The organism is Mycobacterium leprae TN, from assembly GCF_000195855.1.
GTDB classification, from domain to species: Bacteria; Actinomycetota; Actinomycetes; order Mycobacteriales; family Mycobacteriaceae; genus Mycobacterium; species Mycobacterium leprae.
In genome coordinates this window covers 1268774-1326444 of record NC_002677.1, presented here as the reverse complement: position 1 = coordinate 1326444, position 57671 = coordinate 1268774, and the positions used below count along the sequence as shown (strand labels likewise).

Genomic DNA, 57671 nt, shown 5'->3' with positions numbered 1-57671 from the left:
AGCACGCCCGCTGCCGAAGTATGCACACGGCCTTGGGATTCCGTTACCGGTACCCGTTGCACCCGGTGCACCCCGCCTTCGAACTTCATTCGCGACCACACCCCGTCGACAGCGTCACCATCACTGGCACCCTTATGAGAAATCGCTAACGTCGCGTCCTTATAGCCGCCCAGATCCGAGGTGGTTTCGTCCAGCACCGTCACCGTCCAACCGTGCCGTTCGGCGTAGCGGATGTACATCCTCGCAAGGTCAGCAGCGAACAAGGCCGACTCTTCACCACCCTCGCCGGATTTCACTTCAAGCACTATGTCGTCGGGGCCATGCGGGTCATGTGGCGCCAGCATGTCAGTGAGTTGGGTAGTTAGTTCGGCTATCCGTGATTCCAGTTCGGCGATCTCGTCAGCGAACGACTCATCGCCGGCGGCGAGTTCACGTGCGGTCTGCAAATCGTCGCGCGCCGATATCAGCTTGCGGTGCGTGGCCACGATCGGGGCCAATCGGGCGAACCGACGTCCGGCTTTGCGCGCCTCGGCGGGATTGCTGTGCAGTTCCGGGTCTGCCAATGCAAGCTCAAGTTCAGCGTGTTCGATAAGCAACACGTCGATCGATTGCACCGGCTGCGCCATATCAACTCCTACCGCAAACTGCTACCACCAAACACGAAACGACACCCGGCCTGTGCAGGTTCACGCACAGTTCGGACGGCAGTGAGCCAGCTATTTATTGTTCTGCTCCGGGTACGCAGCCACCTGGTCCACCCCAACCTTGCGTTTGCCATAGCGCTTTTCGAAGCGGGCAACCCGGCCGCCGCTGTCCAAAATCTTCTGCTTGCCCGTGTAGAACGGGTGGCACTGCGAGCAAACCTCGACCACAATGCGGCCTCCCGGCTTGGTGCTGCGTGTTTGGAAGGTGTTGCCGCATCCGCAGACCACGGTGGTCTCCGCGTAGGCGGGATGAATATTAGCTTTCATAGTATCCCTATTTGGTCGTCTACCGCCCTGGTCCCCGTGTCGATCCGGCAGCCAGGCAGGAACTCCGAAAACCGGAGGTGGTTCGGTAGTGGTCGACCGCCAATTATGCCAGGTCAACCGCCACCACCCCAAACACCCAGATGCGCCCGTGCATTCCCGACCAATTGGCCAAGATGACCCGGCTGTACCAACCCTACGACAATCGCGACTTCACCAAGTAGCCGCCAAGGAGACGCCCGTCAGGTCGTGTCGCGTACGTAGTGGCTGTGTCGCGCCATTGCTCGCCGTACTTCACCAGCGGCTTAGGCCGCTAATCATCGTCCATGGAACCTGGCGTAGTCTTGGATACCTGCACCAGGAACTCGTAATTTGTCTTGGTCTTGCGTAACTGCGACATCAACAAGTCGATGGCCTGGTGGGAATCCAGACCCGACAACACACGGCGCAGCTTGTGCACGATGCCGAACTCGTCAGGCGACAGCAACAACTCGTCTTTGCGAGTACCGGAGGGGTTGACGTCCACAGCGGGGAAAACCCGTCGCTCAGCAATCTTGCGGTCCAGCTTCAGTTCAGCGTTACCGGTACCTTTGAACTCCTCAAAGATAACCATGTCTCCGGTGGACCCGGTCTCGACCATCGCGGTGGCAATGATGGTCAGCGACCCACCTTCCTCGATGTTGCGAGCGGCGCCGAGGAATCGCTTAGGCGGGTAAAGCGCGGTGGAATCGACACCACCGGAGAGGATGCGACCCGAGGCCGGCGACGCGTTGTTATAGGCGCGCCCCAGGCGAGTGATCGAGTCGAGCAAGACGACGACGTCTTTGCCCTGCTCGACGAGCCGCTTGGCGCGTTCAATAGCCAGCTCGGCGACCGAAGTGTGATCCGACGGCGGCCGATCGAATGTCGAAGCGATGACCTCGCCCTTGACTGAACGCTGCATGTCGGTGACCTCTTCAGGTCGCTCGTCGACCAGCACGACCATCAGATGACATTCCAGATTGTTCCTGGTGATCGCGTTAGCGATGTCCTGCAGGATCGTGGTCTTACCAGCCTTGGGCGGCGACACGATCAACGCGCGTTGGCCCTTGCCGATCGGCATGATCAAGTCTATAACTCTGGTGGTCAACCGATCGGGCGTGGTTTCCAGACGAAGCCGCTGATTGGGGTACAACGGTGTCAGTTTGCCGAACTCGGGCCGCTTCTTAGCATCTTCAACCGATCCACCGTTAATACTGTCCAGACGCACCAGCGGGTTGAACTTCTGGCGCTGGTGGCCCTGCTCACCTTCTCGGGGCACCCGAACAGCTCCGGTCACTGCGTCACCCCGACGCAAGCCGTTCTTGCGCACCATACTCATAGACACATAGACATCGTGCGGACCAGCCAGATAACCAGAGGTACGAACGAACGCGTAATTGTCGAGAACATCAAGGATACCGGCGACCGGCTGGACGACGTCGTCCTGACGCAATTCGGCCTCGGCACCGTCACCGGACCGCTCACCGCGCCGCCTGCGATCGCGATCACGAAACCGGCGTCCGCGCCTGCCCTGGCGGCCCTCGCCGTCGTCGTCACCGCGCGGCTGCAAACTCGAACTCTGCTGTTCAACACCCTGATCGTTACCCACATCTGGTCCGCGCTCTTCGGTCTTGGTGTCCGATTGGCCCCCTTGGAGGGTGCGAGTGTCATCATCAGCAGTGCCCTGACAATCCGACTCCGTGGCCTCTGCTGTGCTAGTGCCGGCCGTGACATCCGCTTCACGAGAAGCGCCGCGTCGTTCCCGGCGGGACACCTCGACTATCGCATAGTTCTGTTCCTCTTGGGCAGCCAGTGCTTCGGTGCTGATGGCTGTTGCAGATCCACCGTGGTCTCGCGATGGGCCATCGTTGACCGACGTGCCGTTGGCTTGCCCCCTGCATTCCTCAATTGCGGCGATTAGTTCGCTCTTACGCATGCCCGACGTGCCCTTAACACCGGCTTGATTAGCCAGCGCCCGCAGTTCAGGCAGCACCATCGTGGACAGCGATCCCAGTGACACGGTGGCCGCAGTGGCTTTGACATCGGGAGTGTCTGTAGTCACGGCGTTCGTCAGCTCTGTGTCATCAGTGTTTTCGCCAACCGTGATAAGGTCCGTTTCAGTCACGGATTTCCTTTCTTCCCTCGCTGATCACGTCATGCGAGGAGTCGTTGCATTCAGCCAAAGTGCTGAGCGCGCCCAATCATCGACTCTAATTAACGGTGATCGCCAAGATCGGCGGCCGAAACGGCGAACCTCGTCCACGAAAAGAATTTGATGTTGTCCTAGCGTCAACACAGTATGAATGCACATGCAGATGCTGCAATTGCTGGACAGGTTCAAGGATAGCCCGCTTCCTTGCCGGAAGCAAGCAAACCCGCCGGCAACGGTGTGAATTAACCGGGAACTGTGACCTCTGGCCGCCAGCACACTTCATCCCCGGCGGTCATCTTGATGATGATAAATCCGTTTGCGGCGCCGTACTCTGCCGCTTCCCGGGGCAACTCCGACTGTGTGCTCAAGGCAATTAGGGATGGACCCGCTCCAGAAAGCGTCGCTGCCACGTTATGACGCCGCAACAGTCGCAAATATTCCGCCGAAGCCGACATCGCCGAGGCGCGGTGCGGCTGGTGAAGCACGTCTTCTGTCGCGGCCATCAGAAGATCAGGCCGTTCAGTAAGTGCTACCACCAACAACGCGGCACGACTCACATTGAATCTCGCGTCGTCGTGGCTAACCCGGGCAGGCAACAGCACCCGACTCTCCGCGGTTGAAGAACGTTCCTCGGGAATAGCGGCGAAGAGATGGATATCGGGATGAAGCCGCAGCGGTACCGCGCAGTAGTCAGGCTGATCATAACTGCGGTCAACCCACGAAACCACCGCACCGCCCAACACCGCAGCCGCCGCGTTGTCGGGATGACCCTCGAACTCCGACGCAAGCTGGATTAGCTGAGCGTTGCTTAGCGGTGTCGAATCAATCTGGGCAACAAAGCCGTTCACCACTGCTAGGCCACCGACCACAGCCGCCGCGGAGGAGCCGAGACCACGGGAGTGGGGGATAGCGTTGCGGCAGCGCACTACCAGGCCAGCCGCACTCACCCCAACAGCCTGCAGGCCGCGTCGGACGGCACGCACTACCAGATGTTCAGGGCCCATCGGCACCTGGTCGGCTCCCTCGCCATCGACGACAACAACCAAGCCGGAATCTGTTGTCTCGACCACAATCTCGTCACAAAGACTCAATGCCAGACCGATGCTATCGAAACCCGGACCGAGGTTAGCGCTAGACGCCGCCACCACGGCGCTGGCCACCAGACCAGCAGGCAGCATCCAGGTCACCAACAGCCTTTCACTGAGCCCAACGAGTGGCGCCCCACCGCACCCAACTGCGTCGCACTTGCGATCACCACTAGACCAGCCCTAACTGCTCGACAACAGCGACCGCATCGACAGGCACTGGGGAGACGCTCGGCATATCCTTCAACGCCGTGTCGGGATCCTTCAGACCGTTGCCGGTTATCGTACACACCACCGTTGACCCACGAGCCACCCAGCCACCATCGATGGCCTTGAGGAGGCCGGCGATGCTGGCCGCCGATGCGGGTTCGACGAAGACGCCTTCAGCACGTGCCACCAGATGGTATGCAGCCAGAATCTCCTCATCCGTCGCGGCCAGGAATCGTCCCTTGGATTGCTGCTGGGCTTCGACAGCCGACGTCCATGACGCCGGCGAGCCAATGCGGATCGCAGTAGCGATGGTTTCGGGATGGCTCACAGGCTCGCCGAGTACCAGGGGAGCCGCGCCCGCGGCCTGAGTACCCAACATCCTAGGCAGTCTGTCGATCAGACCATCAGCGTGATATTCGGTGTATCCTTTCCAGTACGCAGTGATGTTCCCAGCGTTGCCGACCGGAAGGGCATGCACGTGTGGTGCGGTGCCTAGCGCGTCAACGATCTCGAACACCGCTGTCTTTTGACCTTCGATTCGCACCGGGTTAACCGAGTTGACCAACGAGATCATCGGGAAATCAGCAGCCATTTTACGAGCCAGTTCCAGGCAATCGTCGAAGTTGCCGTCGATCTGAATGATCTTGGCTCCATGCATGACCGCCTGTGCGAGCTTGCCCATCGCAATTTTACCCTGCGGAATTAGCACCGCACAGGTAATACCGGCGCGGGCAGCGTATGCCGCCGCCGACGCCGAGGTGTTTCCCGTCGACGCGCATAACACGGCACGTTGCCCGCGGGCCAGTGCATCGGTCACCGCCATCGTCATGCCCCTGTCTTTGAAGGAGCCGGTGGGGTTGAGGCCCTCTACCTTGAGGTGAATCGTGCAGCCAGTCTGTTCGGAGAGTCTGGGCGCAGCAATGAGCGGCGTGCCACCTTCTAGCAAGGTAACCGGGGTCCAATCGTCGCCCACTGGTAGTCGGTCTCGGTACGCTGCGATCACACCCGGCCAAGGCTGGTGGGTGGTCGTCTGCTGGCCGCTCACAGGCTGATTCCTTCCAGTCGCAACACACTTGTGACACCCTGCACGACGTCTAAGTCAGCCAACGCATCGACGGTTTCGGAGAGCGCGGCGTCGGTGGCGCCATGAGTGACCACTACAATACGGGCTCCCACCCGTCGTCCGCCGTCATCCACCACACCTTCTTGACGAACTTCGGCGATGCTCACTTCGCGCTTGGCGAATTCTGCTGCTACCCCTGATAATACACCAGGCTTGTCGGCTACATTCATGCTCACGTAATATCGAGTAGAAATGAAACCTATTGTTTCCATAGGCAATTGAGCATACTTGGATTCTTTTGGACCGCGACTGCCGAGCACTCGGTTGCGCGCCGCCATTACCAAGTCACCAGTCACCGCCGACGCGGTAGGAGCACCACCGGCGCCCTGGCCGTAGAACATCAGCCGCCCGGCGGCCTCAGCCTCCACCACCACGGCGTTGAACGCTCCGCTGACCGTGGCAAGCGGATGTGACATGGGGACCAATGCAGGATAAACGCGGGCCGAAACTCGTTGCTGGCCATCGGCGGCGGTAATGCGCTCGCAAATGAACAGCAGCTTAATGGTGCAACCTAACGCCCGCGCCGACACGAAGTCGGCCGGAGTGATCTTGGTGATGCCCTCGCGATAGACATCATCGGCGGTTACCCGAGTGTGGAAAGCGATCGATGCCAGGATCGCGGCCTTAGCCGCAGCGTCATGGCCTTCGACGTCCGCGGTGGGATCGGCTTCGGCGTAGCCGAGCGCTCTCGCACCGGCCAGCGCGCTGTCGTAGTCGGCACCGGTGCTGTCCATCGCAGACAAGATGTAGTTGGTGGTACCGTTCACAATACCAGCCACCCGCAGCACGGTGTCACCGGCCAGTGACTGGGTTAATGGGCGGATTACCGGGATGGCACCTGCTACTGCAGCTTCAAAATACAAGTCGACATGCGCACTTTCGGCAGCCTGCGCCAATTCACCAGTGGAGGCGGCAAGCAACGCCTTGTTCGCCGTGACGACAGACTTGCCATGTTCGAGCGCTGACAAGATCGCCTTGCGAGACAGCTCAACTGGTCCCATCACTTCAACGACAATGTCGACGTCCGCACGGGAGACGAGTTCTTCAATGTTGTCGGTCAACAAATCGACCGGAACACCCCGGTCGACGGCGACACGACGCACCCCGATGCCACGCAGCATCAATGGAGCGCCGATACGAGCCGCGAGGTCGTCAGCGCTGCCCTCGATAATGCGAACAACTTCGCTGCCGACATTGCCCAACCCGAGTACCGCTACACCGACCGTCCTTTCATCACTGAACACAGGTCACCTCACTTCCAGACTCAGCAGATCGTCAACCGTCTCCCGGCGCAGGATCAGACGAGCTTGCCCCGCGCACACCGCAACCACAGCGGGGCGGCCGAGCATGTTGTAACGACTTGACAACGAATAGCAGTAGGCCCCGGTTGCGGCCACCCCAACCAGGTCGCCGGGTTTCAAGTCGTCAGGAACCCAGGTGTCACGTACAACGATATCGCCACTTTCGCAATGCTTTCCGACGATGCTGGCAGGTGCCGCTGGCGCATCGCTAGTTCTCGAGACAAGTCGGACGTCATATTGCGCGTCGTAAAGCGCTGTGCGGATGTTGTCGCTCATCCCCCCATCGATGCTGACGTAGCGCCGGTGCGCGGTAGCACTCACGTCGACGTCCTTAATAGTGCCGACCTCATACAACGTGATGGTGCCCGGTCCGGCGATGGCGCGTCCGGGTTCGACCATCAACTTAGGCACCGGCAGCCCCACGGCGGCTGACTCGTTGCTCACGATAGCGCCCAGCTTGGCCGCCAGCTCGAATATCGGCGGTGGGTCGTCATCCGGCAAGTACGAGATCCCCAGGCCACCACCGAGGTCGACGATCGATAGCTGGGCTGTCTTCTCCGGATCAAACTCGCCGACAATATCGCACAGTAGGCCGATGACACGGTGTGCAGCAAGTTCGAAGCCGGCGACATCGAAGATCTGCGAACCGATGTGGCTGTGCAGCCCAACCAGTCGCAGATTATCGGTTGCGAATACCCGGCGGACCGCAGCCATCGCCGCACCGCTGGCAACCGACAGCCCGAATTTTTGATCTTCATGTGCAGTGGCGATGAACTCATGAGTGTGCGCCTCTACACCGACAGTCAGGCGCACCAAGACATCTTGGACGATGCCCGCTTCGCCCGCGATGGCATCGAGGCGCTCGATTTCGGTCGTCGAGTCTAAAACGATATAGCCCACTCCGGCTTTGACTGCATCTTTCAACTCTGCTACCGATTTGTTGTTACCGTGCAAGCTAATACGCTCTGGTGGAAAAGAAGCATGCAGCGCAACGGCCAACTCACCGCCGCTGCACACGTCGAGAGAAAGACCTTCTTCGTCGATCCACCGAGCTATCTCGGTACACAAGAAGGCCTTGGCGGCATAGTGCACATTTTCCCCACCGCCGAATGCAGCCGCTATCTCCCGGCAACGGAAACGGAAGTCGTCTTCGTCGATGACAAACAACGGAGTCCCATACTCCCCGGCAAGGTCGGTCAGTTTATTTCCCGCAATGCAAGCAACTCCGGTTTCATCTCGAGTAATGTTACGCGGCCAGACATTTGACGCTAATCGCAACAGGTCATCTGAGGGTTGCACACGCTGTGGAGTCGCGGTGTGACGGGTTTTTTCAGCGTGCCGAGGACCGGCGGTATGTACGTTCACATCCGCTCCGGAGCACTGACTCCGAGGATCGCCAGCCCGTTGGCAATAACCTGACGATTGGCCTGGCACAGGGCCAAACGCGCGGTGTGCAGGTCGGTAGGCTTCTCGTCGCCTTGGGGCAATACCCGGCAGGAGTCATAGAACCGGTGGTAATCTCCGGCGAGGTCTTCCAAATAACGGCATACACGGTGTGGTTCACGCAGTGCAGCAGCGGTTTTGAGCACCTGGGGGAATTCACCGACGGTACGTAATAGTGCACCTTCCTTGTCGTGACTGAGCAGCTCGAGGTGTCCGGTGTCGGGAATCAGTCCGAATTCGGCAGCGTTACGAGCCAATGCCGATAGGCGGGCATGCGCGTATTGCACATAATAAACAGGGTTTTCATTCGAGGACGAGGACCACAGTGCCAAGTCAATGTCAATCGGAGTGTCCACCGACGAGCGGATCAGGCTGTAGCGCGCGGCGTCGACACCAATCGCCTCGACCAGGTCGTCGAGCGTAATCACGTTGCCTGAGCGCTTACTCATCCGGACCAGCTGTCCATCGCAAACCAGGTTCACCATCTGTCCGATGAGCACCTCGACGATGGCCGGGTCATCGCCGAATGCGGCGGCCGCAGCCTTGAGCCGGGCGATATATCCGTGGTGGTCGGCACCAAGCATGTAGATGCACAAGTCGAAACCGCGTTGCCGCTTGTCCAGGTAGTAGGCAAGATCACCGGCGATATAGGCCGGCTTGCCGTCGCTCTTGATCACGACACGGTCCTTGTCGTCACCAAAAGCGCTGGTGCGCAACCAGAGTGCACCATCCTTTTCGTAAACATTACCGGTATCGCGCAGTCTGGCGATGGCCTCATCGACCCGGCCGCTGGCATGCATCGAGTCTTCGTGGGTGTAGACATCGAAATCGGTGCCGAACTCGTGCAACGACTTTTTGATGTGGGTGAACATCAAGTCGACGCCGATTTCGCGGACGGTCTCGTGCATCTCGGATTCGGGCAGGCTCAGCGCGTAGGGTGCCTGCTGCATCACCTGCGCGGCGATGTCGGTTACGTAGGTGCCAGCGTAGCCGTCGGCCGGAGTGAGCTCGCCTTTGGCCGCGGCGATCAAAGAGTTGGTGAACCGGTCGATCTGGGCGCCGTGGTCGTTGAAATAGTATTCGCGCACCACAGCGGCACCCTGCGTCGACAACAACCGACCCAGTGCGTCCCCGACAGCTGCCCACCGAGTGCCGCCGATGTGGATCGGTCCGGTCGGGTTGGCCGAGACGAATTCTAGGTTGATCTGGTAACCAGCCAGGTCATCGGAGTGGCCGAAGTTTTTATCGGCGTTGATGACGGTGTTGACAATCATGGCCTGCGCCGACGCGTCAAGACGCATGTTGATGAAACCCGGTCCCGCCACCTCTACGTCCGCGATGCCGCCGGCCTGCGCCAGCACCTCGGCAAGCCATCCGGCTAGTTCAAGCGGGTTTGCACCGACTTTTTTGCCCAGCTGCATGGCCAGGTTGCTGGAGTAATCTCCGTGCTCAGGATTTCGCGGCCGCTCCACGGTGACCGTCTGCGGCAACGCAGCGGCATCGAGCCCGCGCTCAGCCAGCACCACAATAGCGGTTGTTTTGAGCAGCTCAGCCAGATCGGCAGGGGTCACGAATGTCCATCCTATGGGCTGTGGCCATAACGCCCGAATCCGTCGCAGTAGCAGCCAGCCTCGCAATAGTTCAGACGGCGTAGCCGTCAGAAGTGGGGACATTTTACCGCTTGCGGGGACGAACTGGATAATATCGCCCAGCCATCCCGATGCGCTAATCTGCTGGAGCCCACTGGTGCAACATGTTATTTGTACGCCCCCGTAGCTCAGGGGATAGAGCATCTGCCTCCGGAGCAGAAGGTCGCAGGTTCGAATCCTGCCGGGGGCACCAGCTTTACTGCAGTTCAAAGGCGATTTTTCTGCCAAACTGGCGCGGCCCATCCCCCAGGCATGCCTTTCGGTGCTTCCTTCCATTGATATTAGCAAACACCACTGGAAGGAAGCACCGATGCCAACCTCCCCCGAGATCACATTCCATGGAGGTGGAGACGTTCCAGACAGACCGCACCAAGGCGGTGGTTAGTGGTGGTTAGTAAGCTGGTTTTAGCCGACGGTGAAGTTCGTTCGAAGTCGAGGTGAACCTTGGCTCAGTCGCGGGGACTGCCTCCTCCCGCGCTACGTTACGCCGCAGAAGTAATGACCCAGGCAACGGATAGCTTGTACAGCACCAAGTAGGTACGGTTCTTATGGCCGCGAGCATTATTCGTCCTAACATGCTAGCACTTCATGAGTTTGCAGCCCCGAAAGGACGGCTACATCGTCCATGTAGTCGCTGAGATCCAGTTGTTGGCTGCTACGGGCACAGTTCCCCGGCACGTCGGCCCGGACAGCGGCGTGCTGTTCACTGCCCACATCGATGTAACCACGAAAGCTGATTCAATAGACAACGGGTCTGAGACCAGCGATTGGCGCAGGTGTAGGATTTCATTGTCCGCCGAACTAACCCGCAACACGAGCAGGCAATCAGCGACGCGAAGGACCGCTACTAGGCAGTGGTACGCAAAACGACGCACAGCGGATGGGCATGGTTTACAGCAATTACGCTGGCCACCCTCAGGTAGGTACTGGTGCACGCCAACCTGGTCACGCTCGATCCAAGCGTGGTCAGATGGACACGGGTGCTATTCGGCGAGTTGGCAAAGGTATATGATGACGAGCCGCGACTATCAACGGCGCACCACCGCCATTGGTGGACGTGACTTTGCAGCCGCTGCACCGGCCCAAGGAATACCTCGACCATTGGGCCGACAACCGATAAAACCGCATGAACTGGACGAGCGAAACGTAAATAGAGCGGCAAACAGGCACGGCCGTCAACAGGCGCTACTGGCGGCCGTGTCTGTTTTGCGGCCTGATCAATCAGGATCGCAGACCCTTCTGCACTTGAACTAGGCATACCCAGCCACGAAAAAAGACACCGTGAACTCTCCCATGCCGCTATCCACCACCGGCGGGTGGGGTACCCCGATTCTGGCGGGGCGCAGAGTCTACGCTATTGGAGCGGCCGGACATGGACCGAATAAATTGCCGCAGCCGACCACTGTCGTCAAAGGGCTGAGCCATGCGCTGCATGCCAGCCTGACGCTGTTCACGTTCCCGTTGTTCGGAGGGAGGGACGTAGGTGATCATCGCACTGGACCAGTAAGAAACACGTCCACTGCATCTAAATGGATTACGCGGACTCTCCTGTTTGACCTCCATGTTGAGGGGCAATGCAAGGACCGCCTCGCTGCGCGTCATAGAAAAGACGCACCATTCCGGAGTCCTACCTAACCTGCTGGCGCTGGCTTCGCCTGCGCCAGCAGGTTAGGGTGTGCTAGTCGGGCCCCCTCGGCTTCCTGTTGCACAGTTCGTTATATCGCCGCTAGTTGACGCAGCCCATCAGCGATCTTCAACCAATCGATTTCACCCACTGCAGCCAACAGCACTAACACCTCGGCGAATCCACGTCGTAGAATATCAACCAGATCGATTCCCGTTGAAACGTAAAAACGCCAATACCATCGCCCACGCGGTCCGCTTGCTGCAATCCAAAAAGACGTGGCACACCCCAGGGAATGCAGTAAAGCGGCAGCTTTGTCCCCACAGCTTCGGGTCAGTATCGGCGCCTAACAAGCTGACCTGCGGCCGGGCAACAGCAGATTGTGGCATGCCCTAATCGGCCATGATTAGCGGAAAACCACCAGGCGATGCCACCCACCGACTACGATATCGTCCTGTTCCAGGTAGATTTGCCATGCAAACCGGCGGTTCCGCTCGGATGATCGAGCTGTGTGATGTATTCCAACGTTTTTCGGCCAACCCGGTCAGCACGATCACTAGCAACTGACAACATCGCGTCGCAGATTAACGACTTCAGCCCCTGCCCATTGATGCCAGGGGCAGCACACACGACCCAAGCTCGGCACCGGTAAATTGGATACTCAATTCTACACAGTAGATCACGCCTCCGAGAGTCGGCTAACGTTAGGTATCACGACGGTGCCAAGCATGCGGCAGGTACGCAATCTTGCGCGCAAGATCTGCCAAAGCAAACCTTTGAACTAGTCACCGTGAGCATAAACGTCCTCGTACTGGCGTTCCACCCAGAAGACGTGAAATACGTCATTGATGCAGACCCGACCATTGGAAGCTTCCAGTTGTACCGAAACGCCAAGAATTTATCTTGGTTGGCTAACTTCAGCGATATCAGGGGTTCTGATTCGGTACGCCAATATCCGTTCGGCACCGGAAACGTAGCGACCTGACTGGTGGATTCTGTATCCACTGCATCTGCGCGCGTTTATACAACGTGAGAGCCAACTGCTCTTGACCTGTCTTTGACCCCGATGACCCTTACTTCGTAATTGTTTTACAAGTAATGCAAACAAAAACACATGATATGTCCTGGTTATAGTAACTTGACTCCTAAAGCTTTTGGATGATTTCGTCATTGGCCTGCTGGCCACCGCGCCTCTTGGTCTCTTTTCGCCCCAAGGCACTCTCCTGATCGGCGTTATGCTGTCCGACTGGCTCAACCAGTACAACAGCCGCCTCCGACGCCCACACAGCTACACTTCGCCAGGTTCACCGGTTATAAAGCGTCACGCTCCGACAACATATCGCAGGTTTTCGGACCGGCAGAACCTCACCAGTTCCCGCCGTTACTATAACGTTCCGCACCCCGTAGGCCGGGAAGTTCTTCAACGCCTAAACATTCCAGGTCTTCAGCGCCTTCCAAGGCCTTTACCCTGATTTCGAGGGGCTCATCACTCCCTGCACCCCACCCGCAACGGGCAAAACCTCGAACCTAACGATGCCGCAGGCTTTGCGTCATGCTACTGACCACTCAGTCCCCCTAGTAAAAGGCTTTCGACACGGGGCTTCGACCCGGTCCTTTTCCAGACCAAGTCACCAGTCTGCTACCAGGCCTCCTGACGACTACCCGGACCGGACTTACACCGGCAAGCGATGACACGCTTATAACCAAAGAGCACCTACGCTAAGGCCACCGCCGATCTGCTGGTGGTCGCGCAAAAAAGCAAAACTAAATTCTCGGGCCGCTTTTCGTTTGGGGTCCTTAGGGGCGCCGGTGGGTTGGTAGTCTTTTTGTGGGGATCGAGGGTTAGCTCACGGGCCAATTCTCCTGGTGACGGTGTGGATGATCCGGACGTATTTAAGTCCTGGACAAGGATCAACACACGAGTGCCAGTGTAGGCTCGATCGACACCGATACAGTGCAGTTGTCCGAACACACGCAGGTTTTGCCAGTAAACACAACACCCGAAGCAAGGCCGACCAGTACGCCAAGCCACCCCGAACACCGTCGCGACGGCTGCTCAGCAATCCTGCCGTGGCCAGCTCGACGACGCACTGACATAGGCCGAGTCCACTAACCTGGCGCGGGATGACAGAACTGGTAATAAACGGCACTCTGAAAGATATTAGCAGTTTAATCGCCTAAGTTATGATAGGCATCGGTCCATATCATCAGTTCGCTCAGGCACTATAGTGGGGTATGAAGCACTTGTCTGCGGTATGCTGGCTAAAGCTGGTATATCCAGTGCTCCGGCCTACATGCCGCCCAGCGCCAGTTCAATCAGTACCAGTCCGCCATCCCTGCCGAGATTGCCAACCTCGATGTCAACCTGCTATCTGATATACCAGCTGACGCCGAAGACGCCGGCAAAGAGATCGCATGGTTCGATACCGAACTCTGTGGCGAGATCGCCCCAGTCTCCTCCGTGCTGCCACGAACAGAATCAGCAGCCGACTCTACAATCGAGAACTTGGCGGCATCATAAGCGCCAGATCTCCAAAACTGAAACATTGGAAAATATTAAGCACTGCCATATTCCACTGATCGTCGCAAACACCAAGGCAACGCAGTCAGCCATCGACCTGGCCGACCAGAGCAGCGACGAGGCCGTCTGGCCACGCATGACACACTGATGCACGAGACTGAACCGAGTATCGCCGACCAATGGTGAACCGAGCAAGTGTGGATCGGCTGTGGAAATTTCGGTCCACTAAACGCTAATTTCATTGCTCTGCAACATGTCCTGGTCATCTAAGCCATTGATTATCTACTCTGATTTGCCAAAAGCAATGACATAAAAGTCCTTTCACAAATCCCAATTGCTCATGCACAATTCGAAACCATCTACCCTGTCCTCGACGGCAACGGGAGCACCAGCAGGTCGTTGGTCCATTCGATGTTGCGCAACAGGCAATTAACGCGTTAGGTCACAGTCTCCGTCTCAGCGGGCCTGCTATCGGACACCAATTCGTATTTTCAGGAACTAACTACTTATCGCGAGAGTGATCCCGCACCGATAGTCGGAAAATGTCGGAGATATCGTCCCTGGCCGTCGTCAATGGTCGACACCTAATGAATGGTTTGCAAATGATCAAGAGAAGTGGGGATCGAAAGTCACTGCACGCCGCAACCCTGCTGTACGCCATGTGGCGAATTCCTAATCAAATGCCCAGTAGTCAAAGCACAACTGGTCAACGATCAACTAAACATCGCGATCAGCAACCATCTACCGATCCTTGGAACCGCTTGTCAAGGCCAAGATCATCGTCAAATTTACCGACAAGGCCCGTAACCGATCCTAGCTCACATTCGAAGTGCTCGACGCGCTAGACGCTTTCGCAGAGAGTTTCAGTCATCCAGCGCTGCTCACGTGAAATTGACGGTTGTCTGTCTTTCTGTTTTTAGCGATAAATAGATACTCGTCGACCTGGTATCGCGAACAGTAACCATCCGCCGCTGACCGCCGACAGTGATCACCACCCGCCACCGGGGCATCACACACGCCCTCCGTTTGGTCGCTGTCCTGTCAATGTCTTACGGGCCGGGTCACTCAGGCGACGTGGCCGAACCATCGGGCCAGGGCATGGCGACCGTTACCTCCTATAGTCTTGACGCTAGTACCGCAAGGTAGACGTCGCGCTGGCATCTTCGCCGCCAGTGCCTCCTGCAGAAGTGAGGCCGACACCTGTGCCCCGGTGCCGACGCTGGAGCCAGTTTGAGTTACCAACGGGACCATGGAGGTGGCCTCGGCAGCAGTGGTGGGACGAGAGGCATCAGCTGGTTTTCCTAGTGGAACAGGAAGGCGCCGTTGATACGGTGAGGTATCGCCGGAGTCACAACCTTGGCAGTACATCGGTCGGCACTGACGGTCTCGGTGGCTCGGAGCTCAGCCAGGAAACCCAGGCCCTAACGGAGCCGTCTGCGCGAACAGCTGACACGGTGAGCTATCGGTTGGCGAGGAATCCATTTTCCTTCCGAGGACGATCATGACCACTCGTTCTGCAAAGTGCAAGCAGTCTGAAAACTGCAGCGATTGAACAGATTTAGCTTTCAACCCAAGTTCTAAGCGTTTACCCTGTTCGTATTTATCGTTGCCGAGTGAAACCGAAGTGACGATGCACGCTTTGTGGATTTGTTCGCCAGAACCACCTCTTTCCGTGCGGCAGCGGGGTCATCACCACATCTAGGCGCACTCCATGGAGTGCAAGCGCTTCGGGTGATAAAGCCGAAACCTGCTGATAAGGTAGCACTTTGACCGGAACCAGCGATATGCAGACGGGTTACCGCCCACGGTGTCACCGAGCCACGTCAAAGTACTTCGGGGTAGATCCGAGAAATATGGTCGCTGCGCGGGACGCTCCTGCCAGGATTTCCGTACAAATCCGAGGTTGCTATATATCGAATTGTACTTCTGTACAAATTAATTCCTACTGAGAGTGCTTAGCCAAGCGTGTCAAGTGCGACAGCCAGCTGGTTGTTCTGGTACCAGAAAACCCTCTTCGGTGCTTACCTTGTTGCACAAGACCCGGTCAGTACAACACAGTCCATATCGCTGACTATAAGTTGATATCTGCTGCGGCGACGTTGGCTGTCGGCGGGATTGCATCCAATCGCCATTGTGTCGGCACCGAGTTTGACAGTTTGTGACTAGACAAGCCAGGCTGCGCGGATTGTCACGATCAAGCCACAAGATGAATCCTTTACTTGCCTAGATATTTCGCATTGTTAATGCAGAGCGAAGATGAACCCGTTGTCTGCACGTCAACCTAACAACTGTATGTCCATACATGACGGGAGATCCGTATTTTCGGTCAGGTCCTACCTGTGTTATGCTGAGAATTCTGCGACCGCCAACACCAATTTCCACCTGAGGCGGACACGCTAGAACGTAAGTTTCCGAACAACCGGGTGCTTGGCCTTGATCGCCTGCTGTGTATTGATCGCGACGTCCCTCGTGTGGTGAATTGCGTAATGCAGCGATGGCGACGAGCACCGCACCCACACCAAGCACCGACGCCGACGCGTTGATCGTCGCTGTAGACAATGTGCGTCGCATCACCAACTTCGACGGCCCCAGGCCCGACACATCCGCAAACGTGCATCAACTATCTCAAGAAAACATCAATGCTCCTGGACCGTGCCGAGCGACGGTCAACAACAATCTAGTATTCGACAACGGCTGAGAACAATTTCGTAGTATGGCACATAGCTGGAACACCGACAACCGGTTACCGGGGAAACGACTCTCTTTGAAGAAAGCAGTCAGGCCGTGAGTATACCCCCCCCCCCGAAAGGGGGCTACGGTACGTTACGAGCTTGCTCAGCTGGTCGCATCATTAACAGAGTGCGCTTCCTTGCAAGACGAAATCGACGATTTCGTCTTGAACCGGTCCAATGACTCCATGTTATGGCTCAGTTCAGCAGATTGGAATCATGTATATCACGTGAAATTATCGGTTTCGTATATCCATCGGTGTGTTAATTCTGGAACCAACCAAGCAATTCGCGACCGGTCCTCGACACGAGGACCGGTCGTATCAGCTAGTACCGCGAACACTGCGTCAAGTATTTTTTGAAAATTCGTCAAGGACCAGTGCTAATTCTGGTATCGACGCCAATAGCAGCGCCACCACCAAGTCGCCTAAGTTCACCTCGCAATAGCTACCGGAAGCACAATTATATCGAGACTCCGCAGAAAACACCACCACAAGCATTTCAGCGGATTCACAACACGGTCGATTGTAAATTGCTGGTGTGCAGGATACCACGCAACGACCCATCGAGCTGCGGCGTATAGAACGCCCACGACTTCACGAGTTGTCACACCTTCGGAATACCTTCTCCCATGTAGCAATCCCACCGGAACTCGAAGTGCCCAACCCATCTGATTTCGTCCCAGCTAAAGCGAGACAGAGTGGGTAACCTCGGGTTTTCGGAGTAGGTCTGTCGATCGCAGTAGCTAAGCACCTATCTGCCGGACACGGTGTTAAAATACTGAAAGTGGGTTTGGCTTGGCTGGCAACGCCACTGGTGCTGATCTTGTTAAGAACTCACCTTCACCAACGAGTATTTGCCATTCCAAGACACCATCGCTGCATGTACCGTAACCACTAGGGCAACAAAGGTCGTGATTGCCATTGCGCTGAGCACCGCAACCAACTGAGTTGCACACCTCGATCGTGGATCCATCGTGTTGAAGGTGCGGGTTCGATGACGCAAGGAAATATCAGCAATAAGCACAAACACGATCGCGCTGTGGTAGCTCGAGCTAGCTCAGCCCAACTGAAACTTTGTGGCCTTAAAGGGCTCCAGACATGCCAAGGACGAACACTGTCTACAACTTTAGCTGATAGGGCGTACCACGGCCCCGGCCTAGCCTACGGCGCACCGTACTGGACCGTGAGCGCGTCGCAGGCAACCTCAACACGCCATCCGTCGCTGACAAAAGCTTCAACGAAGCAATCTAATGCCTACATCGGTGGAGGTGAAGTACCAGGATCCACCGCGTTGAACCCCTTAACAGCGTCACATGTGGATTGCCGTCAGGCTTGGTCGTGGTAAGCCACATCGTGTAACATTGCGGACCCCCCAATTTAATCGTCGGCACCCAGCACCCGTCGAGCATTGCGCAGTGTGATCGTCATGCCGGTGTTGACCAACACCGGTCCCTAGAAATCATCGCCCGCTCAGCGGGAAAAGGACGTAGGCCACAATTGACCATGCATCAACGATCACTTCCGAGTGAATCATCTGCTCGACATCACCGCGAGAGAACCAGGCACTGCCTATGATCCTGTTCCTCGTGCTCGCGCTCCGCTGCTCTCTCGGAGATCCCGGTGGTCAAAAACTACCCACCCACGCTGACTAGTTTTTCCAAGCGCGGTGTCAAGCTGGCCGAGTGTCTCGAACAATGTCGAGTGTAATCGAGTCTCCTCACGTAGCTCACGCTTGACCCGCTCGAAGTCCGTCAGATCGGAAGCGGTGCCCTGAGGAACCTCCCAGCGCCAGGCGCCGACTGGATACCGTAACTGCTCAACCGACTGGAAACGATGCCCGTCGTAGGGCATCACCAACGCGTATGTCGACTTATACACTACGCCGTAGATACTGGGGCACCATCCGAGAAAAGGCTGTCGTCCTGGCGCAGCACCACCGTAAGGGGTCCAATAGATCTTACTAGACCCGACCTATTCGATCCTAGACACGTCAGATAGTAGTTACCTGCACCGAATCATGCCGATGACTCGGCGACGCGCTTGATGCGCCGGAGCGTCTCTTCGATGCCTAGGTTGACTGAACAACCTCTGGGAATAAGCTCTTTAGCCAGCCTGTTTTGGCACCAAGCACCAAAGAAACTGAAAAGATTCGGTGAGCAACGTTCCGAAGGATGACAACTCCATCGTGTAGCGTCAACGCGTTTCTTCACGACCCGTGCCGTAGTTGACGGTCGTGACGGTGAATTCTCGACCCCGGTTCGGGTAGCTAATTACTACAGTTCTTTCACATTTCACCCGGCCGAGCCGGTTGTACCTGCAAAATCGAGCTCCCGGGGCCACCGTAGTGGCCCCGTACAGCTACTCGCACCGATAACACTCCGGGCTCCACTCGATCATCCGGGTGATGTCGATGATAAGGTCATAGACTGGATTAGGGGTAGCGTATCGGTACTTCTATGGCCGTATTGGACTGTGGGAATAGCTTGAGTATTGCATATCATCCGGCCAGGTCATGTGCACCACGATTCCTCTTGCGAAATTTCAGTGTTGATCTTCGTGACGCCATCGTGATAGAAGTCGTTATCGGCAAAAGTTGACGCTCATACAGGAGGACATAGGCATCGTGGAATGGCGAGCACGAGGACAGTATCGGCAATTCGGTCATGATCAGTTTTCCGGTGAAATATATTGAGAGCATGGACCATGCAGTATATCGTCGTTAGCAGTACTGAAGCGCTGACGAAGACTATCGTCGACGAAATGAATCACCCCGGCGCACGTTGTCACGATCACCATTGCAGTCGAACCGGTTGACGCTGGGATCGTCAGGAGCTCGTCGTCATTTGCGCAAGGGAAGACGGGATAAATATCGAAATGTTGGCTAGCAAGGAAAGCCAATTCGAACGTGCGGTAGTGGCCGACTGGCTAACGACTTGCTGCACGAAGCGGTAGCTGCCAATAACGACCTTAGCGCAACCCGCGACGTAGCGGCACCGTCAATCGTCGAGAGATGTCCAGTCCAAACCACCCACCCGTTAAAGCAGCCGGCATCGAATTCGTGATCGTGTGCCGAGGCGCCATATAACAAGACCCTACATGAGATTTACGTTGAGCTTACACCTGTGGCAGTGACTCATGGCAAGGACCCCCGTAAAGCGAAGTGGTGACTTGTCCGGAACGGGATTTGCCGGTGCGCGGTAGTAATTGGACCGCAATGAGCAGCACCGCAGACGAGATGGCCAGTCGCAGCATCGATTGCACGACGAACCACGCAACGTTCACATCGGCCGCCACTGCGGCGAGCGCTCGATGCTACGCACATCCTATGCGACGATGCCAAGTCGATGTTATTTCGCATGTTGGCCGCGACGCTACCACTCAAAACTATTAGCTCAACGGTTTCATGACGACGCCATCGCCACCCTAGCCAATCTGACCGTCATGGTGGCAGCCTGATGTGGCGCAGCCCCCCTGAACTCCAAGGCGTGGACGGTGGCGATGACACTGGACTTTAATTGCGCCAGCACGAGTCACCGATGTAATCAGAGTGGCCAGATATTGCGGCTTGGCCGGTCATTGGTCAACCACAAGGCCAAACTGCTCGCCAAGGCGCTTGCCATCTATACGGTCAGCTGACGCATGGGCCGGCTTAGTGATCCACGCTTGCCGAGCGTAATCAATTGGTACGGTTGCCGCACTACAGATCAAACGGATTCAAACAATTGACGAGATTGCCGTCTGGATTGTAGTAGCTTAGGGATAATACAATCCTGAAGGCAATATCGAAGAAATTTTCTTGGCTTGCTCCGCCCCGCTATTCGGGCTCTATCGTTGCGGACTAAAGCGTAACCTCATTGGGTTTGCCGCTGGGGACGTCGAAACAAAACCACGCAAGAACACATGTTTGGTCACAAATGGACTGTCCCAGATGCGGAGCAACGACCTGGCAGACGTCTGCCTTTACATCGGGGAAGGCCTCGGCCGCCCATGACGGTTTTACATCCAGTCTCGTCCTGGATAACGTGCTTGAAATTATCGATGAAGGTAAGCATCCCACAGTCGGTGTGGTGAATCAGGATGATCTCCCGAGTTCCGAGCAATCGCTGGCTGATAGCCAGCGAGCGGATGACGTGGGCCTCTCCTCGTTGAGGGCCAGCAGGCGGTAGACGTCAAGCCGCGTATCCATACATGCGACCACTGCGACATGTTTGCTCGACAGCATCGGAAGCGACCTTAAGAGGATGCTCGCACATTTAACATTGTTAGCCAGATAATCATCTAGTAGCCATCATGCAAACTTCTTCTAGCATCGCAGTATGGAATTTGCTATACTGATCAATGTCGCTATAGATTTTAACAATTGATTACTCGGATTTCACGCATGAGCATCAGCTCGATTAGAATGGTCCAGCCTGGGGCACCGTCGTGCTGCGCGACGCCGGCCACTACAGCAGTGCTGTGCGATGTCACTATATTCCTGTTAACTCGCTAATCTGTACCAATGCGACACGAGCGGGATGATCAGCCATGATGCGCTTTTTGGCGCGCCGATTACTCAACTACGTCGTGCTGCTAGCGCTGGCATCGTTTCTGACCTACTGCCTAACTTCAATGGCTTTCGCGCCGCTGGACAGCCTGCTGCAGCGCAGTCCCCACCCGCCGCAAGCCATGGTTGACGCCAAGGCCCATGCACTCGGCTTGGACAAGCCCATACCGATTCGCTACGCAAACTGGGCGTCGCACGCCATACGCGGCGATTTCGGCACCACCATCACCGGACAACCGGTGGGCTCTACGCTGGGCCGTCGTGTTGGAGTCAGCCTGCGGTTGCTGATCATTGGCTCCTTGACAGGCACGGTACTGGGCGTGACGGCCGGAGCATGGGGCGCTATCCGCCAGTACCAACTCAGCGACCGCGTGGTCACCTTACTGGCGTTGCTGGTGCTCAGCACACCGACATTCGTGATCGCCAACCTGTTGATCTTAAGCGCGCTGCGGGTGAACTGGGCCTTTGGCATCCAACTCTTCGACTACACCGGAGAAACGTCGCCAGGCGTCTACGGTGGGGCGTGGGCTCACGTAATCGACCGGTTGCGGCATTTGATCCTACCCACGCTAACGCTGGCGCTGGTTGGTGCCGCTGGATACAGCCGATATCAGCGCAACGCGATGCTCGACGTCCTCAGCCAGGATTTCATTCGGGCGGCCCGCGCCAAAGGACTCACTCGTCGACGCGCACTGCTGAAACACGGATTGCGCACCGCACTAATCCCGATGGCTACCCTGTTCGCTTATGGGGTCGCCGGGCTGGTCACCGGAGCCTTGTTCGTCGAGAAGATCTTCGGCTGGCACGGCATGGGTGAATGGATGGTGCAGGGTGTCGCTACTCAGGACACCAATATCATCGCGGCCATCACGATCTTCTTCGGCACGGTCATACTGCTAGCCGGCCTGCTCTCCGATGTCATCTATGCAGCACTTGATCCGCGGGTCCGAGTTTCGTGACCCTCACCGAGGGCCTATCCATTTCGGAGAAAACAAATTTCGCTTCTCGGAAAACCTTGGTGCTGCGCCGGTTTGCGCACAACCGAACCGCGTCGGTGTCTCTAATGCTGTTAGTACTGCTGTTCGTCGCCTGCTATTTGCTGCCGTCGCTGCTGCCCTATTCCTACGACGATCTTGATTTCAACGCGCTGCTGCAGCCGCCGAACACCCGGCACTGGCTGGGCACTAACGCGCTGGGGCAAGACTTGTTGGCACAGACACTGCGTGGAATGCAGAAATCTATGTTGATCGGTGTCTGTGTGGCGCTTATATCGACCAGCATCGCCGCCACCGTAGGGTCGATCGCGGGTTATTTCGGGCGCTGGCGGGATCGGGTGCTGATGTGGGTGGTCGACCTATTGCTGGTGGTGCCCAGTTTCGTCCTCATCGCCATCATGTCACCCCAAACCAAGAGTTCGGACAACATTATGCTGCTCGTTCTGCTACTGGCCGGCTTTGGCTGGATGGTCAGCTCTCGCATGGTGCGCGGCATGACCATGAGCTTGCGCAAAAGCGAATTCATCCGTGCCGGTAAGTATATGGGCGTCTCCAGCCGTCGTATGATCGTTGGCCACGTGGTACCCAACGTGGCATCAATCTTGATTATCGACGCCACACTCAACGTGGGCTCCGCCATCCTGGCCGAAACTGGTTTGAGCTTTCTCGGTTTCGGCATTAAGCCGCCGGATGTATCTTTAGGGACTTTGATCGCCAACGGCACTCAGTCCGCAACCACGTTCCCTTGGGTGTTCTTGTTTCCAGCCGGCGTGTTGGTGGTAATTCTGGTTTGCGCCAACCTTACCGGCGATGGTTTGCGCGATGCGTTCGACCCGGTCAGCAAGCACCTACGGCGATGAGCCCTCTACTGGAAGTAACTGACCTGGCCGTCACGTTCGAAACAAATGGCGAACCAGTGACCGCGGTGCGCGGCATCAGCTATCGCATCAACGCCGGAGAAGTTGTAGCCATGGTCGGTGAATCGGGTTCGGGTAAGTCCGCGGCGGCGATGGCGGTAGTGGGCTTGCTTCCGGAATACGCTCAGGTGCGCGGTTCGGTTAGGCTACACAACACCGAACTCGTAGGACTCGCCGACAAGACAATGTCGCGGTTTCGCGGCAAAGCGATTGGCACCGTGTTCCAAGATCCGATGTCTGCGCTAACCCCGGTCTACACCGTTGGTGACCAGATCACCGAGGCAATCAAGGTGCACCAGCCGCGAGTGGGAAAGAAAGCTGCCCACCGACGCGCCGTGGAACTGCTTGAGCTAGTTGGAATTACGCAGCCAGATCGTCGCGCTCGCGCCTTTCCGCACGAATTGTCCGGTGGTGAACGGCAACGAGTGGTCATAGCCACCGCTATCGCCAACGACCCCGATTTGCTGATCTGCGACGAGCCCACCACCGCGCTGGACGTCACCGTGCAAGCACAGATCCTAGAAGTGCTCAAGACGGCGCGCGACGTCACTGGCGCCGGTGTGCTCATCATAACCCATGACCTCGGTGTGGTCACCGAGTTCGCCGACCAAGCGCTGGTAATGTACGCCGGCCGAGTCGTCGAGTCAGCCCAAGTAAGTACCCTCTACCGGGAGCGCCAGATGCCCTACACCGTAGGGCTGTTGGGCTCGGTACCTCGGTTGGACGCTACACAGGGAACCCGGCTAGTTCCAATCCCCGGTGCGCCCCCTTCGTTGGCCGGCCTCCAGCAAGAATGCCCATTCGCACCGCGCTGCCCACTGGTAGTCGACGAATGCAGATTGCGCGAACCAGAATTGGTCGAAGTCAGGGCTGGTCACCGCACAGCCTGCATCCGCACCGACCAGGTCAGCGGGCGTAGTGCCGCCGACATCTACGGCATCAACACCGACACTCGCACATCAGCAACCAGCGATTCATCGGTCGTGGTGCGGGTACGGGATCTAGTGAAAACATACCGGCTAACTAAGGGTGTGGGGTTGCGCCGCGCTATCGGCGAAATCCGCGCAGTCAACGGTGTAAGTTTCGAGCTGCAACAGGGTCGCACCCTTGGCATCGTAGGTGAATCCGGATCAGGTAAGTCGACGACTCTGCACGAGATCCTAAGACTCGCTGTACCACAATCAGGATCGATCGAAGTGCTTGGCATCGATGTAGCCACCCTCAACCGGGCAAGCCGACGATCGATGCGACGCAACATCCAAGTTGTGTTCCAAGACCCAGTCGCGTCGCTGGACCCGCGACTACCAGTCTTCGAACTAATCGCCGAGCCTTTGCACGCAAATGGTTTCAGCAAGAATTATACTCAAATGCGTGTCGCTGAGCTGCTCGACATTGTGGGATTGCGCCGCGACGACGCAACTCGTTATCCTACTGAGTTCTCCGGAGGACAGAAGCAGCGCATCGGTATCGCGCGAGCGCTGGCATTGCAGCCCAAAATTCTGGCATTCGACGAACCGGTGTCCGCACTCGACGTATCTATCCAAGCTGGCATCATCAACCTGTTACTTGACCTCCAAGACCGGTTAGGACTGTCGTACCTGTTTGTTTCCCACGACCTTTCGGTGATTAAACATCTCGCACATCAAGTCGCCGTGATGCTCGCCGGTACCATTGTCGAGCAAGGCGACAGCCACGATGTCTTCCGCAATCCGCAGCACGATTACACGCGGCGGCTGCTGGGCGCGATACCACGACCAGAGGTCGGGTGATTATGCTTAGCAGGATCGTCGCGGCGTTGCTGGTGGTCGGCCTGATCCTGACCGGATGCTCCGCAAGCAACCGCCTTGTCCCCTCTGCAGCAAGTAACGCTGCGCTCGGCAAAACCAGCGATATCAACCCCCAGGATCCGGCCACGCTAAAAGATGGCGGAAACTTGCGGCTGGCACTGACCGACTTCCCGGCAAACTTCAACATCCTGCACATCGATGGCAACAACGCCGAGGTCACCTCAATGATGAAGGCCACCATGCCACGAGCGTTCATCATCGGTACTGACGGTTCGACGACTGTCGACACCAACTACTTCACCAGCATCAAACTCACTAGCACTTCCCCGCAAGTGGTCACCTACACCATCAATCCAAAGGCGGTCTGGTCCGACGGCACGCCGATCACTTGGAGAGACATCGACCGCCAGATCCACGCCAATAGCGGCAAGAATAAAGCATTCGAGATCGCCGGAACCAACGGCTGCGAGCGAGTAGCATCAATACGCCCCGGCGCCAACGATCGGCAGGCCATCGTGACCTTCGCCCAGCCATACGCCGAATGGCGCGGCATGTTCGCCGGTAATGGCATGCTGCTGCCCGCCACAATGACCGCCACACCCGAAGCGTTCAACAAGGGCCAGCTCGACAGACCAGGCCCGTCAGCCGGTCCGTTTATTGTGTCATCACTGGATCGAACCACACAACGAATCGTGTTGACCCACAACCCGAAATGGTGGGGGACACCACCCCGCCTGGACAGCATTACCTACTTGGTCCTCGATGACGCCGCACGGCTACCAGCGTTGCAAAACAACACGATCGATGCGACCGGAGTCGGCACGCTAGACCAGCTGACCACCGCACAGCGCACCAACGGCATCTCTATCCGGCGCACCCCGGCCCCCCGCTGGTCTCACTTCACCTTCAACGGAGCCGTTGGGTCCATCCTAGCCGACCAAGGGCTGCGCCTCGCAGTGTCCAAAGGCATCGACCGGCGGACCATCGCCAAGGTAGTTCAGTACGGCTTAGCCAACAATCCCGAGCCGTTGAACAACCACGTCTACGTCGACGGGCAGGAAGGCTACCAGGACAACAGTGGCGTTGTCGGCTACGACCCGGAGCAGGCGCAACACGAGCTCGATGCCCTGGGCTGGAAGCTCAATGGTCAATTCCGGGAGAAGGACGGCCGTCAACTAGTCATCCGCTATCTGTTCTACGATGCGCAAGGCAGCCGAGAGTTTGCTCAGCTCGCCCAGCACAGCCTCGCGCAAATCGGCGTCAAACTTGAACTCCAAGCCAAAGCCGGCAGCGGCTTCTTCACCAACTACGTCAACGTGGGAGCTTTCGATATCGTGCAGTTCGGCTGGGTCGGCGACGCATTCCCACTGTCAGCGCTCACCCAGATTTATCAATCCGACGGAGAGAGCAATTTCGGCAAGATCAGTAGCCCGGCAGTAGACGCCGCGATCGAGCGAACGCTGGCCGAACTAGATCCCGCTAAGGCGCGCGCGTTGGCCAACGAAGTCGACAAGCTGCTCTGGGCCGAAGGGTTCAGCTTGCCGCTCACCCAATCTCCGGGCGACGTCGCCGTACGCAGCACGCTGGCCAACTTTGGCGCGGCCGGCTTCGGCGACCTGAACTACACCGCCATCGGATTCATGCAGAACTGAGGCGGCTGCGCAGCGACATTATCGCCGGCAGAGCACCCTCAACTGCGGCAGCCAGGTCGATCACCTTCCACAGCAACCGCACGACCGGACACGTCGGGAACACATCCAGCGTCGCCGACTGGCTGGCCAAGCCGTTGAATTCGCCACGTCATACCCCGTCGGCGATGGACAAGTGCCGCGGGTACACGAAAGTCCGACACACTATGTGCGATAGTCGAGAGCGCCAACAGCACTGCATTCGGCAACAGCGACACGACACACCTTGGCCACCGCATGTGGTGTGACGAAATGACGGCCATCGGAAAACAACCATCGTCGGCCAAACGAATTTCGGCAATTCGGTCACCAAGTTACACAGCTCGTCCTCAAAAGCAGCCACGTTGGTAGCTTTTTCACGTATCGCTGCGGCAAATTCTAGCAGAAAGCTATCAGGTTCAACGGCGTAATCGAGATCGCGGAATGCGATGCGGTTAACCAAGTCGATTTCGTAATGGTATGGTACCGTGCGGTTAGCAACCGTGACAAACCAGGACAGTAGCTGCCACAATAATTGGACCACTGAGCAACAGGTCGAGCTAGCCATCGAGCAGAGAAACCCTGCCGTAAGGAGTGGCATCGCGCACCACCACGATATCACCCCACGACAATAACGATAACGGCGAATCGAAGATCATCGCGGGCACCTTGCCAAAATAACGGATACCAAATCCCGCCGCGGTATAGGTGCTGTAGATGACAGCCAAGTTCACCTGGGCGTCATCAAGCACCGCGGCAACATAGTCGACGACCTGATTGACGGTGAGTACTTGGGGCAGTAGGTCAGCCCCCAAAGTCGTCGTGGCGTAACATCCCTACACCCACGGTGGTTCGATCATGATGACATCGATACCGACAGCGGCGTCCCGACACCACTGCCCTTTGTCCCTTTGTATACGCCCCTCCCGGGATGATTACCAGCGGGTACGCAAACTTGCAGCTGGTGCGCACGTAGTGCAGATCAAACCCTTCGGCACTGCCCGACGAGATCGGCCGACGCACCGATCTCGCCGGGCAGTCCTGCTAGCTTTTCGCGCATCCGGCGCTTGGCGTTCATCCTTATCGAGGTCGGACCACCATTGGTCCTATTCTGCAGAGATCGTCCACCATCTTCTGAGCAGAGGTAAGCTGAGCGGAGCGGTGCTGAACAGTTAAACGTTGAGATCGATACGGTGCGCTCCCGTGAAGCCATCGTATCGGTCGGGACTACATGTCAGCACGATCACCTGTCCGTGTGCACCCACGGTGTCAAACATCTCCCCCATCTTGGCCAACCGGTCCGGATCGGTGAATCCCAGCGCATCGTCGACCACCACCGGAACGTTATCTTCCTTGGCAACTAAGGTGGCGCCGGCGAACCGCGCCAGGATGCCGAGTTGCTCTTTGGCGCCGCCTGACAGGGACTCGAAAGGCACCGTAATGCCGTCAAGGGTGCGGCTGCGGATCCGCAAGTCACTGTCGATGTCGACCTCGAAAGTGGGCCCAAACACCGGTCGGCCCAGCCGTTGCAATTCTGTGCGGTAAGGCTCGACGTAACGCAGCCGTGTGGTGTCACGGTGGCGTGCCATTACCGAACGCAGCAACTGTGCGGCCCGCGCTCGACGGCCGATCTGCGTGTGCTGGCTGATCGCGTGTTCACGCTCCGCCTCGGCGGTGTCGAGCTTGCCTTGCCTCCCCTCAGTACCGAAGACCGAGAGTTCGATGCTGATCTCACGCAATGCGCCAGCAGCATCTTCGTGTTGATCACGCAACGACTCGGCTGCCGCAGTGGCAGCCACCAATTCGGCGGTCACCGCTTCCGGTTCCGCGGCGACCAACTCCTCAGTCAGCTTGGCGACCCGTTGCTCTGCTATTTGCACCGCCCGCAGCCCGGCTTCCGCAGCCGACGCCAGGTCTTCATCGCTGACTGACGCCCGCTGCTGGGCCAACTGGTCGATGTCCTGATCGAGTTCGGCTCGTTGAGTTTCCGCTTTTTTCAATAAAAAATTTGCCCGAGCTGATGTTTCGACAAGACGGCAATTTGCAGCCGCTGCGGTACGACGACAAACCTCGCGTTCAAAGTCGACGGCCGCACGAACCGTCTCGGCCGCTTCGAGTTCGGCACGGGCAGAACCGATGTCCACCGCTAAGAGATCAGGTTCACCAGGGTAACCGTCACGTAACTGCTCCAGCCGTGCCCGCAATTGGTCGATCTGATCATCACCACACACGCCGGCCAGAGCAGCACTCAACTGATCAAGGCTACTTTGCAATTCACGGCGCCGCTGGTTGGCGCATCGCGCTGCAGCAAGATCAACGACACCACCGTCAGCCAGAGCTACGGATAGCTCTTCTTGTGCTGCAACGTATTTGGACTGAGCATCGAGTGCTGTAGCACCAGGTATCACGCAAGCAGTCAGAACACCGAGAACCTCGACTTCGGTGGGTCCGGTGGCTGTTGTCGACCAGCTTTGTCCTGCCTCCAAAGACACTCGTTGCTGACCAACGCTGATTTCAATGTCAGCGGTGGCTGTGAATTCCACCGCCGCCGAGATCAACTTCAGCTGTTCACCAGTGCGATCCACTATGGCTGCGGCATTTTCAATACGCTGCAATAACTGCTCGGTCAACGTGACCGCAGATAACTCGGCGCAGATTAGGTCGCGCTCACCCTGGATGGCGTCGATTTTGGCCAGCCGGGTGCTCAACCGATCCGCCTCCTGACGGTCAACGAGCTGGTCGACAGTGCTCCGGGCGATATCAGCGCGCTGTTGGGCAGCCATCAGGGCCTCAGTAGACTCCTCGACTGCTGCATCAGACGCCTCAGCATCAGCACGCATCGTCGACACCGCGTCGACGGCTTCTTGAGCTTCGTCCTGAGTGGCAGCAAGAACGACAGCGCGAGTGTCGATTTCGGCGAGCAGCCGCAGCCGCGAAGTATGAGCAGCTACTGCTGCGGCATTCGTTGCGGTTGCTGCTGCTGCAACTAGCTCAGCTTCACGCGCTTGGCGGGTGAGAACTGCGACTTTGTCGGCAGCGGCCTGAGCAACGGCCAACCGAGGTCCAGCAGCGAACCGTTGTTGCGCCAGTCCGGCTACACGTTCAGTTAGAACGGCATGACGACGCACCCGGTCGTCAACCTCGGCGACCGCTGCGGCACACTCCCCCACCGCAGTCTCAGCGTCGGATAGTCGGGAAATCGCGACAGCCCACTCCCCGGTAGGACGTCCGGTCGAAGTGAAGTAGCGCCGATACTCGGCTTCGATCCGTTCGATAAGCAATGGCTCGGTGCCGGACAACTCGGCGTGGTCACCTGCGGCGAGGTCAAGCGCACGTGACAGCGCATCACAGCCAGACAGATCCACCGCGGCGGTCGACGCCGCCTGCAGCACCCGTTGGGCATGCCACAAATCGTTGTCGACCGTCTCAGCCAACATCGCCCGGACCCGCTCGTGCGCTTCGTCGCCGGTTAGTTGTTCGCGGTGCGGTGCCAGTACCGTCAATGCCGTCTCGCATTTTTTATTAAAACGCTTACGATAGACGAAGCGATAAGTGCCGCTGCTAATTTCGGCGCAAACCTCGGAGCCAATATCGGCGTTAGCCGGCTTGACTTGCTTGACTTCCTTTTTCGTCGACCGGTCCCGAAATTCCAGTAACAGGTCTAACGCTTCGATCATCGATGACTTGCCAATCTCGTTGGCTCCACACACCAAAATCACACCGCGGTCGGGAAACTCAATCTCCCGGCGCGCGGTACCACGGTAATTCGTCAACGCCAGCCGATGCAGCTTCATGCCACTCCCCGATCAGCGAGCCGCAACAGTAGTGCCAGCGCCGCCTGGGCATCGATAGCCGATTCAGTGTCGCCTTCACGTGCGGTAGCGACCAGCTCGTCGACGGCGGCAGCCGCAAACCCGCCGATGCCGATGTCAGTAAATTCGCCGTCAGCGGGTATCACCGCTAAGTCACTGCGGCGTTCCCAGAGACCTAGCCACGCGAATAGCCGTGCATATCTGTCCAGGCAAGCATCCAACACGGCGCGGTCGGTTATCGTGAGCGAACCGGTCAGGGCGAGCCTTACCACACTGCGGTCCTTGTCCATCATCTGATCTAGATTCATGTCAAGATCCGCGATGTCCCGGCCGTTATCCACCTGCCAATGCAATGTGAAAAACCGCCAATGACCGACATGTCGGGCCGTCACGGTGACGGGGCGGCGCGGGTCATTTTCATCGATCTCGACGACCAGGACATGGCCAGAGTTGGATTCGATGTCGTCAAAGTTGGTGACTTCCGGGGAGCCGGAGTACCACACCCGACCACTGCTGCCGACCTGGGTGAGCGAATGCCTGTCTCCTAGGGCCACGTAGTGCACCGCGCCGCCGGCCAGCGCATCGTCGATCCCAGCGAGTCGGATCAGGGAGGGTTTGTCGCGATCCGGGTCAAACACGTCGATACTGCCGTGAGCAACGAGCACGCGCGTGACGATGTCCGCCGTCAATCCCCCCAACATCTCGGCGACCAGGTCCGTGGTCGGGGCCTTGGACCGCCATGGCGCAGCGACGATCTCGAGTCCGGGCCGAACCTGATGGACACCGGCCCGGTCAAGCACATTGATGTTATCCGGGCATTCGGCGGTAAACAGCGCGCTGGTGTACACCGACGACGCGTCCAGCGGATCGTGGTTGCCTGGCAGCAGGTAAACCGGAATACCGATGGCGCGTATGGCCTCCAATGATTGGCTGACCACCTGCGGCGCGAGTTGGTTGTGTTCGAAGACGTCACCAGCCACCACGACAAACTCGGCACCTACTTCCGCAGCCAACGCACCGAGCCCGGCCACCGCGTCGCGGCGGGCCGCCGAGTACCGCGGTTGGGCATCACCGGCAAGGAAGTGCCGAGTCATGCCGAGCTGCCAGTCGGCGGTGTGCAGGAATCGCATTCCGTCTCCCCTGAGCAATTTGCGTAGCTGTAAAAACAACGTGAGTCTAAGGTGCCACCCTGGCAAGTCGCGGGACCTCACCCGGCAGGTTGGGTGTGCTCTGCGCGGCGGGCGGCTGCGATTCACCGCAACAAGCCACTGCAGTCACCGAGATCACTTGTGTCACTATAGTTTTCTATGGGTATTTTCTGTCAGTGCGCTCCATTAGTTTTGCAACTATGAGATCGGTGCGGTTGTTAACTGGAAAGCGATCACAGCTGCGTTTGATGCGTTGGACAGGGCGACTGCGCTGGACGTCGACGCGTTGACCAGACCGGAACGGTTGACGTTGTTGGAGCGTTGCTAGCGCGTGCGCCGTCGGTTGCCCGCAGTGCGGCATCCACTGATCAATTTCATTGCCCACCAAGCCACCCCCGAAGAGCTGGACAGCACGCTCTCGCACGCGATCGACAAGTAGACACTGATCAGCGGTGCCGAAGCGTGCCGACGTATCCGGTAGGCCGCCAATCATCGGCGAAGCGCTGACACCCGCACTGGCCACCACAGCCACAGCGCAGCGCGCCAGACGGCTCGGCAGTATCCAAGTCGCGATGATCCCACCCATGTGCCACCAACTGCCCGGCTGAGCGGACAGAACGACCCATTGTAGGGTATTGAAATCAATAAGGACAAGCAAGACAACGATTTTCGTCCCGAACAACTGGCCGAGCTGGCCGACTGCCTCAACCCAGATGGCACCTATAGCAACAACGACCGCGCACGGCGACGCTAACTAACCTTGGACAAGCAAGAAGCCAACAGCATATCGGCGCTGCGCGGCGTGACCACCCCCGAATTACGCACCACTTTATGAAGCGGTGCTACCCAAACTGGCCACCACCGCTAAACAGGACATCAACAAAAACACCCGAGACCCCACGCATCATAATCATGATGGGATCGATACCGCGTTGCACGCCCCGCTGGAGTCGGAAAAATTGCTCCAGCACAACATGCTACCGGAATCCATCATCGTCACAACGACACTGAGTGAGCTGGAGGACACCGCCGACAAGGTACTCACCGGCTGCGGCAGCAGCTTACCCATGAGTAACGTGATACACCTGACACAGCAGGCCCGCCATCATTCAATAAAGACCTAAAGCCCTGGCGATCTACCACACCAAGCGACTAGCCCCCGGCACATCGAATCGCTGTTGTACGCCAAGGACCGTGACTGCACCGCGCCGGGATACACCGTACCCGACTACTACTACTACTGGGAAGTTCACCACATCACCGCTTACAACCACCTACCGCACCACCAACATCAACAACCTGACCGTTTGGCCGCGGCCCCCAACACCACCTCCCAAACCCAGCGGCTGAACCACACGAAAACACACCAACAGCAACACCCAATCCAATGAATCCCACCCCCCACTTAGACCACGACCAACCCAAAACCAACACCTTCTGACACCCCGAAAACTCCTGCACGACGGAAACGACAACACAGCATAGCGAATCCCACTTCCGTGATGAGTAACGTGAGCTGGATGAAGGACGAATACCGCTGTCTGGTGTTGATGCGGCATGCGAAGTCGTCGTACCCACGGGGTTTCCCAGACCACATAGCCGACCATGACCGGAGGCTAGCACCCCGCGGGGTCAGGGAAGCTAGCCTGGCAGGTGGTTGGCTTCGCACCAACGTGCCTGCTATAGAAAAAGTGCTGTGTTCAACGGCTATGCGCGCCCGGGAGACCTTGACACACAGCGGCATCGAGGCCCCAGTACGCTACACCGAGCGACTCTACAGGGCCGACCCAGACACAGTGATCAAGGAGATCAAGGCGATTAGCGACGAGGTCACCACGTCACTCATCGTCAGCCATGAACCAACGATATCTGCCGTAGCGCTCGCCCTGACCGGCTCGGGGACCAACAATGACGCCGCCCAACGCATTTCGACGAAATTCCCGACGTCAGGGATCGCAGTGCTCAATGTAGCTGGTCGCTGGCAACACCTCGAACTAGAGAGTGCAGAGCTGGTCGCCTTCCACGTACCGCGCTGAACTTAGTTTAGGAGTTGGTAGCCAGCGTTAACTCCATAAGCTTGATGGCCTGCCCACAGGCATCAATACCGGATGCCTGAGGATTGATCCACCAACCGACCACTCCCGCCGCATCGCTGGCGACACCGCACGCACCATTCGGGTCATCCGGGCGCATCACAATCGAATCCACACCCGCGATCGAACGGTTCTCAACCTTGTACTTCAAGAAGTCAGCCACCTTGCGCTCGTTGGCGAGGCTGCCCTGTTCGAACCAAAACCGGGTGATGTCGATCAGACTCGCCGGATTGGCTGCCTGCCATCGGCAGATGGCGCCGACAAACGTACTCTGAATGTCAAGCGAATCAGCACCCACCGTCTTAGCTAGGATGTCGGTGGTCAGCACCTCGCACTCCTTGAGTAGGTTCGGGTATTGCTGCTGGGAATTATTGTTGCGTGGGACGTCATGGGAGCCCGCTTTGACCGCCGTACCTCCAATTGACCTGGAACAACCGGTCACGACCAGCGCCGCACTAACCAGCACAGCGACACCGGCAAAAACGCTTCGCCTACCCCGCACGCTGAGACGCATCCGCTCCATCATTTCGAGTTAGCAATCGACTGGCGAGTCAGTTCCTTAGCGATGCCGCATGGCGACGGGAATGGCTTTTGGCTGAAACTGACCGACCATTCGATGAAGTCATCCTGGAACTGGATTCCAACTTCGCAGAGCGAATCGCCCAAGCTGGGCTCGTTTCCGACCGCTATGAAACCGCTGTGGCCGTTGATATTGATATCGTCAACGCTCGCCCGTGACAGCTCCTCGGTCTTGCGTTCACGCCCAATCGGGCTGCCGCGATACCATGAAAACGAAAAGTGCGGGCCAACGATACCGCCACCGGCCAGCCACTGGCAACCCACCGAATTCCGGGCGGTGTTCGTCAACCCGGTAACCTTCGTTAGCTGCGACATCGTCTGATCGCTGATACCCCCGCATCGCGGGAACATTGGGCCATGATGGCCCTCCGTATTCCCAGGCGTCGACGATATCGTCCCGACCGACTTGTTAGAGCCTGCATTGGAGCACCCCGCAACCATCGGAATCACAATCATCAGCTCTATCAACCCCCGAGCCGCCAGGGCCAACGCCCTCACGTCACATCGCACTGCGGCTGCCCTCTTGCTGAGCCTGCTGCTGGTCCACAGGATGCACTGTAACGTCAGCCCAGCGAGTCAACCACCGACACACCACCTGATCAGGCATTTCCATCTCCTTCGCAACGGCGTCGTCAGCACCGAACCATCTGGCGGCGGTGGCGACTCGAACGCGTGTCATGTGCGACAGTTACCAAATGCTCCTGGCACTGCTGCGTCAGTACATCCGACCGTACCGCCGACTAGTCGCGGTGCTAATGGTGCTGCAGCTGGTCAGCACCCTGGCATCGCTGTACCTCCCGACGATCAACGCGGCAATCATCGACGACGGCGTCTCCAAAGGCAACACCGCAATCATCGTCAGGCTCGGCATAGTGATGCTGGCTGTCACCGGATTGCAGGCGTTGTGCTCGGTCGGAGCGGTCTATTTCGGCTCGCGGACCGGAATGAGTTTTGGTCGTGACCTGCGCTCGGCGATGTTCGATCACATCACCACGTTCTCCGAACGAGAAACCGCGCGATTCGGGGCCCCGACATTGTTGACTCGAACCACTAACGATGTCCGGCAGATCCAGTACTTGGTTCAGATATCCGGCACCGTGCTGGTGACCCCACCGATCATGTGCATCGGCGGCATCGTCATGGCTATTTACCAGGAGGCTGCGCTGACCTGGCTGTTGCTGGTCAGCGTCCCGATCCTGGCGGTAACGAACTACTGGATTATTTCGCATATGCTACCGCTCTTCCGCAGCATGCAAAGTTTGATCGACGACATCAATCGCGTAATGCGCGACCAGTTGGCCGGCATCAGAGTGATCCGGGCTTTCACCCGTGAATCCTTTGAGCGCAACAGGTTTGAGCGGGCCAATATCGCGCTCTCGAACGCCGCTCTCAACGCAGGTAACTGGCAAGCGCTGATGCTGCCAACCACCGCGCTGACTATCAATGTGTCCAGTGTCGCGTTGATCTGGTTCGGCGGGCTGCGCATAGACAGCGGCCAGATGCAAATCGGTTCGCTGGCCGCCTTCCTGACCTACTTCACCCAAATCCTGATGGCGGTATTGATGGCGACCATGGCATTGGTGGTGTTGCCCCGCGCATCGGTGTGTGCACAACGAATCACCGAAGTATTGTCCACCCGCCCCGCCGTTGGCAACCCACCATGCCCTCACATCCCGCGCGGTAAAGTTACCGGCGTGGTGCGCCTGGACGGCGTTACGTTCACCTATCCTGGAACCAATCATCCAGCGCTACAAGATATCTCGTTTACTGCGCTGCCGGGTACCACGACAGCAGTGGTCGGTAGCACCGGTTCGGGCAAGTCGACGCTGGTGGCGCTAATCTGCCGGCTGTATGACGTGACCGCCGGCGCGGTCCTGGTCGACGAGGTTGATGTCCGTAACTACAACGCCGAACGGCTCTGGTCGGTAATCGGGCTGGTACCGCAACGTTGCTACCTGTTCTCCGGCACCGTCGCCGACAACCTACGCTACGGCGCGACCCCCGGGCAGGTGATCACTGACGACCAAATGTGGGAAGCACTGCACATGGCCGACGCCGAAGAATTCATCCGGGCACACAACGACGGGCTACACATGCGGGTCGCCCAAGGCGGAATCAACTTCTCTGGTGGGCAACGGCAACGGTTGGCAATTGCGCGGGCCATCATTCGTCATCCGACTATCTATCTGTTCGACGACGCGTTCTCCGCACTCGACGTACACACCGACTCACGGGTCAGCAAATCGCTGCGCGAGATGTTCCGTGACGTCACAATTATCGTTGTTACACAGCGAATTTCTACTGCGGCACAGGCTGACCAAGTGATCGTTGTCGACGACGGGAAACTGGCGGGTTCGGGCACCCATGAGTCGCTGTTGGCTGACTGCACTATCTATGCGGAGTTTGCCTACTCGCAGTCGTTCGGTGGCGGCGTCAGAGATTCGCAGTGACCATGGCCACTGCCCCGGCCACTCGGTCCTGCGACTTCTATTGTACAATTCGGCGTTTGCTGAAACAGCTAGTGCCACAACGTCGGTTAAGCCTCACGGTGATAACACTCGGCATCACCGGCACAGCGATCGGGATCATCGTTCCGTGGGTCCTCGGTCACACCACCGACCTACTCTTCAACGGCGTCATCGGGCGACAGCTACCTAAGGGAATCAGCAAAACGCAGGCTGTCGCTGCAGCCCGGACCCGTGGTGACAATGCCTTAGCCGACTTACTGTCGGGGATGAACCTGGTCCCAGGCCAAGGTGTGGACTTCGTTGCGGTGGGCAGAACTCTGGGACTGGCGCTGTCTCTGTATTTGGTTTACACACTGCTGACTTGGGCACAAGCCCGGTTACTCAACGTCACCGTGCAGCGCATCATGTTCGCGCTACGGTCCGACGTCGAAGACAAAGTGCACCGGCTGCCGCTGTCCTACTGCGACACACGGCAGCGCGGTGAACTACTGAGCCGGGTCACCAACGATATCGACAATCTTCAATCATCACTGTCGATAACACTCAGCCAGCTGTTGACGTCGCTTTTGACAGTGGTGGCGGTGCTGGTAGTGATGGTGTCGGTCTCGCCGTTGCTGGCGCTAGTTGCGTTGCTGACAGTGCCTATGTCGCTACTAGCCACACGAGCGATAGCGCAACGTTCGCAGCAGCTGTTCGTGGCTCAGTGGACGAGCGCCGGACGTCTCAACGCCCATATCGAAGAGACCTACAGCGGGTTAACAGTGGTCAAGACGTTCGGCCACCAGACCGCAGCGCGAGAACAGTTCCGCAACGTCAACAATGACGTCTACCAGGCTAGTTTCAGCGCCCAGTTCTTCTCCGGTCTGGTGTCACCGGCTACGATGTTCATTAGCAACTTGGGATACGTTGTGGTCGCTGCGCTGGGAGGCCTACAGGTAGCCACTGGACACATCACGCTTGGCAATATCCAGGCCTTCATTCAATATGTCCGGCAGTTCAATATGCCGCTGAGCCAGGTGGCGGGGATATATAATACCCTGCAATCCGGGTTGGCCAGTGCTGAGAGGGTTTTCGACCTGCTAGACGAGCCCGAGGAACTGCCAGACCCTATGCTAGCTTTGCCGCCACCCCATGGTCAGGTGCCACGCATTAACGGGCGCGTGGAGTTTCAGCAGGTGAGCTTCGCGTATCGCACGGGCACCCCGGTGATCGACGACCTATCAATGGTGGTCGAACCGGGCAGCACGGTAGCGATCGTCGGACCGACCGGAGCGGGTAAAACCACCTTAGTGAACCTGCTCATGCGGTTCTACGATGTGGATTCTGGCCAAATCCTGATCGACGGGGTCGATATCACTACGGTGAGCAGACATGCGCTGCGATCACGAATCGGCATGGTGCTGCAAGACGCCTGGCTGTTCGACGGGACGATCGCTGAAAACATTGCCTACGGACGACCGCAGGCCAGCGAAGACGAGGTGATGGAAGCCGCCAAGGCAGCCTATGTAGACCGGTTTGTACACACCCTGTCGGCCGGCTACCAGACCCGGGTTAGCGGAGACGGTGACAACATCAGCGCCGGCGAGAAGCAACTCATCACCATCGCACGCGCATTCCTGGCCCGGCCACAGCTATTGATCCTGGACGAAGCAACCAGCTCAATCGATACCCGCACCGAGGCCCTGATTGCGCGCGCCACCCACGATCTTCTCCAGGATCGAACAAGTTTTATTATCGCACACCATCTTCCAACTATCCGCGATGCGGATCACATCCTGGTGGTAGCGGCTGGCAAGATCGTTGAGCAAGGCAGCCACGCCAAGCTGCTGGCCCGGCGAGGGGCGTATTACCGGATGACCCAAGCTTAAGTGCGACCTTAGCCAGCTAAACCGAGGTGGCCTACGAGACCAACACGGATGCGGTGACGACCGACGTCAACGAATTTCACTGAATCATCGAATTCAACGCCTTAGAGACCATCAGGTAATAAGCTAACCTCACCGCGACGTCCTTCCTTCGCCCAGTAGCCCTCGTATTCGACGTCAAACTCTGCGATCCACGGAGCGTATTGCCCGAAAATATTGTCCTGCTGTCTCAGCATACTCTCTCAACGCAGTTAGGAGTGAGCTAGTTTGCGGATGAACCATCTCCTTCCCGCGCAGTGGGTATAGGCGTCGCTCCTGAGCTTCATCGGTGATCCTCATCCGTTCTGACCAGGTCTCTCCTCAGAATCACGAGACCCGACCTTCCATGCGGACCTCGCTTTCTTCCTTGCCTGGGCTCTCGGGTTCAGGGCACTTGCCGATGACCGTGATCTCTTCGCGGTCGACGATGACCATGGGATCGCCGTCTAACTAGTCATCGGGAAGGCGGCCAGCGAACCATTCCACCACGCTGCTGGCATCGGGTTGCGTAGCCTGCTGCTAGCCCCAGGGCAACCATATCGGCGCCCATGCGTGCGATATTGCTTCATAATTACATCATTACGTGTTATATCCGTAGCAACGTTGCGGTCACCGACGGCGAACATAAAACCGTTGCCAGCGCCAATGTCTCGGCACCGGTGAAACTGCCGCCCGAAACCAGTCGCAGCAGCAGAATAACCCACAGCTCGACCAGCGCACCGGCCACCACACCAATGAGTAGCCCGGTTGTTCGGCAGTCAGCACGAACGAGTGCGCTCAGTGCATACATAAAAGCGTTGCTATCAGGGGCGTGATGTTGCATTCTTTGGTAGCAAAGCAGACTTAGAAGCAACCCATCCAAAGTGCCGAAAAACGGGAGAGAACCGGCCGTATAGGACTAATGCAGGATGGCAGTCAGACGTCCCCAGAGGCGCTCCGGGCCTGGCCTACTTGTACGCCGAATCAACCAGCTAGTCGTTCGCCACAGCAATCTTTTGGTCACGCCAAGCTAAGCAAGTCAGCGACGTGTAGGGCGTTTTAGGAGGCGCTGGGAACGGATCTGAGGCAGGTCCGACTTGTCGAATCCATCGCCCTCGCCGGACTCGAAAGAGTGTGACCTCACTCTTGATGCCCATGAGGAGACTTAGACCGGCGTATGAACAGTGAAATGTCGCGGCTCTGCAACCAGCACGATACCCAGCCATTCCACCCCAGTGACCCAGTTCGTCATATTTTACCGGACTACCAAACCAATCGTCGGCCCTGCTCACCACCACCCCGGAGGCCACTCCCGCGCACAATCGAGGCAAGTAGTTGTCGGTGCTGATAGCTTCAGCACCACATCCAGTCACGGCACCAGATCGGGGTAGACGAACATCACTGCGTCGCCAATCGTTTTGATGTAGCGCACCGGCAGGACTGTCAGATTACGCGCGAGCTCACCCCGTCTACCGGTGAGTTTCCCCAGCTCCTCTCCTGTAACCACCTCATACAGTCGGGTAAAACCAACGAGATCGGCAGCAAGCGACAGTCACCCGACGCGCATACGGCAGTGGGGTTACAGCAACTCGCTCCCCGCACTGACCGCTTCAGTCTTCATCATGTTCCACAACTGCATGAACATGTATGTCCTGAACCATCGGGCCGAGCATCGGCACGACCCAGCTAAACAGCTCTCGCAACCTTGTGGCAATCTCTAGCTTCGTGATTTCTGAGTACATGATCGCAGCCAAGGCATTGTAACGCATCACTTCGGCAGCATGTGACAGGCCCCTCAGGAAGATCCGCACGTTGAGCACAACGTGATCGGGATCCAGCCCAAGCTCAATGAACCGCTGTCCATGTGCGGCCACCTCACCGTCTGCGCACATGTGCACGGCTGCATCGAGATCATTCATGCTGACGAGTCTGATGGCGCGCTGCACACGCTATAGCAACACCAAGTCAACTATTGTGCCGCTCGCTGATCTCGCGCGCCGAAACGTAGGTGCCGTCATCCCCAACAAGGTGGCCGGGTAGCTATTAGTAGCGGCGGGCTTGTCGGCCTGATCGCGCTGACAGTAATATACACTCGGTTGACTCGGCCCGGCGCTTGCCAAACCGACGAGCAGATCCTCGATGTTCTGAGCAACCGTGTCGTCCACCCCTGTCAACGTATAACGACAACGCACAATCGTACGACTTGATCAGCGCGACGAGCTGGTGTGCTGTAACTACCATCCAATGGGTGCAACGGCACCTGGGTTCCACTGTGCCAGGTGGCTTTGACGTCGTACAGCCCAGCGTAGGTCGTAGTCGCCTACACCGTAGGCAACCGCCAACAGATCAACGTCATAACCCGGTGCGCTACGACCTTTACGGTGGCCCAGCCCACATCTAGCAGCGGCCATAACTCAAGTCAGCACCTCTGCCAGGTCGGGACAGATCCGCCAGATTTTGAGGCAACATGTTATGGGGTTTTTCAGGACTGACACCAGCATCGGTAGACAAGGCTACATGCGCACAGGAATCCATGAGCTGGCCGGTGTTTCAGCAGGTAACCGCCCGATTGACACGATGTTTTCTGCTATACCCCGGGTGCACACCAGCAAGCGTCACACCACACCTCCTGGGTGATGATGGCTGCAATGACGTCCAGGCTAGCGACGACATCATTTTCGCTAAAAAACGTTGCAGTGCTCGATCCTATCCACACCCGCGGCGAACGCTTCGGCGATCCCAGCGGTGGCGTGTAAAGTCACCGGTAATCCGACCCGATGAGCCTACCTCAACCATCGCGGCCAATTACTCACGATCATACCGCAGCCGCCAAGGAGGGGTGCCGAGCTAGGTGAATCCGCCGGTGGCCATTACCTTGATCCACTCCCCCATGCGGTCCACTCCTGCACCGCATCTAATGATGCACCTCGCGCTAGCAGCCTCACCACCGAGGTACCAGCAATTACCGCCGGTGCGAGTCAATCTCAATGATAACACAGCAACCACCAGTTCCGGCCCCACCATGACTTCCTTCCGGCATTCACCCCGCAACAACAAAGTCGCGGTCTCCCAGATCGCGAATTGTAGTAATGCCTGCAGTTAACACGACCTCAGCATGCCATCGTGCCCGCCCACAGCAGCACTTCAGCTGGGTCGCTAGCCAAAACTTGAAGGTGGACCGGTGGGGGTCCAAGCACAGATACGCATTCGCATCCACTAGACCCGGTAACAAAGTCAACTCACCGAGATCGACTAGAGGTATATCCGACGGGCAGACCAGGCCGGCAAAATCGACTACCGAGATTTAATAATACTGAACCAGGATGATGGCGGGTCCGCCATGTAACCGGCACTCGTCAAATACATGATCAGCGCAAATCGCTATGCGTCCTACCGGCCCGGCTGTCACGGCGGGACCGTTGTGAAAACTCGGCGACGAAGCCTTGTGGACAGCATGCGACGGTTCTTTCGACATGTTATGGGGCTACAACCCTTAAACATACAGCGGTGTTAAAGGCAAGCAAGCAGTCGGTATTCTCATGGATACTCCGTGCCAGTAGTGGAATTGATTGGCGCTAGAGCGGGTTTCTGCCTTGCCCCCAAGTTTGGGGGCAAGAAATCGATATGATCTGCCCAGTTGGCTTCCACACCAACTCTCTTTGACATCACATGACCTTACTATTGATGCAGAGATGCCCGCCAGTCATCGGCGCCGGCTCCAGAGTATTGATCCTAGGCGCATGCCCGAGCGCTCACTCACTAGCGAAACAGCAATACTATGCCAATCCGGAAAATGCGTTCTGGTCAATTACCAATGAATTTTTCGGCTTCGAATTAAACGCGCAATATGACGATCGACTGGCGGCCTCGTTAGCCTACGGCGTCGCTCTTTGGGTTGTACTGTACAGCTGTCATTGCGTCGGCAACACGGACTCCGCGATTGAACCGAAAAGATTGGCGATCAACAATTTTTCCGAACTGTTTACCGACTATTCCACCACCACGTTCGTATACTTCAACAGCGCCAAGGCTGCCAAACTGTACTACAGACTTGCGGACCACCATCTAGCCAGGCTGGCAGATCCAGTACCAGCGGCTGCCATCAACCAACACGGCTCACGTCATGCCGCCAGAGACCAACCGGCCACCTGACGAGTAATCGTATTGATCGTGAGCACCATGCAGCCGGGGACAACGGATCGACGCTAACAAATTCGCGCCTCTTAATTACACCGTAGGTCGCCAGTGGGCCCACGGTCATGCGGCCTTGACCTGGGCGGACAACGACAGACAACAGCGTCGCTTCAACGTACGGACGCCCGAAGAACTGCACTGACATCGGTAGACCTTCACCATCCAAATCTCAAGGGATGGCCGTGGCAGGTTGACCGGTCAAATTCCAGATCGGGTAGCATGGAATTTGTTACGCTAATAATAGCAAGTATGGGCCGTGAGCCACGGCGCTGGTAGGAGCCGACACGGGATGGTACGTCGGCAATCAATGCCACAGGGATGACGACGACATCGACGTCGTCGAAGAGCGACTGGATCCGGCGCCTCAGCACCGCTTCTCCAGCGCGAATGGCTGCTATTCGCCAGTCTGAGAAAAATAATCCAAAGCTAGCCAGCACCCAGATGCGTGCTTCGAGCCTGGTCGGGGGTGAGCCTGCGCATCCGCGTCATCGCTAATGCCACGCAAGCAGGCACCGAGGCAAATAGTTCGCATAGCACGCGGGCCGCGGATATTTGTAGGCGCGTATGTCAACGTCGTGTCTCAGCTCGCGAAACAATGCACCGACCTGGCCGATCACTGCCTAGTTCTTCCAGCCCAACCCTAACGGGCAGCGTCAGAACCTTGGTTATATAAGGCAATTCGTAGCTTATCGATAGTGCACGCTGCAGTAGGCATGAACTCGACTTCGGTACCAGGTACCGTTGTCGGCGCGTCAAGGAACAACGTTGCGTCCATCACCAACCGCGTAATCGGACCATCGACGCTGAGTCCATACCACGCCTGGTCGTGCTGCTCTAATGAAAGCCGATCGCGTTGCAGTTTCAGGCCGAACACGCCACACAAGATTAACAGGATACGAATCAACCCACTGCCTTCGTACCCAGTTACCAGCGGAACCAACCCGGCGGCCACAGCGGCGGCACTACCGCCGCTGTGGCCGCTCACCGTGCGCACAGGATCCCACGGGCTTCGGATTGGCCCCGGAGATCAGCGATTCGGCGTACAGCATCATCAACTCAGGCACAGCGGTTTTGCCGATAATGACCGCACCCACCGCGCGCAGCCGACGGACCACTTCTACGTCGAAGATCACCTCCGAATGGTGACCGCCGCTGCCGTACGTCGTTACCTCGCCGGCGACGTCAACACCGACTTTGACCGCGACCGGCACGCCGAGCAGCGGCAGCATATCGGGCTGGCTTAAGCGACCCACGAATGTCTAGCGTGGCGACGTGGTGCATATCCAGCGTGGATAACAGGAGCAGCCACGTTGGGTGGCTGGTACGCGACAGCAAAAGCCAAGTAGATACAGACTACTGACCTGTACGACAACATCTTTAATCTGTCGACCGAGAAGCAGCTTCGGTCCCGATGTGTTGCCGCTATGGGTGGTGGAGATGGACTATCTCACGGCACCGGCGATGCTCGAAGGGGCACTAGCTTGTGTTGAGAACGAGGGGTTCAGTTACCCACTGTTCAGCTAAGACACCGTGACGAGGACGACCGCCGGCTGGTGCCGGCAACGTTACGGCTGACACGTCCAACCCGACTGGATCCGTGTCGGTGACCGATGTCCTTAAGGGAATGGAAGTCGTTTCAACTTCACTCACTTGCCCAGAAAGTACGGTCACGTTGCCTGTGCTTGCCTACATGCCGCTCCTCAGCGTCCTGCAACTCACTGGCCACCAGCGAGCGGAAATCCCAACAGTGCAGCGAGATTCAGGACGCTACGTTCTTGACCCAAACACTCTTGAGGCCGCATTCGTGCGGGGGAAGCGCTAATTTATGGACGCCGCCACCCCGATGTCCTACACAGCCGCCGAAACGATGGTCACGCTGGTATCGACCTGCCAAAGGCAGAACTTTCCCGGCCTGATATGCGCTCAGGTAATCCTGTCCAACAGTCAAGACACCCCAAAATGGAACTGGATCAACACGCTGCACAAAATGGGCACATCCACCGTTGGCATCCATGCTGGCATCGCGGCCTACCAACCTTGAGTGCCGTGGCTAGACGAGCTGAGCAATTACCTGCGAGCGAATTGCGACCACCTAGTGCGGACACTGCCGGAGTTGGTCTCCGGAGTGAAATTAACACCCCGTAGGGCACCTACCTATCCTGGTGGACTTCTTGCGGCCTCAACCTGCCGAGCATTGGCGTTGCGAACGCTAATCCATTCGACACCACGGCAGGCACCGAATTCACGCGGCTGAACTTCGGCACCACCCGTGCAGTACCTTAATCGGACAATCGAGGCGATCGCCATCGGCCTGCAGGAAGTGGTCGCCTGAGCAAACTAGTACCGTAGAGACATGTCCTGCGTGTTCTGTGCGATCCCCGCCGGGAAAGCTCCGGCTGTTCGGATCTACGAAGACGACGACTACCTAGCGATCCTGGACATCCGCCCATTCACCCGTGGCCACACCCTGGTGCTGCCCAAACAACATACCGTAGACCTTATTGACACCACACCGGAGACGTTAATCAAGATGATCGCTATCGGTTCAACGGATCGCGCAGGCCGCCCGCGCGACAGAACTGGCTGACGCGACGAACATCGCGATCAACGATGGCCGAGTCGCCTTTCAGACGATCTTTCTTTCATATTCATCTGCACGTGCTTCCGCGCCGCAACGACGACAAACTATCGGTCCCCAAAGGGATGGTGCTGCTCCGGGACCCGGACCGGGAAACGAAGGGTCGAATCCTGCGGGAAACCCTAGCCCAAATCGATGCGAGCCCGTGAGACTGAGCGAGTATAATTAAAAGAAGCTCTTTCGCTAACGGCTCCAAGGTTGCCAAGCAGTTCGATGCGAGTGGTCTGCACAGCCAGGTAGGTAATCAGTACCGGCGGGCTGGTGGCACCAACAGACAACATGCTGTAGTCTTCGACTACCAGGCGACTACTGAAATTCCGCTGGTTCGCGGTCTGCGTCAGCTGCACGGTAGCCACCAGTGCATGCCTGGACGACTGGTCTGTGCGCACCGGAACGAGATCAAGGACGGAAATACGCCCGATGGAGTCAACGCCCCCGGCCATAAGAATGTTCTCTGCGAGCACACCTCACCCTTCGCTCTAACGCTTGGCATGCGAGCGAACAACCCTGCCGCCCAAGCTAATATGCGGCGTCAGTACCGACGGTACTGACGCCGCATATTAAAACCGTCTTCGGCCTTGTCACTAAACCGAATGTAAGTCGTCCTACAACGTTGATTTACGCCTTGAACTGCGACGATGGGTGACCGTTACGAATGTTTGTAGACAGAAATGCAGTGTGCCGACACCATTAGCCTGCGGCGTCGGATTTTAGCGTGCATATGCGACCGAGTCAAAGCGGGAGCACGTAGCACAAATATCGAAACACAAACGTGAACAACACCAAAGACTAGCCGCAAGGTATGGAGATCGACGACCGTGACATGTAAGCCTTAGCGACGACATGCCAAAAAAATTAGCACAGCTTACAGTTTTTATGCTTGAGCATAATTATGGCCTCAGTACGGTTATCAAACAACCATCACTTCGGCCGTGTCACTAAATCCCAGCTAGCTTCTTGGCGTCACGGAAAATGTCGTCGAGCATTGCCGGCGTCAACCTACCGGTGAACATATTCTGCTGGCTAGGATGGTAACAACCTAGCAAACGCACACCGGCGTACAGTTGCGCTACAACACCGTGGCTGAACCGCGGCTTGCGCATTGCGGATACGCCCGGTAGCCGAAGCACGATCTGCCAGGCAAATCCACCCAGGGCGACGATTGCCCGAACGTACTCGGACACCAACCGCCATTCGGCCTCCAGCCAGGGCGAGCAGGTAACCCACTCCGCCTGCGTCGGAGCGTTGCCCGGCGGCGCGCACCGTACCGGTGCAGTTATCCGAATCTGGTTGGCCTGCAAACCATCTGCTGCGTCCATGCTGATCGGCAAGTTCACCAACCCAGCCCGGTGCAAAGCCGCATACAACTGGTCCCCAGAACGATCTCCGGTGAACATCCGCCCAGTCCGGTTGGCGCCGTGCGCGGCGGGCGCCAGCCCTACGATCAACAGCCGCGGCTGCTCCGATCCCCAGCCCGGCACCGGCCGCCCCCAATACGGCTGGTCGGCGAAGGCTCGGCGTTTGACGACCGCGACCTCCTCACGCCAGTCAACCAACCTTGGGCAGGCTCGGCACACGCTGATCTGTGCATTGAGTTCGGGAATCGAGCCGGCTCCGCCCGATAACACCAAAACCTGCTCGGCGTCGGCGGCAACCGGAGTCCGCGGTGTGGCCAGATCGCCCGGCCAGCCGGTTCCAGGCCCGACAGGAGAACCGAACACCTGACCAGTACCTGGATGGATGAACACACGAACATCGAACCACTCAGCCGCATGGGGCAACGAACAAGCCCTAATTTGCTTTAAAGGGGCCTGAAATTCGGTTGCTCCGCGTGCGGCCTCGCACGCTAATGCAACCCTGCACGAGAAACAACAGCCGCAGCCCGGCGTTACCAACCTGATCCTGTCCGCCGCGTGATGTGGTGTGCGCGGATGATGACATTTCCATCATTGCCTTCCCCTGACTGATGTTTACAACGCGGAAACAGCGCACGGGTCGCGTCGATCATAACCGGATCAACCACACTGCCCTTGCTCGTCTCAACGCTGATAGCCGACACCGCAGTCAACTATTTTGGACGCCGCCGGGTGTCAATTAGTCTCCGATGCGTTGTCTGGCGCAGCAATAGCTGACGTCCCGCGATTGGCGTCGGCTTTTTTGGCGACCAAGCAGTCAACGTTGCGGTGCTGGCTGCGCTCTCAGCTCTAATTCAACCCCACAGAGGTGACGGCTCGCCAGCCAACACTACCCAAGAACGCCACCCGGGCGGGTTGCTCATTGGACCGAGCCGACTACGCTTACGAAGCGATCCTCGACCTGGCGTTTGTGGTCGGACCGGTCGAACCGGGCGTCGGCGGTCTGATGATCACCACGTTGCGGCTCGAAGGCGCCGGTAAGCAGCACCACGCGACCCGACCGCAGGGGCTGGTATCCGGAATCGCCACCAGGCTGCGTTTCATGTGGAGTCTGCGGGTCTTGCACACACTGGCAATGATCGACCTGGCCATCACCGCACTGTACCGGTCGATGGAAAGCATGCTACTTCCGAAATACTTCACCGACCCGACATCAGCCGCAACAGCTAAGGTAGGTATTGTATAGCATTCTACGGCAAGTAGTGTGGTCAGCACGCCCGGCTACGCCGTAGCGTAATAAACACGCGCGCCGGCGCGCGATCATGCTCACAGCAATCCGGACCTTCAGTTCGGCGATGGTGTTAATCACGTTCCTGCCACCGTGACCTATCAAGTCGCGCTGATTGGCCTGCTCGATGAGCTGATGGCGCCAATCTACAATTAAGATGATGCAAACCCGGGGGGCCACATTAAATTTTTTTCCATTTTCGTGACCGGGTGGTCGGGGTGGTGACGGTGCCGTTCGTGTCGCTGGGCCCGTTGAGCCTGCCGCTAGCCGGTTAATTGACCGACTCTCCGGATTGCGAGCAGCGCTTTTGGCGTTGGCGCTACCCAATCCGTGTTAATCAGGCTTGTCTGTGTCAGGTGGCCGTAGCTGCGCGAGCTAGACCACGCACCAGAGTTGGTCGTCGATCCCGGCCCCGTAGGATCGAAGCGTGGGTGTTCTGACCAGCCTTATCGCCGGTCTGCCCGACGGGATGGTAGTCACTGATTCGGCCGTCACCGACGGCTACCGGCATGACCGCGCCTTGGACCCGTCGGCAGGCAAACCGCTGGCCGTGGTTCAGCCACGACGCACTGACGAGGTGCAGACCGTATTACGCTGGGCCAGCGCTAACCGGGTGCCGGTGGTGGCCCGGGGAGCCGGCAGCGGCCTGTCGGGCGGCGCTACTGCACTGGATGACGGGATCGTGCTGTCGACGGAAAAGATGCGCGACATCACGGTAGATCCAGTCACCCGCACCGCGGTTTGTCAGCCCGGCCTGTTCAACGCGGAGGTAAAGAAGGCTGCCGCCGAACACGGGCTGTGGTATCCACCCGATCCGTCGTCGTTCGAGATATGCAGCATTGGTGGCAACGTCGCCACCAATGCCGGCGGACTGTGCTGTGTGAAGTACGGCGTCACAGGCGACTATGTGCTGGGCATCCAGGTGGTGTTGGCCGACGGCACCGCGGTTCGGTTAGGTGGTCCGCGGCTCAAGGACGTTGCAGGACTGAGCCTAACAAAGCTCTTCGTTGGCAGCGAAGGCACGCTGGGCATCATCACGGAAGTGACGCTGCGGCTGTTGCCCACCCAAAACACGTCAAGCATCGTGGTGGCCACCTTCGCTTCGGTCCAGGCAGCTGTCGATGCAGTGTTGGGAGTCGCTGCTCGTCTGCGTCCCGCAATGCTCGAATTTATGGATTCGGTGGCAATCAATGCCGTCGAGGACACCTTCCGAATGGGCCTGGACCGCGAGGCAGCCGCCATGCTAGTGGCAGGCTCCGACGAACTTGGGCACGCAGGCACCGACGAAGCCAAACTGATCGGGGCTGTGTTTGCCGAAAACGGTGCAACACAAGTATCGTCCACGAACGATCCAGACGAGGGCGAGGCGTTTGTTGCCGCCCGACGGTTTTGCATTCCGGCGGTCGAAAGCAAGGGCTCACTGTTGCTCGAAGACGTCGGAGTGCCGCTGCCGGCGCTGGGCAAGTTAGTTACTGGGATCGCTCACATCTCCACCGAGCGCAACCTGATGATTTCGGTGATCGCGCATGCCGGTGACGGCAACACCCACCCGCTGATCGTGTACAACCCCGCCGATGCCACGATGACGGAACGCGCCCATCGCGCGTTCGGAGAAATCATGGACATGGCCGTCGGCCTCGGTGGCACCATCACCGGTGAGCACGGCGTCGGCCGGTTGAAACGACCATGGCTGGACGACTATCTCGGGCCCGACGTGATGGAGCTAAACCAGCGCATCAAGCACGCATTGGACCCCTATGGCATCCTGAATCCCGGCGCGGCGATCTGACCTGCGCGTGATGTCTCACAGGTTCCGGTTCACCACTGCCGACATCTGGCCCAATCCCTGGTCGATGTACCGAACCCTACGAGACCACGAGGCGGTGCACCACGTCGTCCCCGCAAACCAGCCCGAGGACGACTACTACGTGCTGCCCCGGCACGCCGACGTCTGGTCGATGGCCATGCGAAGTTATCCTCTGCACAGAGACTCACCGTCAATTACAGCGACATGGAACTGATTGGGCTGCAAGATAACCCGCCGATGGTTATGCAAGACCAGCCAGTTTAGACCAAGTGCCGCAAACTGGTGTCGCGCAGATTCACCCCGCGACAAACCAACGTGGTCGAGCCAAAAGTGCGTCACTTCGTCGTCGAGCACATCGAGCAGCTGCGCGCTAAGGGCAGCGTAGACATCGTCACCGAACTTTTCAAACCACTGCCGCCGATGGTGGTGGCGCACTATTTCGGTTTCCCCGAAAAAGTCCGATCACAATTCGACGGCTGGCCCCGGCCATCGTGGCGGCCAACACGGCCGACGCCGGCGGCATCACCAACGAGCTGGACGTTGCAGGCTATGCGGTCGAGTCGATGCTAGCCTACTTCACCAGGCTGATCGAACGGCGCCGAAGCGAACCCGAAGACGACACCATCTAGCACTTGACCACGGCCGGGGCCAACACACTGTCGATGCTGGCTTGCACATTCACCGATAGCCACCGGCGGAAACAACACCGTCACTGGCATGCTCGGCGGCTAGATGCCGTTAAGGATACTGCTGAGGCTGACGTCATCCGTCCGGGGACTGATGCGCACCACACCACACGAGATGTCGCTATCGGCCACACCACTGTCTCGCCCGGTCGCAGGGTGCTAATGCGCTACGGGCAGGCCAAGCGGGATGAACGCTAATACAGCCGCCGCCAGCTAGCTGGACGTAACCTGGTGACCACCCAACATCCTGATCTTCAGCCACGGCGCACATACCTGGGCGCCAAGGTGACCCGTATGCAACGCCGAGGTTCGGCTGACCGAGCTACTGGCCCGTTACCCCGACTTCGAGGTCGACGAGTCCAGCATCGCGTGGGCTGGCGGCAAGTTACATACGACCCCTGCTGACGGTGCCGATTACCGTGCAGCCGTAATAGCGGGTCCGGTAAAAAGGCAGAGACTTGTTGGCAGCCAGAAGCACCAAGGTTGCCACCGATCAGATACTCGACCCGAGAACCTTTACCCCAGAGTGATCTGACATCGATTGGTATGAACGAGATCGACAGGGCAACAAGCTCTTTTGCGTCGACTAGCCATGCCGAGCAGGCTGCCTCGCAAGTCGCGGCGGTGGTAGGGGCTTTCGAATCGGCGTTGGCTGCCACGACACAACCTCCACTGGTAACAACTAATCGGGCTCTGCTGTCATTTTTGGCGCATAGCAAATATCTTCGGGCAAAACGTCCAGATGCTGATGGCCATCGAGTCCGGGTACGAAAAGATGTGGGCCCAGGATGTGAACACAACGCACTGTTACCACACCGGCGCCTCTCAGGCCTGGTCGAAGCTGTCACCACTGAACTTATCTTGATGCAGTGACTTCCTGGTCTGCCCGGGACAGAGAGCGAGCCACCACCGATAACCGCGCCACAACCGGAGCGACCCGCCGGGGGTTGGATGCCAAGGCCAACCCCGCCGCCAAAAGCAGAGGCACCGCGGGTGGGCTCGCCCTCCAAAACTCAGAGGAAGTCTACTCCAAAATAAGAATGCGCATAACACCCCACTCAGGGTCATGCCAGCCCGAAGTAGCGATGTACCAGGGCTCCGTGTCATCGCCCTCTAGCCACTCGGCCTGGGTGCATATGTCGACACCCGGGGTACTTTCCGACACGACAATGGCTGAACTGTGGATCTAGCTTGTGCGTCCCGCAAGATCAGATCAGGCCACCCAATAAGCTTGCATCTTAATGGATTTTTTGCGGTATGCGAAAATCCTGCCGCAGCACTTTGACGACTAACCGCGTGGTACAGGTGTCACAAGCCATCCAGCCAAAGTGATCGCTCGCATCGAACACCGCCTACCGCATGATTTCGAACAACTGGCCGCCGCCGTTCTTGCCGTCCACCCAGGTAACACCGGCTACTGCGCACCACCGTCAGGCATTCGTCATCATCGCAGCAAGTTTCGAGAAACACGGATGCAAGGGAATCCCCGATGGAGTCAGACAGAAAGTTGATCGTGGGCAATCGTGATATCGCCCATGATGACGTACCTAGTCAGAAACGGCTCAGGGAAGACGAATTGGCTACCCCGTACCCATCCCGCGCCGATGGTGTCGCCGGGCTGTACAGCTCTTACTCAATCCGACGCGTAACCGCCTTGCAGCGCAAACTCGATATACACGGTACCAGAAACCGGATTGAGATTGACCAGCGTGTAACAGCGTTGATGCCCGTCGGCGAACCACATCCGGATATCCCTATCGTGGGGACACACGGAATGCTCGACGAACATCTTGCCGTCACCGAAGCTCAACCTCAGGTAACGCGGGCCAATCTCGCGGTCAGTCCAGTCACGTTAAGTTGGTAGTCGCCAACACGCAAGAGCTTCAGCACTGCGCCCTGCTAGCCCGGCGACGGTCTAAGTTCGGTCATAGTTCTTAATATCCTTCATCGCCAACTGCTAACCTTAAGCAAGGAAGCCTAATCTAGCTTCGCATCCGCGTGCAGCGGTGCAGCAGCCAGGCCAAGGGAATCGTCAGCACCAGCGTAGCAACGATGAGGTTCAGCATCGACCCGGTGTAAACGTGGTCTTGGACCACATAAACCATCGCGAACTCCATCGTCACCAGATGGATCAGAAAAATTTCGTAAGAAATTTCGCCCAGCCACACCATCGGCCTGCTGGACAACAGCCACGAATACCATCCCAGATCACCTAGCGTTAAAGGCGCCACTGCCAACGTGGCGATCGCGGCGTAGAAGCCCACTTTTATCAACGCCTCCCCCAACGATGCCGGCGATGTGGTTGGCGCGCCCGCGATAGGCGTCGACACGATAAAATAGCAGATAATCGCCAGCGGTATGGCCCCGAATGCGTAGCAGCGCACGCCCATCACCTGCAGCACAGCCAGTATCATTCCTCCGAGGAACCAGGCCAGGTAGGTCGGCAACCACAGCCGAGCGCCGTCTGGAAACCAGTGATCGGGGTGCACCAGGATCAACCATCCCGGACTAATCAACAACATCCCCGCAAGAACAACCAACACTAACCTTGGCTGCCATCGCCGCTGACAGAGCAACACCAGCAACAGATATGCCAGCAGGGGTAGCGCCACATAGAAAGCGACCTCCACCGCAAGGCTCCACATCTGAGTGAGGCCCTGGTGCAGATACGAACCCAGGTAGCCGTCGGTGTAAATCTGCGTCAGCGTGAGGTTGCGGACCAATCCCATCCAGCTGTGTCCAGGATTCGGCCCCGCTGCGCGGAAGTGATACAGGGCGTAGGCGAACAACACGGTGATCACGTAAGCAGGCATGATGCGCCTAACCCGGTGCCACGCGTAACGGCTCACCGAAGGCGGCGGACTGCCAGTGGCGGCCGACTTCACCCACGGGCTGAATAACAAGAAGCCGGATAGCGCAAAGAAGATCGGGACGCCGATCTCCAAGCGGGCACCGACCAGGCCCCAATAGCCGTGGGTGTACTTGCCGGTGGTGTACGCCGCATGGGTGCCAACGATCAGGAGGGCGGCAACCGCGCGGATGCCGGTCAGCGACGCTACCCGATCCACATGCGAGACCTGCTTTAGTCCACTTTGGGCGTCCCTTTCCTCAGACAGCGTCATCCAGTGTGTTTTCTGCGCGGTTTGCCGCCATCACGCCCGCAGGCTCTCTCTGGTAGCCGGTCAGGCTGAAAGTCGAGCAACACACCCGAAATGTAGTTTTTATCAAATTTTTTCAGAGTGACTCGGGGTAATTTAGCCAGCATCTCCACCAGAGAGAAGTCCGGCCCAGTGGTGATGTGGCAAAAATCGCTACGATACAAACCTCCCTTGTTGGCAATGACGCCCACGATCGTCCCAGAACCAATCTTGTACCGTTTGCCCACGGCGATGCGATTTGATGCTAAGCACCTTCCTCTCTTTGGCTTTCCGTAACGATCCCTACGTTGTTCTGCACGTTGGTTTTTGGACCTTTCGGGACCTTTCAGCCGCTGAAGTGGCAATTTGGGTACCATCAGGAACACTTCCTGCAACGCCAGCGTCGCGGCGATGTCAACCATCGGGGCATTGCGCCCACGTTCGTTATCCTCGACCAACCTACGAAATAGCTCAATTCCCGGGCCGCCGAGCGCGTTGGTGATGGAATCGCTGAATTTAGCTATCCCCTGTGCATTGACATGTTCAACGGTAAGCAATTTGACCTCGGTAAATGCTTGCCTAGTAGCCTTTTCGATCGACTTGAGTAGGGGAGTCCCCCTAGGGAAACGAACAACAGCGCCTTTCCTGAGCGGCCAGCCCGACCCGTACGTCCGATCCGGTGTACATAGAACTCGGTGTCGTGCGGAATGTCGTAGCTAAGCACATGCGATATCCTTTGCACGTCCAGTCTGCACGCGGAGACATCGGTAGAAGCCAGGATATCAAAAACGCCTTCTCGCCGGGCGATGGTGGTCCGCTCGCGCTGTCCCTGCGGAATGTCGCCGTTGACAGCTGCGGCAGAGAATCCTCGAGACATAGTTTTCGACGACCTCCTCAGTCGCCTGTTTGGTGCGGACAAAGACGATCATCGCCTCGAACGGTTCGACTTCTGGGATACAGGTCAGTGAACCCATCTTACGTGGACCGAAAACTCGAATGTAGCGTTGCGAAATATTCTCGGCTGTAGCAGTGTTCGCTTCAAACGTGATTTCGAGACGATCGTGTAAATACCTTATATTTAAGTGTAAGTACTTTATATAGTGAGTTGCGGATCGCTGCCGGCATGTTCGCCGACCATAGAGCCGTCTGGTTGTATTCCGGGGTTTCGAACAGGATATGCTCAACGTCTTCGGCGAAACCCATATTGAGCATCTCGTCGTCTTCATCAAGTACCAGGTAGTCCAGTCGTGATAGGTTCAGCGTGCCGCGTTCAAGGTGGTCTATGACGCGGCTGAGTGGTGTTGACCACTACCTGCGCACCGCGTCTTAACCCGGCCCAGTTGCACGCCATACTAATGGCCTGCCGTAGTATCGGGTAGCACGTTGTTGATCTGCGGCAGATGGGCCCCGTAGCAACTGAACGCCTCAGCTACCTGCAGAGCCATCTCACGAGTAAGCACCTGAGGTGCTTTGTTGGTGATGTTGCTTGTAGACAAGGTTGGGATTGCAAAAGCCGCCGTCTTGCTGGTGCCGGACTGCGCTATATAATATATAATGGGACTTTGCTATTAGCATCAGAATCGTCACCGCGTGGATAGCTGTTTGGAGGTTCGTAGCCGACGTCGGCAAGCGCCTCACAAGACGCACGGATGGATCTGCAGATCAGCAAACGTTTGAAAGGACGCTACGGGGGGTTGTCTGGGATGACCATCGCACATGAAGTTTTAATGGTGATCGCCAACCTAGCGGAGCTGGACGCAGCGAATGCCTGGGTCGCGAGCGATCGTGTTCGTACCGTGACACGCTGCATCAGCAGTACAACTGCGAACGTTTACGACGGCAGGCGGTACCGTGCGCGATGTGTGGTCACTACCCTGTCGCAAGTCACTACTGGGCGTGGCAGCTGTCGTGTTGGTCTCCGGGACATTAACCGGCTGTAGTTCCGGGGACTCCACGGTTGCAAAGACGCCAGTGCCCCCCTCTACCACCACCGGGACCATTTCAACCATCATCTCCAGTGCACCGAGCCCGCCATTCGCAACAGCTGCCCCGCCCACCAGCAACACACCACCGGACGATCCGTGCGCGGTCAATCTTGCCTCACCCACAATCGCCAGGGTGGTCTCTGAGCTGCCCCGCGATCCGCGCAGTGCGCAGCCCTGGAATCCAGAACCATTGGCCGGTAATTACAACGAGTGCGCTCAGCTATCGGCGGTGATCATTAAGGCCAACACGAACGCGGTCAACCCCACCACCCGGGCTGTGCTGTTTCATCTTGGCCGATTCATCCCGCAAGGTGTTCCTGACACCTACGGGTTCAACGGCATTGACCCAGCGCAAACCACTGGCGACACGGTGGCGTTGACATACCCTAGCAGCATTGACGGCTTAGCCACCGCTGTGAGGTTCCATTGGAACGGCAACGCGGTAGAGCTCATCAGTAACATCGCCGGCGGCTAGCCAAGCGGCACTCCGTTACCGTCCGAACCCTCTCACCTACAGTTGTTGCTGTGTTCGTCACCGACGAGACCATCGTCTACAGTGCGTCGGATCTCGCCGCCGCATCTCGGTGCGAGTACGCTCTATTGCGGGATTTCGACGCGAGATTGGGTCGCGGCCCCGTAGTAGCCACCACCGAAGACGAATTGTTCGCACGAACCAGCGCTCTGGGCGCCGACCATGAGCAACGTCACCTTGACCAACTACGCCACGAGTTCGGGGATGCGGTTGCAGTCATTGGCCGTCCAGCATACACATACGCCGGGTTTGCCGCCGCAGCCGAGGCGACCCAGCGGGCGATCGCCAACCGTGCTCCGGCGGTGTATCAGGCGGCAATGTTCGACGGCCGCTTCGTCGGGTTCATCGACTTCCTGGTACGAGATGGCGAACAATATCGAGTCGTTGATACCAAGCTTGCACGCTCACCGAAAGTCACCGCGTTGTTACAGCTGGCCGCTTACGCTGATGCGCTGGCTCACTCGGGCGTCCCGGTAGCACCTGAGGCAGAACTGCGGCTGGGCGACGGAATGGTCGTTTCCTACCGGATCTGCGACCTTATCCCGGTCTACCGGTCTCAACGCTCTCTACTGCAGCGGCTACTCGACCGCCACTATACCGCAGGCACGGCGGTGCGTTGGCAAGACGACGAAGTGCGGTCCTGTTTTCGCTGTCCACAGTGCACCGAACAGCTGCGTGCGACCGACGATCTGCTGCTAATCGCGGGTATGCGAATAAGCCAGCGCAGCAAGCTACTTAATGTCGGCATAACTACCATAGCCGAACTGGCCGATCATTCCGGCCCGGTACCCGACTTGTCTTCTAGTGCGCTCAGCGAGTTAACTGCACAGGCCAAATTACAAGTCCAACAACGTAATACCGGTACTCCGCAATTCGAGATCGTTGACCCGCAACCGCTGGCGCTATTGCCCGATCCAGATCCCGGTGATCTGTTCTTCGACTTCGAAGGTGATCCGCTGTGGACAGTCGACGGCCAAGAATGGGGTCTAGAATACCTTTTCGGAGTCTTGGACTCCGAAATCTCCGGGACCTTTCGCCCTCTGTGGGCGCACAACCGGGTGGAAGAACGCAAGGCGCTTACTGAATTTCTGAAGATGGTGACAAAGCGCCGTAAGCAGCGACCGCATATGCACGTCTACCATTACGCACCCTACGAAAAGACTGCGCTGTTGCGACTCGCCGGACGATACGGAGTCTGCGAGGATGAAGTCGACGAGCTACTGCGCAGCGGAACGTTGGTTGACCTTTATCCTTTGGTAAGTAAGAGCATTCGCGTAGGTGCAGAATCCTTTAGCCTGAAGGCACTCGAGCCGCTGTACATGGGGA

The 57671-nt window shown here is 57.8% G+C and carries 35 protein-coding genes, 1 tRNA gene and 11 pseudogenes (2 of these 47 running past the window's edge); 22 read left to right on the top strand and 25 right to left on the bottom strand.

All coding sequences use genetic code 11. The features are described from left to right. The 8 genes from prfA to argS all read right to left on the bottom strand — a co-directional run. Positions 1-626, bottom strand: partial view of a peptide chain release factor 1 gene (prfA, locus tag ML_RS05660; protein ID WP_010908152.1) — the 5' portion only. Its footprint begins 460 nt before the window's first position; only the first 626 of its 1086 coding nucleotides appear in the window; its start codon is at positions 624-626; its stop codon lies beyond the left edge, outside the window. 90 nt (positions 627-716) lie between these two features. Next, positions 717-971, bottom strand: a complete 255-nt coding sequence (gene rpmE, locus ML_RS05655) for a 50S ribosomal protein L31 (RefSeq protein WP_010908151.1) — start codon at positions 969-971, stop codon at positions 717-719. A gap of 310 nt (positions 972-1281) precedes the next feature. Beyond that, positions 1282-3114, bottom strand: a complete 1833-nt coding sequence (gene rho / locus ML_RS05650; RefSeq protein WP_010908150.1) for a transcription termination factor Rho — start codon at positions 3112-3114, stop codon at positions 1282-1284. A 269-nt stretch (positions 3115-3383) separates the two neighbouring features. Then, positions 3384-4319, bottom strand: coding sequence for a homoserine kinase (gene thrB, locus ML_RS05645; protein ID WP_041323781.1), 936 nt, complete (start codon positions 4317-4319; stop codon positions 3384-3386). Between the two features lie 79 nt (positions 4320-4398). Then, positions 4399-5481, bottom strand: coding sequence for a threonine synthase (thrC, locus tag ML_RS05640; RefSeq protein ID WP_010908148.1), 1083 nt, complete (start codon positions 5479-5481; stop codon positions 4399-4401). Beyond that, on the bottom strand, positions 5478-6803 hold the full coding sequence (locus tag ML_RS05635) for a homoserine dehydrogenase (RefSeq protein WP_010908147.1): 1326 nt from the start codon (positions 6801-6803) through the stop codon (positions 5478-5480). The genes thrC and ML_RS05635 overlap by 4 nt, the downstream gene beginning before the upstream one ends. A 3-nt stretch (positions 6804-6806) precedes the next feature. Next, positions 6807-8159 (bottom strand): diaminopimelate decarboxylase, encoded by a 1353-nt coding sequence (lysA, locus tag ML_RS05630; protein ID WP_172591962.1) that lies wholly within the window; start codon positions 8157-8159, stop codon positions 6807-6809. Positions 8160-8221: 62 nt separating this feature from the next. Then, positions 8222-9874: an arginine--tRNA ligase gene (gene argS / locus ML_RS05625; RefSeq protein ID WP_010908145.1), complete on the bottom strand. Its 1653-nt coding sequence runs from the start codon at positions 9872-9874 to the stop codon at positions 8222-8224. Between the two features lie 195 nt (positions 9875-10069). On the opposite strand from argS, the gene ML_RS05620 reads away from it, so the two are divergent. From ML_RS05620 to ML_RS05605, 3 genes are all read left to right on the top strand, one after another. Beyond that, positions 10070-10145: transfer RNA gene (locus ML_RS05620), tRNA-Arg, on the top strand. A gap of 4261 nt (positions 10146-14406) precedes the next feature. After that, entirely contained in the window at positions 14407-14538 is a 132-nt protein-coding gene (locus tag ML_RS17910; RefSeq protein WP_330944707.1) for a Fic family protein, read from the top strand. Between the two features lie 2053 nt (positions 14539-16591). Continuing rightward, positions 16592-16795: a hypothetical protein gene (locus ML_RS05605; RefSeq protein ID WP_041322619.1), complete on the top strand. Its 204-nt coding sequence runs from the start codon at positions 16592-16594 to the stop codon at positions 16793-16795. A 1492-nt stretch (positions 16796-18287) separates the two neighbouring features. Here ML_RS05605 and ML_RS05600 read toward each other — a convergent pair. Next, a pseudogene (locus tag ML_RS05600) lies at positions 18288-18822 on the bottom strand (NUDIX hydrolase). A gap of 1408 nt (positions 18823-20230) precedes the next feature. Between ML_RS05600 and ML_RS18815 the strand changes: the two are divergent. Further along, positions 20231-20464, top strand: a pseudogene (locus ML_RS18815) (hotdog domain-containing protein); the annotation flags it as partial. Between the two features lie 202 nt (positions 20465-20666). Here ML_RS18815 and ML_RS15640 read toward each other — a convergent pair. Further along, positions 20667-21098, bottom strand: a pseudogene (locus ML_RS15640) (beta-class carbonic anhydrase). Positions 21099-21355: 257 nt separating this feature from the next. Here ML_RS15640 and ML_RS05590 point away from each other — a divergent pair. Genes ML_RS05590 through ML_RS05575 form a run of 4 tightly spaced genes read left to right on the top strand, consistent with a single transcriptional unit; the run spans position 21356 to position 26725 of the window. Further along, positions 21356-22333, top strand: a complete 978-nt coding sequence (locus ML_RS05590; protein ID WP_010908144.1) for an ABC transporter permease — start codon at positions 21356-21358, stop codon at positions 22331-22333. A gap of 20 nt (positions 22334-22353) precedes the next feature. After that, entirely contained in the window at positions 22354-23229 is an 876-nt protein-coding gene (locus ML_RS05585) for an ABC transporter permease (protein ID WP_172591961.1), read from the top strand. Next, entirely contained in the window at positions 23226-25055 is a 1830-nt protein-coding gene (locus ML_RS05580) for a dipeptide ABC transporter ATP-binding protein (protein ID WP_010908142.1), read from the top strand. Before ML_RS05585 ends, ML_RS05580 begins: the two co-directional genes overlap by 4 nt. 2 nt (positions 25056-25057) lie before the next feature. After that, the gene (locus ML_RS05575; RefSeq protein WP_041323775.1) at positions 25058-26725 is read left to right on the top strand and encodes an ABC transporter family substrate-binding protein; all 1668 of its coding nucleotides are present in this window, start codon (positions 25058-25060) and stop codon (positions 26723-26725) included. Between the two features lie 575 nt (positions 26726-27300). Here ML_RS05575 and ML_RS18810 read toward each other — a convergent pair. From ML_RS18810 to ML_RS05560, 3 genes are all read right to left on the bottom strand, one after another. Next, entirely contained in the window at positions 27301-27555 is a 255-nt protein-coding gene (locus ML_RS18810; RefSeq protein WP_414085530.1) for a hypothetical protein, read from the bottom strand. Positions 27556-27912: 357 nt separating this feature from the next. After that, positions 27913-30534 carry an AAA family ATPase gene (locus ML_RS05565; protein WP_010908140.1) on the bottom strand — a complete coding sequence of 874 codons (2622 nt, stop codon included), beginning with the start codon at positions 30532-30534 and terminating at the stop codon, positions 27913-27915. Continuing rightward, the gene (locus ML_RS05560; protein ID WP_010908139.1) at positions 30531-31682 is read right to left on the bottom strand and encodes a metallophosphoesterase family protein; all 1152 of its coding nucleotides are present in this window, start codon (positions 31680-31682) and stop codon (positions 30531-30533) included. Before ML_RS05560 ends, ML_RS05565 begins: the two co-directional genes overlap by 4 nt. 857 nt (positions 31683-32539) lie before the next feature. Between ML_RS05560 and ML_RS17905 the strand changes: the two genes are divergently transcribed. Together ML_RS17905 and ML_RS05550 are read left to right on the top strand one after the other, a co-directional pair. Further along, positions 32540-32824 (top strand): DUF222 domain-containing protein, encoded by a 285-nt coding sequence (locus tag ML_RS17905; RefSeq protein WP_049769866.1) that lies wholly within the window; start codon positions 32540-32542, stop codon positions 32822-32824. Positions 32825-33220: 396 nt separating this feature from the next. Continuing rightward, entirely contained in the window at positions 33221-33736 is a 516-nt protein-coding gene (locus ML_RS05550; RefSeq protein ID WP_041322613.1) for a SixA phosphatase family protein, read from the top strand. A gap of 7 nt (positions 33737-33743) precedes the next feature. Here the strand turns inward: ML_RS05550 and ML_RS05545 are convergent, their stop codons facing one another. The 3 genes from ML_RS05545 to ML_RS05535 are packed head-to-tail and all read right to left on the bottom strand — an operon-like array spanning position 33744 to position 35051. Beyond that, on the bottom strand, positions 33744-34307 hold the full coding sequence (locus tag ML_RS05545; RefSeq protein ID WP_010908137.1) for a DUF3558 domain-containing protein: 564 nt from the start codon (positions 34305-34307) through the stop codon (positions 33744-33746). A gap of 8 nt (positions 34308-34315) precedes the next feature. Further along, positions 34316-34882, bottom strand: a complete 567-nt coding sequence (locus ML_RS05540) for a DUF3558 domain-containing protein (protein WP_010908136.1) — start codon at positions 34880-34882, stop codon at positions 34316-34318. After that, a complete protein-coding gene (locus tag ML_RS05535; RefSeq protein ID WP_041322610.1) occupies positions 34872-35051 on the bottom strand; it encodes a hypothetical protein in 180 nt (59 codons plus the stop codon). The genes ML_RS05540 and ML_RS05535 overlap by 11 nt, the downstream gene beginning before the upstream one ends. A 16-nt stretch (positions 35052-35067) precedes the next feature. On the opposite strand from ML_RS05535, the gene ML_RS05530 reads away from it, so the two are divergent. Together ML_RS05530 and ML_RS05525 are read left to right on the top strand one after the other, a co-directional pair. After that, a complete protein-coding gene (locus ML_RS05530; RefSeq protein ID WP_010908135.1) occupies positions 35068-36822 on the top strand; it encodes an ABC transporter ATP-binding protein in 1755 nt (584 codons plus the stop codon). Between the two features lie 2 nt (positions 36823-36824). Next, a complete protein-coding gene (locus tag ML_RS05525; RefSeq protein WP_041322608.1) occupies positions 36825-38708 on the top strand; it encodes an ABC transporter ATP-binding protein in 1884 nt (627 codons plus the stop codon). 306 nt (positions 38709-39014) lie between these two features. On the opposite strand, the pseudogene ML_RS15635 reads toward ML_RS05525, so the two are convergent. The 3 genes and pseudogenes from ML_RS15635 to ML_RS17900 all read right to left on the bottom strand — a co-directional run. Further along, positions 39015-39313: pseudogene (locus ML_RS15635) on the bottom strand (hypothetical protein); the annotation flags it as partial. 17 nt (positions 39314-39330) lie between these two features. Then, positions 39331-39534, bottom strand: a complete 204-nt coding sequence (locus ML_RS05515; RefSeq protein WP_041322607.1) for a hypothetical protein — start codon at positions 39532-39534, stop codon at positions 39331-39333. 241 nt (positions 39535-39775) lie between these two features. Then, positions 39776-40857 (bottom strand): annotated as a pseudogene (locus ML_RS17900) (adenylate cyclase regulatory domain-containing protein); the annotation flags it as partial. A gap of 1535 nt (positions 40858-42392) precedes the next feature. On the opposite strand from ML_RS17900, the gene ML_RS05505 reads away from it, so the two are divergent. Continuing rightward, complete coding sequence (locus ML_RS05505) at positions 42393-42875, top strand: DNA-deoxyinosine glycosylase (protein ID WP_231846749.1); 483 nt, start codon at positions 42393-42395, stop codon at positions 42873-42875. Between the two features lie 75 nt (positions 42876-42950). Here ML_RS05505 and ML_RS19835 read toward each other — a convergent pair. After that, a pseudogene (locus tag ML_RS19835) lies at positions 42951-44164 on the bottom strand (amidase family protein); the annotation flags it as partial. A gap of 578 nt (positions 44165-44742) precedes the next feature. On the opposite strand from ML_RS19835, the gene ML_RS05495 reads away from it, so the two are divergent. Both ML_RS05495 and ML_RS05490 read left to right on the top strand, forming a co-directional pair. Then, positions 44743-44958: a hypothetical protein gene (locus ML_RS05495; RefSeq protein ID WP_049769728.1), complete on the top strand. Its 216-nt coding sequence runs from the start codon at positions 44743-44745 to the stop codon at positions 44956-44958. Between the two features lie 312 nt (positions 44959-45270). Further along, a pseudogene (locus ML_RS05490) lies at positions 45271-45704 on the top strand (HIT family protein). Here the strand turns inward: ML_RS05490 and ML_RS05485 are convergent. After that, a complete protein-coding gene (locus ML_RS05485; protein WP_010908133.1) occupies positions 45678-46019 on the bottom strand; it encodes an LLM class oxidoreductase in 342 nt (113 codons plus the stop codon). The pseudogene ML_RS05490 and the gene ML_RS05485 sit on opposite strands and share 27 nt — an antisense overlap. Positions 46020-46493: 474 nt before the next feature. Then, positions 46494-47303 carry a uracil-DNA glycosylase gene (locus ML_RS05480; RefSeq protein ID WP_197492540.1) on the bottom strand — a complete coding sequence of 270 codons (810 nt, stop codon included), beginning with the start codon at positions 47301-47303 and terminating at the stop codon, positions 46494-46496. A 475-nt stretch (positions 47304-47778) separates the two neighbouring features. Here ML_RS05480 and ML_RS15625 point away from each other — a divergent pair, with 475 nt between their 5' ends. The 5 genes and pseudogenes from ML_RS15625 to ML_RS18790 all read left to right on the top strand — a co-directional run bounded on the left by ML_RS15625 (position 47779) and on the right by ML_RS18790 (position 51556). Further along, positions 47779-48156 carry a hypothetical protein gene (locus ML_RS15625; RefSeq protein WP_231846748.1) on the top strand — a complete coding sequence of 126 codons (378 nt, stop codon included), beginning with the start codon at positions 47779-47781 and terminating at the stop codon, positions 48154-48156. 511 nt (positions 48157-48667) lie between these two features. Further along, positions 48668-49987: an FAD-binding oxidoreductase gene (locus ML_RS05470; RefSeq protein WP_049769938.1), complete on the top strand. Its 1320-nt coding sequence runs from the start codon at positions 48668-48670 to the stop codon at positions 49985-49987. A 10-nt stretch (positions 49988-49997) separates the two neighbouring features. Next, positions 49998-51122, top strand: a pseudogene (locus tag ML_RS05465) (cytochrome P450 family protein). A 115-nt stretch (positions 51123-51237) separates the two neighbouring features. Beyond that, a pseudogene (locus ML_RS18795) lies at positions 51238-51399 on the top strand (PPE domain-containing protein); the annotation flags it as partial. Beyond that, a complete protein-coding gene (locus ML_RS18790; protein WP_368730471.1) occupies positions 51377-51556 on the top strand; it encodes a PPE domain-containing protein in 180 nt (59 codons plus the stop codon). The pseudogene ML_RS18795 and the gene ML_RS18790, both read left to right, overlap by 23 nt. Positions 51557-51904: 348 nt before the next feature. Here the strand turns inward: ML_RS18790 and ML_RS18785 are convergent. From ML_RS18785 to ML_RS05445, 3 genes and pseudogenes are all read right to left on the bottom strand, one after another. Beyond that, positions 51905-52581: pseudogene (locus tag ML_RS18785) on the bottom strand (siderophore-interacting protein). Between the two features lie 92 nt (positions 52582-52673). After that, positions 52674-53813 (bottom strand): acyltransferase family protein, encoded by a 1140-nt coding sequence (locus ML_RS05450; RefSeq protein ID WP_010908130.1) that lies wholly within the window; start codon positions 53811-53813, stop codon positions 52674-52676. Continuing rightward, positions 53810-55546: pseudogene (locus ML_RS05445) on the bottom strand (DEAD/DEAH box helicase). Before ML_RS05445 ends, ML_RS05450 begins: the two are co-directional and overlap by 4 nt. Before the next feature lie 133 nt (positions 55547-55679). Between ML_RS05445 and ML_RS05440 the strand changes: the two are divergent. Together ML_RS05440 and ML_RS05435 are read left to right on the top strand one after the other, a co-directional pair. Continuing rightward, on the top strand, positions 55680-56288 hold the full coding sequence (locus tag ML_RS05440) for an LppP/LprE family lipoprotein (RefSeq protein WP_010908129.1): 609 nt from the start codon (positions 55680-55682) through the stop codon (positions 56286-56288). Between the two features lie 50 nt (positions 56289-56338). Continuing rightward, positions 56339-57671: the 5' end (the start) of a TM0106 family RecB-like putative nuclease gene (locus ML_RS05435; protein ID WP_010908128.1), read on the top strand. The gene runs 2126 nt beyond the window's last position; the window shows 1333 of its 3459 coding nt (coding positions 1-1333); it begins with the start codon at positions 56339-56341; its stop codon lies beyond the right edge, outside the window.

What these genes read in the sequence shown, in the direction of transcription:
- rpmE (WP_010908151.1), bottom strand. Translation starts at nt 971, where the DNA reads ATGAAAGCTAATATTCATCCCGCCTACGCGGAGACCACCGTGGTCTGC.
- thrB (WP_041323781.1), bottom strand. Translation starts at nt 4,319, where the DNA reads ATGCTGCCTGCTGGTCTGGTGGCCAGCGCCGTGGTGGCGGCGTCTAGC.
- ML_RS05605 (WP_041322619.1), top strand. Translation starts at nt 16,592, where the DNA reads ATGGCGACGAGCACCGCACCCACACCAAGCACCGACGCCGACGCGTTG.
- ML_RS05590 (WP_010908144.1), top strand. Translation starts at nt 21,356, where the DNA reads ATGATGCGCTTTTTGGCGCGCCGATTACTCAACTACGTCGTGCTGCTA.
- ML_RS05580 (WP_010908142.1), top strand. Translation starts at nt 23,226, where the DNA reads ATGAGCCCTCTACTGGAAGTAACTGACCTGGCCGTCACGTTCGAAACA.
- ML_RS05575 (WP_041323775.1), top strand. Translation starts at nt 25,058, where the DNA reads ATGCTTAGCAGGATCGTCGCGGCGTTGCTGGTGGTCGGCCTGATCCTG.
- ML_RS05565 (WP_010908140.1), bottom strand. Translation starts at nt 30,534, where the DNA reads ATGAAGCTGCATCGGCTGGCGTTGACGAATTACCGTGGTACCGCGCGC.
- ML_RS05560 (WP_010908139.1), bottom strand. Translation starts at nt 31,682, where the DNA reads ATGCGATTCCTGCACACCGCCGACTGGCAGCTCGGCATGACTCGGCAC.
- ML_RS05550 (WP_041322613.1), top strand. Translation starts at nt 33,221, where the DNA reads ATGAAGGACGAATACCGCTGTCTGGTGTTGATGCGGCATGCGAAGTCG.
- ML_RS05545 (WP_010908137.1), bottom strand. Translation starts at nt 34,307, where the DNA reads ATGCGTCTCAGCGTGCGGGGTAGGCGAAGCGTTTTTGCCGGTGTCGCT.
- ML_RS05535 (WP_041322610.1), bottom strand. Translation starts at nt 35,051, where the DNA reads ATGACACGCGTTCGAGTCGCCACCGCCGCCAGATGGTTCGGTGCTGAC.
- ML_RS05530 (WP_010908135.1), top strand. Translation starts at nt 35,068, where the DNA reads ATGCTCCTGGCACTGCTGCGTCAGTACATCCGACCGTACCGCCGACTA.
- ML_RS05525 (WP_041322608.1), top strand. Translation starts at nt 36,825, where the DNA reads ATGGCCACTGCCCCGGCCACTCGGTCCTGCGACTTCTATTGTACAATT.
- ML_RS05515 (WP_041322607.1), bottom strand. Translation starts at nt 39,534, where the DNA reads ATGTATGCACTGAGCGCACTCGTTCGTGCTGACTGCCGAACAACCGGG.
- ML_RS05505 (WP_231846749.1), top strand. Translation starts at nt 42,393, where the DNA reads ATGACCTTACTATTGATGCAGAGATGCCCGCCAGTCATCGGCGCCGGC.
- ML_RS05495 (WP_049769728.1), top strand. Translation starts at nt 44,743, where the DNA reads ATGGACGCCGCCACCCCGATGTCCTACACAGCCGCCGAAACGATGGTC.
- ML_RS05470 (WP_049769938.1), top strand. Translation starts at nt 48,668, where the DNA reads ATGGTAGTCACTGATTCGGCCGTCACCGACGGCTACCGGCATGACCGC.
- ML_RS05450 (WP_010908130.1), bottom strand. Translation starts at nt 53,813, where the DNA reads ATGACGCTGTCTGAGGAAAGGGACGCCCAAAGTGGACTAAAGCAGGTC.